We start from the raw sequence: 57,671 nt of genomic DNA, 5'->3' as shown, positions 1-57,671 counted from the left end.
AAGGGTTCTGTACTGATCAACCTGTCTGGTCGTGGAGATAAAGATATCGACTTTGTGGTTGAGCAGTATGGCGCTCAATATGGAATAGAATCACTTGTTTAATCTATCCCCAAGTAACCTAGATAAATCTCTCCTCATCTCTGAGGAGAGATTTTCGTCCGGTAAGCTCAGTTGTTACTGCGCCTCTAACGCATCATATACGTGCTGATATTTGAATTGGTAACCCAGTTTCGTGAGTTTTTCTGAAGATATCCGCTTGTCGCTAACATCCATTATTTCTGGTAATTCAGAAGATAGCCCTGCAAGCTCTGCAGCTCTCGTATAGAAATCTGCTTTAGAAACGGTTTCTGGTGTTGTTGCATTGACTGTTTCGTTTTCGATGGCTTCAACTGCAAACACAGTGGCAGCTATAGCATCATCCAGATGAAGCATATTAGCCGGAGCAGAGCGGCTTATTGCCTTTAATTTGGAAATAAAACGAGCTGGGTTTCGATTTGGACCGAATAGCCCAGACAACCTGACAATCGCAAAAGAAAGCCCTGAATCAATAACACTTTGTTCTGCCTGGAGCATTAATCTGGCTTTGTCAGAAAACTGAGGGTCTTTCTTTGCATTTATAAAGTTTGATAGTTCCTCTGTCATTACACCTTTACCGGAAGGGTAAACGGTTGTGGAGCTAATCATGACGATTTTTTTTACGCTTGCCGCAAGTGATGCTTTGACAAGCCTTTGCCACCATTGCGCATACTCCGCTCCATTTCCTTTGCGAAAGCCTGGAGGAAAGGATCAATCACTGTGTGGATATTATGTTTGGTCAAATGAGCAGTCAGATTGTTTTCAGCGTCGGTATCTGAAAGGTTGGCAACAAAACCAGAAAGGCCTTCTATAGAATTAAGGCCTTCCTGAGTTCGTCTGGTTACAACACAACTGTGATTTTTAGCGTTCAGTGCTCTTGCCAGTGGTTCGCCAAGCCAACCAGCGCCAATAACGGCAATTTTGGTCATATTGAATTATTTTAAGCGGATAGGACGCGTAGTATCTTATCAGCGTGCTCAGCTACCTCTATACCTTCGTCGGTAAGATAGCCACCATCGGGTAGGGTACACAGCCCTTTATCGTACAGACGTTTAACAGCAGCCTGCATATCTTCTGAAGCGTCTTGATGCACCTTAATTCCTGTAGCAGCGCTACTGATGTCGAACTGAAGCAGTAGGTTAAGCTCTGCGATTGATTCTGAAGTATATTTCATAGGTTTACCTCTGTATTTCCATACCCTCACCATAGAGCGACGATTCTATAAGAACAAGCGTTAGAGCCAAGAAGTGTTACATCGACTCAATTTGGTGATTTTTCAGTCATATACTGAGTATATAACCTCACAATGTTTCACATTGAATAAGAATTCATTTTTCACACAAAATTTGCTTGAAAAATGCTTATGAGGGTAGATTATGCGCGCACCTTAATATGTTGAAACTGTGAACTGGGACGCAATTATGAATCATTTTGACTCTCTTCTTCCTCCTCAAATGGCAGAGCGTGCCGCTGAAGTTGGTGTTGGTAAAGCAACCAAAGATCCAATGAAGTCTTTTCTGCTGGCTATTACAGCGGGGATTCATATCGGTATTGCCTTTGTTTTTTATACTACTGTAACCACAGGTAGTGAGGATTTGCCATGGGGACTGATCAGACTTGTCGGTGGTCTGGGGTTCAGCCTTGGTCTCATTCTGGTCATTATTACCGGGGGAGAGCTGTTTACAAGCTCAGTGTTGACACTTGTCGCCCATGCAAGCAAGAAAATTACCTCAAAAAATCTGGTAGTAAACTGGATGATCGTTTATCTGGGTAACCTGATTGGAGCGTTAACGCTTGTTGGGATTATGCTGGTTGCTAAGCAATATATGTTTGATCATGGTGAAGTTGGCATAAACACCATGAAGATTGCGCAGCATAAGTTGCACCATGGTTTTTTTCAGGCTGTCGCGCTTGGCATTATGTGTAATGTTCTGGTTTGTATCGGTGTATGGATGACATTCAGTGGTAGAAGCCTGAATGATAAAATCATGGTTATGATTTTGCCGGTGGCTATGTTTGTGTCTGCTGGTTTTGAGCACTGTATTGCAAACATGTTTCAGGTTCCGATGGCTATTGGTATCAAGACTTTCGCATCACCAGAGTTCTGGCAAATGACTGGCGCAAACCCTCTGGACTTTGCTGACTTAACCTTGAGCAACTTCGTATTAAATAACCTGATTCCGGTGACGATAGGCAACATTATCGGGGGAGGCATTTTTGTCGGTATGGGTTACTGGCTAATCTATCTGCGAGATTAATCTCAGAAAATTATTGTTTATCCACAATATCTGTGGATAAACAGTGAGAGCCCTTTATTGCTCGGCGACTCGAAAGATTCAAGCTATTTTTCCAAAAATTTGGCTAGAATTCTTCCTTCCTTTGTTATCGCTCTTTTTAGTGACAGTTGAAGCGATAATGTTAAGGAAATACTCATCATCACGAAGATTGCTATCAGAATGATGATTTGGTATTTGATAGCGAGCATAGGGCTTGCCCCCTTAAGGATCTGACCTGTCATCATTCCAGGAAGTGTCACAATTCCGGTTGTTGCCATTGATGCTAATATCGGGGCTAATGCCTTTTGCATCGCCTCTCTCACAAAAGGTGCAGCTGCATAAGAAGGACTTGCACCTAACGATAACGCCGCTTCATATTCCCCTTTTCGTTGCTCGAATGCAGTAAACAAATTCTGAAGAGCGACAATATTACCGCTAAGGCTATTTCCAAGTAACATCCCGGATAGCGGGATTAAATACTGAGCGCTATAAACGGGCTCTGGCTTAATGATCACTGTGAATAACAGTATAAGTATTGGTAAAAGGCCAACCAATAGACCAACTGTCACGGGAGGAAGAATAAATTTACGTGGCAGCTTGGCTCTGCTCACGATCGCACTGGCGCCCACAATGGTCATTATCGATAGCCAGGCGATATTTAATAGCAAGCTGTTTTGTTGAAAAACAAACTCTAAATAGAGACCAACCAATACTAACTGTATCGCCATTCTTAACAGACTGATGGAAAATTCGCGCGTCAGATTTAACTGGTAGTACTTATTGATTCCATAGGGGATGAGAAGCGTCAGTGAGAACACGCCTAAGTTAAGCCATGAAATGTCCAATGCCGATTGCACGTTTTACTCTCCGCTAGAATTTTTGGTTTTATTTTATACCACAAGTTCAACGTTACATATATATAACAACCACAGGCTTAGCACTGTCCGTTTTTTAAGTTTTAGAGAAAATACTTCGTCTGAAATTTGTCTTTTTTTGCTCACGAAATGTATCTAATTTGTAATCATTGGTCTGCACATTTAACCGTGTGGCAACATTACAAAACATTAATAAAATGACACATTTTTTCATATGAATTCTTAATAAATCACATCTCCGTTTGATATCAAAAAACTCCCAAATAGTAGATATAGCAAGGCTTCTTTGCGTTGAACCCTACAAATAGTGTGGTCTACAATTTCCGTAGTTAATAAAAATATTGATTAGTAATAAGACCTATTTTGGGGTCGGACATTCACTACTTGAGTAAGTTTGTATGAAAAATGTTAATAGCGACGATGGAAGTATAGAGGTTACCCGCAGCCTGGAATGGAAATCTTTTCTGTTAATTACGGTTGTTCTATTTCCAGTGTTAAGTGTGGCACTTGTCGGTGGATATGGATTTCTTATTTGGATGATGCAGGTTCTGTTTATGGGACCTCCTGGCATTCACGGTTAATTGCTCCTTTTTAAATTCAGTTTAGAGATACCCGAATTATGAAATCCACAATTGTAAATATCTGGAAAACGATGAATCGCCCAGCCGCGCATATCAGTCTTGGTGTGCTGACGCTAGGGGGTTCCTGGCAGGCATTATTTTCTGGGGCGGTTTTAACACTGCTCTTGAAGCAACGAATACCGAAGAGTTCTGCATCAGCTGTCACGTAATGGAAGACAACGTATACAAAGAGCTGCAGGAAACGGTTCACTGGTCAAATGGATCTGGTGTTCGTGCGACCTGTCCTGACTGTCACGTACCACATAACTGGACAGACAAAATCGCGCGCAAAATGCAGGCATCAAAAGAAGTATTCGCTATGGTTTTCGGCAACTATGGCGAAGAGGGTGCATTTGAAGCTAAGCGTGGTGAGCTTGCTCAGCACGAGTGGGATCGTTTCTCTGCTAACGGCTCGTTAGAGTGTAAAAACTGTCACGATTACGATTCTATGGACTTCTCTAAGATGTCTGCCAATGCTCAAACTCAAATGAAACTGGCTGCTGAAAAAGATCAGAGCTGTGTGGATTGCCACAAAGGTATTGCTCACAAGCTTCCTGAAGGCTACAGCGGCGCGGGCAATATGATGGAAGAGCTGGCTGCACTGACTAAAGATACTGAATTTTCTGACGGTAAAACTGTGGTTTCGATTCGTCACCTGAAGTTGTTTGAAGACGCAGCAATGACAGTAGAAGCCGGTGAAGTAAAACCAGCATCTGAGATGAAGATTATCACAAGTGAAGGCGATGCTGTTCAGGTTGAAATTGACGGTTGGCGTAAAGCTCGCGGATTCGCCCGCGTAATCCAGGAAGATTTTGGCATGAACATCGGTGTTGCTGCACTGACTAAAAAGGCAGCTAAGAACAAGCAAATCATCAAGAAAGGCAAAAAGCAGGTTGATGAGCTGACTGGTCTACCATGGCAAAAAGTCACTGCAACACTTTGGATTAAAAAAGAAGGCTTGCTAAATGATGTGACTCCGATTTGGGAGAAATCTGAGCAGGCATATAAAAACAACTGTTCTACTTGTCATACAGAGCCTGAAGTCGCTCACTTTGACACCAACACATGGCCTGGCATGTTCGACGGAATGCTGGCATTTGTTAACTTCGATACTGATACAGAAGCGCTGGTATTGAAGTACCTACAGAAACACTCTTCAGATTTTGCTGAAAATAGCCATTAAGCTTAAAGGAGTATCACAATGACAATTACACGCAGACGCTTTTTAAAAGGCGCAGCCGCTACCAGTGCTGTATCTGTAATTGGTCCGAGTATGCTTATCTCTGCATCTGCTAAAGCCGCAGACGGTAAAGGTACCTGGAAAACATCTGGCTCTCACTGGGGCGCATTCCGCGCTCACGTGGTAGATGGAAAAGTAAACGAGATTAAACCACTTGAGTTGGATAAATACCCGACAGAAATGATCAATGGTATCAAGGGTATTCTATACAGCCCATCTCGTGTTCGTTACCCAATGGTTCGTCTGGACTGGAAGAAAAAGCACAAATACGCAGCAGACACGCGCGGTAACAACCGTTTTGTACGTGTAAGCTGGGACGAAGCTTTAGATCTTTTCTATCAGGAACTAGAGCGAGTTCAAAAAGAGTACGGTCCTTGGGCATTGCACGCAGGTCAGACTGGCTGGCGTCAAACTGGCCAGGTTCACTCTGCTGGTAACCACATGCAGCGCGCTGTTGCGATGCACGGTAACTTCATCAAGAAAGTGGGCGACTACTCTACAGGTGCTGGTCAGCACATTTTGCCTTACGTTCTGGGTTCAACAGAAGTATATGCTCAGGGTACCTCTTGGTCTGAGATCCTTGGTAACAGTAAGAACATCGTTCTTTGGGCAAACGACCCGGTTAAAAACCTTCAGGTTGGTTGGGCTACGGAAACTCACGAATCATACGAATACCTTGATCAGCTAAAAGAAAAAGTTGCTAAAGGTGAAATCAACGTAATTTCTGTTGACCCTGTTAAGAACAAGACTCAGCGCTTCCTGAACAACGATCACATGTACATCAACCCACAAACTGACGTGGCGATGATGCTTGCGGTTGCACACACGCTTTACACCGAAGAGCTATACGATTCAGATTTCGTAGACACATACTGTCTGGGCTTTGAAGAGTTCATCGCTTACGTTAACGGTGAAACCAAAGATAAAGTAGTGAAAACTCCAGAGTGGGCTGCGGAAATCTGTGGTATCAGCGCTGACAAGATCCGTGAATTTGCTCGTATGCTGGTTAACGGTCGTACTCAGCTTCTATTCGGCTGGTGTATCCAACGTCAGGAGCACGGTGAACAACCATACTGGATGGGTGCGGTACTTGCTGCAATGATTGGTCAGGTTGGTCTGCCAGGCGGTGGTGTTTCTTACGCTCACCACTACAGCTCTGTTGGTGTTCCTTCAACTGGTTTTGCTAGCCCGGGTTCATTCCCTCGTAACCCTGATCAGGGTACTAAGCCTAAGTGGGACAACAGCGACTTTAACGGTCACAGCAAGGTTATTCCGGTAGCGCGCTGGGTAGACTGTCTGCTAGAACCAGGCAAAGAGATCAACTACAACGGTAACAAGGTTAACCTACCTGGTTACAAGATGATGGTTATCTCTGGTTGTAACCCATGGCACCACCACCAGGATCGCAACAGAATGAAGACTGCATTTAAGAACCTTCAGACTGTTGTAACTATCGATTTCACATGGACTGCAAGCTGCCGCTTCTCAGACATCGTTCTTCCTGCATGTACTCAGTGGGAGCGTAACGATATCGACGGTTACGGTTCTTACTCGAAGCGCGGCATGATCGCGATGCACAAGCTGGTTGACCCACTATTTGAATCACGCAGTGACTTTGACATCATGACTGACCTGACTAAGCGCTTCGGTCGTGATAAAGAGTACCTCGTGGTATGGACGAGATGGGCTGGGTTAAGCACCTTTACGCAGAATGTGCGAAGAAGAATGCGGGCAAGTTTGACATGCCATCGTTTGACGAGTTCTGGGAACAAGGTTACTTCGATGCAGGTAAAGGCCAACCTTGGGTTCGCCACGCAGCATTCCGTGAAGATCCAGAAACTGATGCACTGGGTACGCCTTCAGGCTTCCTTGAAATCTCTAGCCGTAAGATTGGTAAGTACGGTTACGAGCACTGTCAGGAACACCCAATGTGGTTCGAAAAATCTGAGCGTTCACACGGCGGTCCGGGTTCTAAGAAACACCCATTCTGGATGCAGTCTTGCCACCCTGACAAGCGTCTGCACTCTCAGATGTGTGATTCGGAAGAGTTCCGTGCAACATACGCAGTACAAGGTCGTGAGCCTGTTTACATGAACCCTGCTGACGCGAAAGCGAAGGGCATTAAAGATGGCGACCTGGTTCGTGTATTCAATGACCGTGGTCAGCTACTGGCAGGTGCGGTTCTGGATGCAGGTTACGCGCCGGGTGTAATTCGTATCGAAGAAGGTGCATGGTACGGTCCTCTGAGCGAAAAAGAGGGCGCTATCGATACTTACGGCGATCCAAACACACTGACTCAGGACATCCCTGCATCTGAGCTTTCTCAGGCAACATCTGCAAACACATGTCTTGTAGATTTTGAGAAGTTCACTGGCGAAGTTCCACCAGTGACAGCATTTGGCGGTCCAATGATTGTTGAAGCGTAATAATCGTATTTAGCACAAAGGTTCAAGCCGGTCAGAAGTGACCGGCTTTTTTTGTGCTTTCTCACCTGAAGGTCATGACAAATCTGATTTTTCATGTAAAGTATTCAGCAATTGTGAGTATCCCCAAAAATAACACTTGAGATAGGAAGAAACATGATTCAAGTAGTCGGCCATAAAAACCCGGATAGCGATAGTATTTGTAGTGCACTAGTAGCAACTGAGCTGCTTAAAGCACGTGGTCTGGAAGCAAAAGCAGTTCGTCAGGGCGAGCTTAACCGCGAAACTCAGTACATTCTTGAGCAAGCTGGTGTTGAAGCACCAGAAATGTGCACAGGCGTTGCTGGAGAGAAAATCTGGCTGGTAGACTATTCAGACGTTGCTCAGGCACCGGATGATGTTAAAGAAGCGGAAATTCTGGGTATTGTTGACCACCACCGTCTTGGTGATGTGATGACTGTAAACCCGCTGGAAGCGTGGATCTGGCCTGTTGGCTGTACTTGTACTATTCTTTTCAATCTACTGAAGATGGAAGAAGTGGAAATTACTAAGCCACTTGCAACTCTTATGATGTCTGCAATTCTTTCTGACACGGTAGGTTTTGCTTCTCCAACTTGTACTCAGAAAGATAAAGACGCAGTAGAAGAGCTGGCTAAGTTTGCTGAAGTTGCCGATCTGGATGCGTTTATTAAGAACCTTCTGATTGCTAAGACTGATATCGAAGGTCTATCTGCTGCCGAGCTTGTAGAAAAAGATCTTAAAGCATACCCATTCAACGAGCGTAACGTTGTTGTTGGTCAGGTTGAGCTTGCGACACTGGAGCAGGTTGATGGCATGATTGATGCGCTTGAAGCGGATCTTCAGCGTCGTTGTGATGAAGAAGGTTTAGCATTTGCTGCAGTAATGCTTACTGATATCACTTCAGCAACAACTCGCCTTCTATACAAGGGTGAGTGGGCAGCGAAGCTGGTTAAGCATGAAAAAGATGGCATGCTAATGATGGAAAATACGCTAAGCCGTAAGAAGCAAGGTTGGCCTTGGCTTCAGGGCGAGTTGGCGTAATTCGCTTTCCATAATACGAATAGAAAGGCGAGGGTGTTTACCTTCGCCTTTTGTTTTTTGATAGTTTGTCGTACTAAATGAGTTATGGAATTCCTGCGTAAAAACGCCGCAAGTACATCCCTGTAGGCTCCGGTTTTTCGTCCATGAAAAACAGGTTTTACTCCGGAACACCACAACTCATTTTCAAGCTACCAGGGTAATATAAATTATTGGTTCCAGTTCATTTGTTGGCAAAGTGAATGCGATGGAACAAACATACAAGGGCATGGACGCCCTTGTTTAAGCGTACATGGAAGTCTTGAGCGGTTTGTGGAATCGGGTTTACTTTGCTTACTCCACTGCCAAAGTTGCGAATAAGATAATCAGAGGCTAGTAACATGGCTGATAAACTTCAACAATCCCGCATTGATGAAATCAATAAAATGGATCTGGAGCAACGCTTTAGATACTGCATTAAAGAGATAGTAGCAAATCGTGAAGTCTGGATTCTGAAGGACGAGCATGGCTGTGTAATGCTCAACACAGAAGACGACGATTGTGTGCCAGTCTGGCCCAACGAAGAGTTTGCCAAAGAGTGGGCAACAGGAGATTGGGAAGAGTGCGAACCGGAATCTATCTCTCTCAACAAATGGCACAGCCGCTGGACAGTTGGACTAGAAGACGATGAACTGTCAGTAGCCGTTTTCCCTAATGCAAACGAAGAAGGGGTGATTCTGTTCCCGGATGAGTTTGATTTTGAGCTAAAAAAAGCAAGCGAACAAAACACGCTAAGAAAAATAGAAAGCTGGCTCTCGCCAGCTTTGTTAACACTTCCTATGATTTGGCGCTGTGTGGAAATGACTTTCCACAAGACGTTGAGTGATATTGTGTTTCGGGCAGGTCAGAACCTGGTCAGTTTCACCGTACTCAACCACTTCTCCTTCATGCATCACCATTACCTTGTCCGTAATATGTTTGATAATGCCTAGATGCTGCGAAACATAAACAAAGGATACTCCCATCTCTTCCTGAAGCTCCAGAAATAGGTTAATAATCTGAGAGCGCATGGCCATATCCAGACCGTTGAGCGCTTCGTCCGCCACAATAATAGATGGTTGTAGCACCAGTGCTCTAGCAAGACAGACACGCTGTTTTTGTCCTGCTGCCAACATTTGCGGGTAGAAGTACGCGTGTTCCGGAAGTAAACCTACTCTGGTAAGCGTTTCTTTCACACGAGCCATTCTCGCTTCAGGAGGCATATTAGTATTTCGCTTAAGTGGCCCCTCCAGGATTCGACCAATCTGAATTCGTGGATTGAGCGAAGTGTTTGGATCGCGGAATATCATGCGGATGAGTTTACAACGGGTGGAATAATCTTTGTGCTCCAGCCTTTCACCATTCACTCGAATCTCACCACTGGTCGGTTCAACAACACCAGCCAACATTTTAGCGATGGTGGATTTACCGGAGCCGTTTTGTCCGATAAAACCGATAGTTTGTCCAGCTTCCAGTGAAAAGCTTACCGGTTTGACGGCTTCTTTAATTTCCTTTCTGAAAAAAGAACGGTTGATAAAAACCTTGGAGAGATCTTCAACTTCTAATAATGCACTCATTGATGCTTCTCCGTATTCAGAGGGAAATGACAAGCAAATTTATGTCCTTTGATCTTCTTACTATAAGGATATTCTACACATTGGCGTTGTGCATATGGGCAACGAGGCCCAAGTCGGCAGCCTATAGGCAAGTGCTGAAGAGGGGGTATGGAGCCGGGCAACGACTGCAACTTCTGTTTGTGAGGTATCCAGTCACCAAAGTCCGGCATCGCTTTTAGCAGTGCGATGGTGTAAGGATGTTTTGGTGAATTCAGGATTTGCTCCGTAGAGGCGGATTCAACCGATTGTCCACAATACATTACGGTAATACGTTTTGCCCACTGGGTAATGGTCGTTAAGTCGTGACCGATCAGAAGAATCGTGGTGTTGTTCACCTGATTCATCCTGCTCAACAACCTGAGTATCTGAGACTGGGTAATCGGATCCAGATCGTTAGTCGGTTCATCTGCGATAAGAATTTTTGGCTTGGCTGCAATCGCCATCGCAATCATCACCTTTTGACACTCACCATCAGTGAGTTCGTAAGGGTAGGATTTCATGATTCTTTTGTGGTCTTTGATACCGACTTTATGAAGCAGGGCAATGGCCTGTTTACGACGCCATTTTAAACGCTCCCACCAACGTCCTTCGAAAGACTTGGATGGGATGGATTCGGCAAGCTGGCTTCCTACGGCCTCGGATGGGTCAAGACAGGTTTGCGGCTCCTGAAAGATCATCGCAATATCTTTAGCGATCACTTGTCGGCGCTCTTTAGGGCTGAGCTGAAGAAGATCCACATCACCGAGACGCATTCGGTCTGCGGTTATACGCCAATTATCCTTACAGATACCAACAATGGCTTTAGCTACCAGGCTTTTTCCAGAGCCTGATTCACCTACTAAACCACGAATATCACCTTCCTGAATAGTCAGGCTCATTCGGTCTACCGCTTTTACCAGTCCGTGGGGAGTTTCTATCTCAATAGTCAGGTGACGGAAATCTAATAACGGCATATTCTACTCCCGCATTCAGGGCCTGGCGTACACCATCACCGACAAGGTTTACGGTGACAACAGTAAACATAATAACTAAACCAGGCAAGGTAACAGTCCACGGTGCCAGGTAAATTAATTCAACAGAATCCCCGAGTATGGCTCCCCACTCGGTGCTTGGTGCTTGTGCTCCAAGGCCGAGGAATCCAAGTGCTGTGATGTCCAAAATTGCAATAGTCAGTGCCATAGTCAGTTCCGCTGCGATAACAGGCAGAATATTTGGGAATATTGAGTTCCACAAAAGATAGAAGTTGTTAGCACCATCGAGTCTGGCTGCCATGATATAATCTTTATCTACTTCTGCATGAACGGCAGTGTAGAGTGTTCGGATAAACCTTGGTATTAACGCGAGGCAAATCGCGAGCAAAATATTGAACTCACCAAATCCAAGAAAGGCGACAAAGATAATTGCCAGAAGCAAGGACGGGATTGACATTACGGTATCAAAAAGGTGATTCAGAGTACTGGATAAAAGGCCTTTAGTCATTCCTGCCAAAATACCAATCGCGCACCCTGCCAGGGCTGCGACGAAAGTGATAATCACAGCGGCACCAAAGGTTAACCGGGAGCCCTCGATTATTCTGGATAGAATATCCCTGCCCAGATCATCGGTGCCAAGAAAGTATTCAACAGTACCCTCTGAATTCCAGGATGGCGGCACTAATAAGTTACCCGTTTGCAACTGGGGATCGTGCGGAGTTATCCAGGGGGATACCAATGTGACGAGAATGATTCCAAGCAAGCACCATAACCCGAACATCGCAAGGCTATTATTGCGATAACTACGCCAGAAGCGCTCGAACTGAGTAGGTACATGCTCTTCCTGATAAATACTATCTGTTAGCATACCACTCTTTCCTTACTAACGGGTTGGCCATTGTTCCGACAAGGTCAGACAGAATATTGGCAGTTAGAACAACAGATGCGACAACAATGACACCAGCCTGAATAGACGCATAATCCTGATTGGCGAGTGCATCTATCAACCAGCGACCAATACCGGGCCAGTTAAAAATCGATTCAGTAATGATGGCGAAGGTAAACATACTAGACAGCTGAACCCCAAATTTAGGGACGATAGGAGGAAGCGCGTTTCTTAGCACATGCTCCATGATGATTTCGTACTTAGACAGACCTTTGATTCTGGCAACACGAATATAGTTCGCTGCCATAACTTCAGTCACCGAGGCGCGCATTAAGCGAATAACCTGAGTTGTCGGCCCAAGTGCTAATACAAGGCAGGGAAGAATTAGGTGTTCTAGGACACTCTCCAGAGCTAGTGCTTTATGCGGCTTATTGGAAAGCATGGCATCAATAATGGCAAATCCGGTAACGTGGTCTATCTCATAGAGCAGGTTGTAGCGTCCTGATACCGGCAAGATCTCAAGATTCAATGAGAAAAACATTATCATTAGCAGCGCAACCCAAAATATAGGCGCAGAATAGCCAGACATTGAAACAAAAGAGATAATATTGTCGACCATTTTCCCCTGTCGCATACCCGCAAGGGTACCTAAAGGGATACCTATCAGAAGAGCAAAGGTAAAAGCAAAAAAGCAGAGCTCTAAAGTAGCAGGAAAGACAGCAACTAACTCTTCTATAATTGGCGTTCCATGTTTGGTCATTCCGAAGTTAAGCTGAACAATTTGCTCTACATACTGTGTCCAACCGTTAAAAAAGCTTATAGAGGCAAACGGAGAACTCGGGTCGAGGCGCAAAATACTAAAACCGACCATTGTAAGAATGATCAGAGTAATAACAAAAAGGTTCAGGCGTCGAATCGTATATCGGAACATTGTCGTTATTGCCTCTCTACCTTATAAAATGCCTGAGAACTGAATGGGCTAATGTCAAAGCCAGTCAGTGATTTATGATGAGCCTGAAACTGAACACCGTGTGCCAGAGGAATAACAGGCACAGCTTCAGTCATAATTGCCTGCGCTTCACGATAAAGGTTGAGTCTGTGTCGTGAATGATTAGTTTCTCTTGCCAGATCCAGAAGAAAGTCAAAATCAGGGTTGCACCACATTGAAACATTTAACCCTGCCCGTTCCGCATTACAAGAAAGCAACGGTCTGAGGAAATTGTCAGGATCGCCGGTACTTGCAATCCAACCTGTGAGTATCAGGTCAATATTAGTGATCTTTGTTAGTTCGGTTCTGTCGAAGCGGTCGCTTGTCAAAAGCTCCAGTTTTACTCCAATATCAGCGAAAGCGGCCTGGATCAACTCAGCGGTTTTTCGTGGACTAGGATTATAGGGTTGAGGCTCCAGTGGTACCCACATGGATAATTCTAAACCAGTTTGGTAACCCGCTTCATTTAACAACGCGAGCGCATAGTTGCGGTCATATCTGACACGAGTATCTTTTGTGTAAGCCCAGGAAGATGGCGGGAGCAGCGTATAAGCTTGTGACCCTGTACCGTAGTAAACAGAATCTAATATGTTTTTACGATTGATAGAAAGACTAAGTGCTTTTCGCACGCGAGCATCATTTAGAGCGGGGTGCTCAGTATTAATTGCCACAAACGCAACATTCATCGCTTCTTTTGCTTCAAGGACGAGATCATCATGGTCTCGTATGATTGGAATTTGACTAGAAAGAGGAGCGGTTAGAACATCGCACTCTTGTCTTAACAGCTTAGCTAGTGGGCCAGTTCCTCTTGCAGAAATATCAAACACAATCTGCTTCATTTTTGGTGTTCCACGCCAATGATTATCGTGGCGTTTTAGCCTTACTAAGTCTCCGACCTTATATTCAGAAAGATAAAATGGGCCTGTACCAACAGGTTCCACATCTATCTTACTTAATTGGTGCTGCTGTTCCAGTTGACGGGCATACTCCAAAGAATGAATAACAGCAAAGGATGTCGCAATGTTTGGCAAGAAAGTGTTGTCGGAACGATTGAGAGTAAACTTAACGGTGTGATCATCTAGTGCTGTCACTGATTTTATTAAATCAGCAAATCCGATACTGCTAAACCACGGGTAGCCAGTAGGACTAACATCATGAAAAACGTTAGCTTTATCGATGACTCGGCTAAAACTAAAGACGACATCATCTGCATTCATTGCACGGCTAGGGGTAAACCAATCTGTAGACTGGAATTGAACGCCATCTCTTAGCTTAAATGTAAACTCGGTCGCATCTTCGTTACTTTCCCAGCTTTCAGCAAGGTTTGCTTCTGGTTTGTGAGTCTTAGGATTGAGCCTTAATAATGAATCGAAAATTTGCTGGCTCAATACTTCGGATGTAATGCCGCTATCTACTAGCTGAGGATTGAACGACGTTGGTGCCGTTTGGCCACAAAAAACAAAGCCATCTTGACGGACTTCATCGTTGTCAAATTCTCTGTTGCACCCAACTAGGGCGCTGAAGCTACAGATATAGCAGATAACTTTAGCAATTGCTTTCATAGAAAGAGTTGTCTTGATTAGCTTTATCGCTTAAACGCGATATTTTTTTGATCCGCATAATTTACCATTTTTATCTTTATAGACCAAACATATATACTCAAGTCGTTGCAAGATGCATTTTCAGCGATAATTAGTAACCATGTATAATAATAGCTTGTCTTACTCGTTACTGTTTTCAGCCGATGGACCAACGAGGTTGTATTTTCTCAACATTCCCCTTAGCTGGTGGTAGCTTAATCCCAGTAACTCTGCGGCAACTTTTTGGTTGTGCTTTGCTTTTTCCAGTACGGCGTTAAGTAGCTCTATGTCTAGATTCTCTTGCCATTGTTTGTAATTGAGAGGGAAGTCAAATTCGTTGACTGATAACTCTGCTGAATCGTGCTCCAGAGTATTTTGGGTGTGAGCGTCTGTCGACGGTTGCCACTGAGACACAAAAGGATTTAAAACCAGTTCCTGGATTGGAAGCTCTGAGTTGCCATTCTGATAAACAGCTCTTTCAATCACATTTTTCAGCTCCCTGACGTTTCCGGGCCATTGATAGTCCATTAATTGAGAGTATGCATTGTCATTAAAACCTGTAAACAGAGGCAGTTTTAACTCGCGGCACATTTTTATGGCGTAATGTTCGGCAAGTAACGGTATATCTTCTTTGCGCGCCCTTAACGGTGGGATATGTATAACGTCAAAGGCTAACCTATCTAACAGATCCGGGCGAAACTTCTCTTGCGAAACTTGCTTTTGGATGTCTGCATTAGTTGCACATATTAGCCTTACATTAGACTGTAAAGTGCGGTTGCCACCGACGCGTTCATACTCACCATATTCAATGACTCTTAATAGCTTTTCCTGTACTGAAAGAGGCGCAGTAGCCAGCTCGTCGAGAAATAGTGTACCGTTCTCGGCTCTTTCGAATCGTCCCTGATGTTTACCCTTAGAGCCGGTAAAAGAGCCCGATTCATGGCCAAACAACTCAGAATCAATTAATCCTTCGCTCAATGCGGAGCAGTTCAGAGAGACAAGGGGCTGGTCCCAGCGTTTTGATAGGTAGTGAAGCCTTTGCGCGATAAGCTCTTTGCCCGTTCCTCGCTCCCCTAAAATCAAGACAGGTCTTTCAATAGGCGCGAGTTTAGATACCTTGTCCAAAACAGCTAAGAAAGGGGCTGATTCTCCAATTAACGGTTGTTCTTTCATGAGCGACCTTTGATGTGGTTAAATTTACCAACTGTTGGTTATATTTATCGTAGCATGTTTGGCTAAAAGTACACGGCTTTTGTAACTTCATGAAAAGTAAATAATTAAAAGTTGGCACATAACTTGGAATAAAGGTGTAGATGAAATGTAAAAGTCGCTCCATCAACCCGAGCGCTATGTATAAAGTTAAGTGATCAACTAAGGAGCCAAATTATGGGCATTTTCTCTCGTTTCGCTGACATCGTAAATTCAAATATTAGTGCGCTACTAGATAAGGCTGAAGATCCGGAAAAAATGATTCGTCTGATCCTTCAGGAGATGGAAGATACATTGGTTGAGGTTAGAACCAACTCAGCAAAGGCAATGGCGGATAAAAAAGAGCTGGCTCGCAGAGTTGATGCGATGGAAGTACAAATTCTTGAATGGCAGCAAAAAGCGACCTTAGCGTTAACTAAAGAGCGTGAAGACTTGGCTCGTGCTGCTTTGATTGAAAAACAAAAGCTTCAGGATATTGTAAAAGGTCTGCATACTGAGCAGACGCTGGTGGAAGAGACTATCGATAAACTGACCGGTGAAATTACTAAGTTAGAAGCTAAAATCAATGAAACCCGTGCCAAACAACAGGCGTTGGTGATCAGAAGAGAGGCGGCGGGTAGTCGCCGTGATGTGCAAAAAACACTTCATACAAGCAGAACGGACGAAGCAATGTCTAAGTTCGAACAGTATGAGAGACGAATCGATGAGTTAGAAGCAGAAGCAGACAGTTACGCTCTATCAGGCCAGGGTAAGTCACTTGACCAAGAATTTGCAGAATTGCAGGCTCAGGACGAAATTGAGCAGGAACTTGCGAAGCTTAAAGAACAGATGAACAAAGATAAATAATAGGAGTGAATTATGACAACAGCCCTTATTACGGGTCCATTGGTTGTATTTCTTATATTCGTGGCACCATTGTGGTTGTTTCTTCACTACCGAAGCAAGAGAACGTCAGCTAGCGGACTATCACAGGAAGATTATGAGAAGTTGGAAGCGCTAACCGTTAAAGCTGAATCTTTGCAAAAACGAGTGAACTCTCTGGAACGTATTTTGGATTCGGAGACGCCTAACTGGAGGCAACACTATGAATAACAGGCAGCTATATCGGGACCCGGTAAACGGCAAACTAATGGGTGTATGCGCTGGTATTGCTAATTATTTGGGAGCTGAAATCTGGCTTATTCGTATATTAGTTGTCTCGGCTGCGCTTCTTGGAGGTAGTTTTCTGGTGGTGTTGGCTTATGTTGCTTTTACGCTGATGCTAGAGAAGCAACCTTATGAATATCAAGAGACGGTGAAGTCACAAAGAGATCATAAGCTAAAAAGTAAGGCATGGCAGGCTGGACAACCAGCGTCTAAATTACTCGAGAATATCGAAACAGAGCTATCTCAGGTAGATAGTAAAGTCAGAAAGCTAGAAGCCTACGTTACATCTGATGCTTATAAGGTAAACCGAGAGTTTAGTAAGCTTTAACTGCTCGAGTAGATAAATAAAAGCTGGCAGCATATTACTGCCAGCTTTTTCTATTGGAGGCCAACGACCTTCCACTAGCCGCACGCCAGCAAAGGTAGGAAGCTAGCTGCATTAATTGCTTAAAGCCGCATTGTATCTTGCAAAACCTTGTTCCAAATCTGCAATCAGATCATCCACATTTTCTAGTCCGATATGTACTCGGATCAGCGTACCTGTAAAATTAGGGTTGGCTATTGTGCGCAGGCTGTTAAAAGAGCTGGGCTCGTTAGCCAGAATCAGGCTTTCAAAACCACCCCAGGAATAACCCATACTAAAGTGTTTCATACCATCAAGAAGCTCAGTTGTCGCTTTTGAGTCGCTGGTTTTCAATACAAATGAGAATAGGCCATTTCCACCCGTAAAGTCTCTTTTGTAGAACTCATGACCAGGGCATGTTTCTAGTGCGGGGTGCCTTACGTGATCCACTTCCGGTCTTTGCGCTAACCAGTTCGCTACTTTCAGGCTATTTTCTTCATGTTGGCGAAGTCTTACGTCCAACGTTCGGATTCCTCGTAGTCCAAGATAAGCGTCATCCGGAGAAACGCACTGGCCCATAAGGTAACTCTGTTCGCGTAACTGATCCCAATACCTTTCAAGCGTGACGGCGGTTCCAAGCATCACATCAGAATGTCCAACAATATACTTGGTGGCAGCCTGGATTGAGATATCAACGCCGTGCTCAAATGGGGAGAAATTCACACCTGCCGCCCAGGTGTTGTCTAGCATTACAACGATATCAGACTCGTGCGCAATCTTTGCCAGCGTGGGAACATCCTGAACTTCCATGGTGATAGAGCCGGGAGATTCTAGGAAAAGTACCGTGGTGTTTGGCTTGATCAGATCGCGAATCCCTTCACCAATAAGTGGATCGTAGTATGTGGTCTCGACACCCATCTTCTTTAGTATGACTTCACAGAAGTCTCTGGTTGGTTCGTAACAGGTATCCACCATCAGGATGTGATCTCCTGTTTTCACAAAGGACAGAATGGCGTTGGAAATAGCGGCAGTACCACACGGATAGAGTGCACAGCCAACACCGCCTTCAATTTCGTTCATTGCCTCTTGAAATGCGAAGTGGGTGTTTGTTCCTCTTCTACCATAGAATAGGGCTTTATTGGTTCTGTTTTTTGCAGCTTCGTTCTTTTCAGCAACGGTTTCAAATACAACTGTAGAAGCTCTTTGTACTGGTGGATTTACCACACCATTGGTCCATTTTTTATCCCGACCGGCGGTGACAAACTTGGTTTCTTTTTTATCGGTCATTTTTATCCCTGAATTACCGTTGAATATACCGAGATAAAAACACGAAGGGAGATGTTACGCAAGAGCGTAACGGCATTATATATAACGTGAATAAAGTATAAGGGAGTTATAGAAGAGGGCTAAATAGATAAAACGCTCTTTCAAAGAAGCGGTAATACATCTTTCTTCCGCTCCACTGTTCGCGAGTAATTTGAGTGGAGGAAGCAATATAATCCAACTGCAATTTATGTACGTTTTTAGTGAATTCCTGGCTATCGACGGCAAGTGTAAGCTCAAAGTTGAGCCATAAACTCCGCATATCCAGGTTTACTGTGCCAATCAGGCAGTACTTCTCATCCACTACAACGGATTTTGTATGGAGCAGGCCACCTTCAAACTCGAATATACGTATACCAGCTTCCAGCAACTCGTCGTAAAACGCTCGTGATGCCCACTGCACCATTAAAGAGTCATTTTTCTTTGGGATAATAATGTCTACCTGGACACCGCGTTGTGCGGTCATTTTAAGTTCTTCTAACAGTTCATCACTCGGAACAAAGTAAGGTGTAGTAATTTTTAGAGAGTGTGTAGCCTGGTTAATGGCCAATGTCAGAACCTGTTGAATAAGGTGTTCAGGCATTCCTGGGCCTGAAGGTACAACTTGAATAGGCAGTGGTGACTCAGCGGGCGCTATCATACATTCAGGCTGAGTGGGTAGGATTCGTTCTCCGGTCTCAACTTCCCAATCCCATGCGTGGATCGCGGAAAGGATATTAACGGTAGGGCCGCTGATTCGAATCATTACGTCTATCCATTGCCCAACACCCGCATCCTGTTTAAAAAACGAAGGGTCAACGAGGTTCATCGAACCTGTATAGGCTATCTCATCATCAATAACCACGATTTTTCTATGTTGTCGCAAGTCTAGTCTGCGTAGAAATACACGCCAGGGACTTACACCAAGAGCCTGCTTAACAACGACACCAGATGATTCGAACATCTCTACCCAGTGGCTTCTGAAGAAGCGGTGACTACCTGCAGAGTCAAGCAATAACTGTACTTTTACTCCGCGTTTTGCTGCTCTGACAAGGGCTGAACCAACAGCATCTGCCAGGCCACCTGTGTGCCAGATATAGAACACCATGCGTATGTGAGATTTTGCATTTTCAATATCATAGACCAGATCCCTCAGTATATGTTGAGGGGAATCTTTCAATGAGAGTTCGTTGCCACAGAGGGCAGGGATCCCCATTCGGTTAGTGCAAAGGTCATCGATTTTTTTATCTGAGGAGTCATTAGTTGAGGTAAATGAGCATTGCAATCCTTTAACCGGGAGAACCACTCATCGTAGGGGGCATACATGGTTTTGGCTCGCTCTGCTCTTTTTCGGCCAAGGTTCAGCTCACCAAAAAGGAAATAACAGATCACACCAAAGATAGGGATGATATAGATGATCATCAACCAGGCGAGTGAAACACTCACCGCTCTTCTTTTTAGTACTACACGAATTGTGACGCCCGCTACCAGCACCCAGTAGCCGATCAAACTGACGATTGTTAGTACTTGATAAAACTTTTCCATTATTCCCTGAATTCAAGGCCTTGCGATACTTTGATAATAATATGATTTGAGAAAATTGTCCGTTGTTATTTCTAGTCAATATCAAAAATATGGAATGAATAATCAGAAGTGTTTGGTGTCCATTATTGCGTTGGAGATGGTATTAAAATTCGGAATTGTTGAGTAAATAGTCAAAAGACGAATCTGTTTGTAAAGTCTACGTATGCAGTTCGAAAACGCTACATTGATCAAAAAAAAGAATTAAAGCAGGATAATACAAGATTTGGGGGGAATTTAGACTTTTGGGGCTTCCAATTTTACTGACAAACTGGTTTACTTGCCAGCTTTCGGATGTCACGCGTTTTTTAGCGACTGTAAGATATAATTTAAGTACTGTATAAAAAATCTTACACACACAATTTTTGACGTCCTTTGCATTAACACAACATTTTTCTGGAGAGGTCGTGGATACTAATACTACAACCACAAAAACCCGTGATACATGGGGCTCGAAACTAGGTTTCGTTTTAGCTGCTGCTGGTTCTGCGGTAGGTCTGGGCAATATATGGAAGTTTCCATACACAGCAGGTGAAGGCGGAGGCGGTGCTTTCGTATTAATTTACCTTCTGTTTGTTGTCTTTATTGGATTCAGTGTAATGCTGACAGAGTTTGCAATTGGTCGAAAAACAGGTCTTTCGGCAGTTGGCTCATTCAAATCAACCGATCGTCGCTGGTCGTTCGTTGGTGTGATGGGTGTACTGAGTGGCTTGCTGATCATGGGCTTCTACCCAGTTGTTGGTGGCTGGGCGCTGGCTTATGTTCAAAAAGTAGCAACAGGGTTGCTGAGTACCCCTGAAAGCATTGGTGATAGCTTTGGTGCTTTCATCTCTAATCCTATCCAGCCTCTGATCTGGATGGGTATCTATATGGTATTGAACATTCTGGTTGTTGCTAAAGGTATCTCTGGTGGTATAGAGAAGGCTGGTAAGATCCTGATGCCACTTCTTTTCGCTATCCTAATTACAGTTGCAATCAAAGGATTGACTCTACCTGGTGCGTCTGCAGGTTTGGAGTTCCTGTTTAAACCTGATTTTTCTAAGGTAGACAGTAGTGTTGTTCTTTCCGCTCTTGGTCAGGCATTCTTCTCACTAAGTCTTGGTATGGGCTGTATGATTACATACGGTAGTTACCTGAAGAAGAAAGAAAATCTGGTTCAGACAACCGCTATGGTTACTGCAATGGATACCGGCGTGGCAATTCTGGCTGGTGTTGCAATGTTCCCGGCAATGTTTGCATTTGGTATGGCGCCATCTGCTGGCCCTGGACTTGTGTTCGTTGTTGTTCCGCAACTGTTTGCGGAAATGGGCGGCATGATCGGTCTGCTGCTTGCACTACTGTTCTTTATCGGCTTAAGTGTTGCTGCGCTAACATCTTCGGTTTCCCTGTTAGAAGTTGTTGTGTCTTACCTAATTGATGAGAAAGGTATGAGACGACCAGCAGCGGTAATTCTGGCAAGTATTGTCATGGCTACTCTATGTATCTTCTCTTCACTTTCACTAGGTGGTGTTGGGCCAACGCTGTTTGATACTGGTGCATTTGATATCTTTGATCTGCTAACAGATAAAATCTTCCTGGCAGTTGGCGGTATGCTTATCTGTATTTTTGCGGGCTGGCGTCTGAATCGTGAAGACCTAAAGAAAGAACTTACCAATGATGGTGAAATATCTTTCCCACTATTTGGTCTATGGTACGGTCTTGTTAAATACGTGATTCCATTCGCGGTTGCTATTGTAGCGTTCTCAGGTATCAAAGCCGGGTTCGACAGTGGCAAAGGTGAAATTATGTTGATGGGTATCGCTATAATCGCCTTTGCTGGATTGCTATCGAAAAAACTATAGTTGATAGAGTAATTCTACTCACTCCAAGCGGGAGCCACACAGTTGGCTCCCGTTTTTATTTGTGTCTGTTTTTCCCTTGGCTATCCCAAACGTTCGTGTGACTAAATGGTCAGGTAATACCAGTAATTGCGAGACAGATATTAGTAATTCAAAAAACAGTCATCGAACGTTGTGCGACAATGGTTTTTTCTTTTCATGTGTACCATGCTTAAGAACGTAGTGTCACTTTGTATAACGAATGTATTAGTAAAGCAGAATCTATGCTCGAGCATATAGCCGTTGAAGTACTATGGTTATAATTAATTAGGGAAGGGAGAATAGCGATGAAACTGACTGTTAGACAGAAGCTAACATTTTCATTTGGCGCTATTATTGCGTTAATGATCATCACCGGAGTAGTGATTTGGAGTCAGCTGAATACAGCACATAAGATAGAAAATGAAGTACGAAATGACGATGTCCCGGGTGTAAAACTATATTTGATACTTATCGATGAGGCTGGGGATGTATACAAAAATACGCTTGAAGTCCTATCAGGAAAGCCAAACGCCTCTTCTGATTTTAGCGATAATAAAGCAGAATTTTTTGATGCCTTGAGCCAGCTTGAACCATTAGAAAGCACAAAAGAGACAGACAGGGCGAACATGAGGCTTATTCGCCAATATATGAATGATTTTGTGTCTGGTGTGGAATCGACCATTATTCCCGGTTTCAAAGGTATCGAAAACGTTGAGAACCAGAAAAAACTCTTTGCGTACCTTGATAAACTCATGACAGAAACCTTGGTTCCCCTAGAAGACCTATTAGACAAACTTTCGGCGGAAGAGAACTCTGACGCTACTATAGCGCTACAAACACTAGCGGACTCGTTTACTACAATGGAGCGGGTGATGATCGCTGTTACGGTGATCGCGACCTTAATTGCAGTCGTGATTGGTTACTTGTTGTCAAACTCAATTACAGGCCGTGTTGCTACTCTTAGAGATATGTTTGTGAAAATTTCTGAAGGGGATTTGACCTCTCAGGAACTAAAAGACAATAGCGGTGATGAACTCAGTGAGTTAGCGCAAGCGGTTAATCGTATGCAGCACTCCTTGAGAGATCTTATCGAATCTATTTCCCAGGTAGGTCAGGAAGTGAAACTGGTTTCTTCTGATCTATCAGAAGTAAGCAGCGAAGTCGTCGCTGGCGCTAATGAACAGGCAAATAAAGCTAACCTTATCGCTACTGCATCGGAAGAGCTGACACTGACGATTGCAGAGGTGGCACAACAGAGTAATTCTGCATCGGACATGTCGGTTGAATCCGGAGAAGCGGCGCAGAATGGTCAACATGTCATGAACGAGATGGTTTCCAGCATCGAACAGGTTTCCTCTCATATGCAGTCTATGTCTCAGCAAATGGGTGAGCTTGGTAAACATGGTGAAGAGATCGGCAGTGTTATCAAGGTAATCGAAGATATAGCTGAGCAAACAAACCTATTGGCATTGAATGCGGCAATTGAGGCTGCTCGTGCTGGTGAATATGGCCGTGGTTTTGCGGTGGTTGCGGATGAAGTAAGGGCGCTTGCTGAAAGAACCACTAATGCAACTAAGGAAGTGGCGGTTATCATTTCTGCTATTCAGACAGGTACCCACGAAGCGGTACAGGCGACCGATGAAAGTAGCCAGCTAGTCGCGCTTGGGGTATCCCATAGCGATAGTGCTAACGGAGCTCTAGAGCAAATCGTATCGAGTGCTAATCATGTTAAAGATATGATCCACACTATTGCTACTGCTACCGAAGAGCAAACCGCGGTGACAAAAGAAATTGCATCAGATATCACCGTGATTAACGATATATCCGATCAGTCTCTGCAATTAATCTCCCGAAGTTCTCAAAGTGTACAGTCTCTTGAACAGAAGGTGACAGAACTCGAGAGTTTATTAAGCCGCTTTAGAATAAGTTAACCTGTTATCTTCCAAAAGAACGTATATACTTGGCGCCTGAACAGGAGCCAAGTATGTTCGACATTATTTACTCACATCCCGATTTTATCATTATCAATAAGCACCCAAACATCAGTGTGCATAAGGATGATGGTGAAACCATGCTAATTGAAGAGGTTGCGAAGGCAACGAATGATGAAAAACTTTATCTGGTTCATCGATTGGATAAAATGACATCAGGGTTGCTAATACTCGCACGCTCTCATCAGGCAGCCAGTTCCCTTTCTCAACTTTTTGCAGAGCGCAAGATAGAAAAATTTTATCTGGCAATCGGAAGCAAAAAACCGAAAAAGAAACAGGGCTTGATTTCAGGAGATATGGAGAAATCCAGACGCTCTGCATGGAAACTGGCTAACACAAAAAACAACCCTGCTACCACTCAGTTTTTTTCTCAAGCTGGTTCACCAGGTGAACGCCTTTTCTTGTGTAAGCCACGAACTGGTAAAACACACCAGATTCGTGTCGCTTTGAAATCAATAGGCTCACCTATATGTGGTGATCCAATTTACAATCCATCGGATAAAGCTGATAGAGGTTATTTACACGCTTACGCGTTGAGGTTCTGTTACCTCGAAGAACCGTTTTCAATAGTCTGTAATCCGGCTGACTACTCTGTATTCGGTGAAAAGTGGTCCAATGAAAATGTAAAGTCCGCAATGTCGAACTGGCAAAGCCCGTGGACACTCGACTGGCCCTCTATCTAACAATAAATAACTGAACAACGAATATGATACATACCGAACTTCCCACCTTTTTTTCACATATTGAATCAGAGTTAAATTTGGTTCCGGATGAAGTCCGCCGGCTATTTCACGGCAGGGGACAACGATGGCAAGGGTTGGAACAACTAACTTGTGATTGGTTGCAGGGACAGTTAGTTGTAAGTCTTTTTAAAGAAGTTGACGATGCTTTTCTTTCAGCTTTGAAAGCCGGTCTTCTGGTGATGAGTGAAAGTGACGTTTGGAACAGCCGTAAAGGTCGGTCAATTTTACTACAGTACCGATATCAGAATGGTGCTCCGGCCGAGCTAATCTATGGTGAATTAGACAACATGCCAGTGGTTATTGAATCAGGGCTTAAGTATCAACTGGATTTGGGTAAGAACCAAAATTCGGGTCTTTTTCTGGATATGCGCTTTGGCAGGAACTGGGTTCAGCAAAACGCCTCTGGTAAAAAAGTACTTAATCTATTTGCCTATACCTGTGGTTTTTCTGTAGCCGCGATCGAAGGTGGGGCAGAGCAGGTTGTGAACGTCGATATGGCGCGATCGTCATTGAGCAAAGGGCGTGATAATCATCGTTTAAATCAACATGACCTCTCCAAAGTGAGTTTCCTCGGTCATGATATTTTTAAATCCTGGGGTAAGATCAAAAAGCCAGGGCCATACGACATTATCGTCATTGATCCACCGTCGTTTCAAAAAGGTAGCTTTGCACTAACCAAAGATTATAAGAAGATCTTAAGGCGATTGCCGGAGCTGCTATCTGAAAGCGGTTTGGTTCTGGCTTGCGTGAACTCTCCGTCCGTATCATCAACATTCCTGATAGAGTCGATGAAAGAGGAAGCTCCTGAGTTTACTTTTTCTCACCGCCTTGATAATCCGCCAGAGTTTGAGGATGTAGACAAAGAAGCCAGCTTAAAGGCTCTGGTCTTTAGTCGTTAGTAGTGAAAACCAATAAAAATAACTAAGAGAAAACAAAATAATGAACAATGTAGTCAACAGATTCTTAAAATACGTAACGTTTGATACCCAGTCTGATGCCGAAAACAGTGCATGCCCGAGCTCTCAGGGGCAGCTTGTTCTGGCTCAGGAGTTAGAAGCTGAAATGAAAGCACTGGGGTTGTCGGATGTGAATTTGGATCAGAATGGTTATCTCACAGCAAAACTACCGTCGAATATCAACGAGCAAGTTCCTGCAATTGGCTTTGTTGCCCATATGGACACTGCTCCAGATGAATCAGGAAAGAACGTAAAACCTCAATTGATTGAAAACTATCAAGGGCAAGATATCGCCCTTGGTACTAGTGGTGAGGTGCTTTCAACATCACAATATCCGGATATGAAAAAGCTTATCGGACACGATCTTATCACCACTGATGGAACAACATTGCTAGGTGCGGATAACAAAGCGGGTATAGCGGAAATCCTGACTGCTATTGAATATCTAATAGAAAATCCAGAAATTCCGCATGGTGATATCTGTATTGGCTTTACTCCAGATGAAGAGATTGGTCGTGGTGCCGACCTTTTTGATGTAGAGAAATTTGGTGCAGAGTGGGCTTACACCATCGATGGTGGGCCAGTAGGTGAGCTTGAGTATGAAAACTTTAATGCCAGTAGCGCAAAAGTAACCTGTCGAGGTGTTAGCGTTCATCCTGGTACAGCCAAGAATAAGCTAGTTAACTCGATGAACATCGCGGCTCAGTTTCAGCTATCTATGCCAGCGGAGGAAACTCCGGAGTGCACCGAAGGTTATGAAGGCTTTTATCATCTGACCTCAATCAAGTCAGGTATTGCGGCAACTGAGCTTCACTATATTATCCGTGATTTTGAGAGTGATGGATTAGCCAATCGTAAATCCTTTATGGAAAACAAAGTTGCTGAGTTAAACCATCAGCTCAAGAAAGGCAGTGTGGAGATTGAGATCAGCGATAGCTACTCAAATATGAAAGAGATGGTGACGCCACACCCACACATTATCGAACTGGCTAAGCAATCGATGCTTGATTGTGATGTTATTGCAGACATTAAACCGATTCGTGGCGGGACAGATGGTGCAAGGCTATCGTTTATGGGGCTGCCATGTCCGAACATTTTTACCGGCGGTTATAACTTCCATGGTATTCATGAGTTCATTACCGTTCAGGGAATGAACAAAGCCGTAGAGGTGATTGTAAAATTGGCTGAGAACACGGCAAATCAATTGCGTAAGTAATACAAGCTTCATTTACTCTATCTCTAAAGCAGAATGAGATCATTTCTGCTTTAGAGGTATCCTTTAAGCTTCTCTCAATAATTACCTATTCTGACACTTTAGCGCTTCGGAGCTCATAGTCCCGGATAGTGTGGAAACCTGCCCAAATACGATTTAGAGTCGTAATCCAGCACAGTGTGCCGAAGAAGTAAGCGATGTGACTAAAATACTCAGGAAATAGACAAAACAGAATAAAACACCCGATGGTTTCAGTGCCTTCGGTTAATCCACTCATATAGTAAAGAGATTTATTTTTGTAGACCGGGTTTTCGATCTGGCTTTTACCAGCCATTACGGCAAAAGCTAAAAAGCTGGAGCCGGTTCCTATAAAAGAAAATATAAGGAAAGCACCCGCAACGGCATTGCTTTCTGGGCTCGCCAGAACAAAACCGAATGGAACCAACGAGTAGAATAAGAAATCCAGACTGATATCCAAGAATCCACCGGAATCGGTTAAACCGTCGATCCTGGCTATTGCTCCATCCAAACCATCAAAAATACGATTGAGCAGAACAAACACAAGTGCGATGTCGTATTGTTCGAATGCAATAAGCGGGAAAGCGATACAACCAAGGAAAAAACCAAATAGCGTTACCTGGTTAGCGCTGACGCCAGTTTTGTGAAGGCCATGAGCGATAACGGTTAAAGGCTTACGAATTACTTTTATACTAAATCTGTCTAACATGGTTATGCTCTTTACTTCCAGGGCCAGGTCAGGGTACAGCTATCTTTAGGGGCGTCTTCAATATCGTGGGTTACCATCAGGGTTGGGATATTGGCTGTTTTTAGTTGTTCGAATACCCATTGACGAAAGTTTTGCCGTAGTTCTTTATCCAGTTTGCTGAAAGGTTCATCCAATAACGCGACTTCTGGTTTTGCCATTAACATTCTCAATAAACTGATACGAGCCCTTTGACCTCCGGATATCTGGTCTGGGAAAGAGTTTGCGATATGCATTAGGTCCACTTTACCCAGTGACTGCAGTGATTGTTGCTTTCTATCTTCCGCTTTGACGGAGTCGGGGAGGGCAAACGCCAGATTTTCCCAGACTCTTAAATGAGGAAATAACAAGTCATCCTGAAACAGGATTCCTACTTTGCGTTTATATGCAGGTATGTCATTAATCCTTTTCTCTCCGAGCAGAATGTCGCCTGTATAACCGAACTCGTTGGAAAGATGCCCGGCAATCGCACTAAGTAGCGTCGATTTACCACACCCACTAGGGCCCATAAGAGTGACCACTTCACTATTATCTATCTGTAGAGATAAAGGTTCGAAAAGTGGCTCCCCACTAATTTTTGATATGGTGAGGTTGTTCAGAAACAGACTCATGACTAATGGTGATTCCTTTTGTTTTTATTCTTATGCTGTGTTGGCGGTTTATTAGCATTATTGCGGCGAACACAAAAAATGGTACCAGGGTTTGCCAGATAGCATAAATGGCGGTTATCCGACGGTCGTAACCACTGGCAAGAGCAACGGCTTCTGTTGTCAGTGTCGATATCCTGCCATTTCCTAGCATCAGGGTTGGCAAGTACTGAGCAAGGCTGACACTTGCACCTATTGCCCATGCAAACAATACAGCTGAATAGAGCTGAGGCAGCTTTACTTTGAACCAGGCCTGTCTCGGTGATTTACCAAGACTATTGGCGGTATAAATATAGGATTGATTGAAGCTTCGCCATGGCCCATCTAACGATAAATAAACGTATGGAAAAGCAAAAAACACGTGTGACCAGACTACCCAGATATAGTAGAACTCAGAGTTTAGGTACAACGTAGAAACCTGCATACCAAATAACAATGATAGCTGGGGTACCAGCATGGGGATGGCGATCACATACGTGGGTAATGCTCTTCTGTGCTCAATTCGATACTCCTGAGCGATGATCGCGAGTAACAACGCTATGGTTCCGGAAATCAGTGCCAGATTTAAGCTATCTGCGATAACGGGGGTAATATTTGGCCATTCAGTCATCCAAAATCTAAGTGTAGAGCTCGAAGGCATCAGGTCTGGAAAGCGCCATCTTTGAGCCACTGACCAGACGCTCATGACAAGGAAAGTCGCAATAAACAAAGTACCTAAAAGTGCGGCTGTTGACTTTCCGGGTAAAGCCGGAGCAAAGCGTCCACTAAACTGCCAGGTTCTGAAGTACTTTAATAGCAACCATTCCAGGCCGCGAATAATAAATATCAGCGCTGTACAAACCACGAACAGTATAAATGCACCGGCAGCCGCTCTTGGAACCAGAGATAGATCCGGTTCGTTAAACCACTGAAAAACCAGCACAGCAAATGTAGGTGGGTTTGTCGGGCCAATGATAAGACTTACATCAACAACTGAAGCACTGAACGCGATGATAGCTATTAGAGGAAAACGTATTTTTTCCAGCCATTGCGGCAATATACACTTCCACCAGAACGCTTTTGAATCATAGCCCATGCTATAAGCAACTTTGCGACTCTGTTCTACATTGAGCTGTTTTAAAATCGGAATGCTCATTAGAAGCAGAAATGGGATCTCTTTTAATGTGAGCGCAAGTATAAGCCCCAATCCGATAGGGTCACGTACCAGCCAGCTAAATATATCGTTAGATAGCACTGGTTCAAGAATTCGGGCGATCATGCCTGTCGGTGACAGCAGAAAAGCTAAACCTATTGTGAACGCTACATGTGGGATAGCCAGCATTGGTGATAGTGAGGCTTCTAGTCGTTTCCAGAATTTCTGTCCCCAGGTGCTGCTCAGGATGGAAAATGTTGCGATGACAGTCATCATCAAACTGATGAGAGAAGTGCTAAACGTCAGGCCAATTGACGTCCATACGCCACTCCAGCTCCAGGCCTGATTAAAACCATCAAGACTAAAACTGTGCATATTCAAAGGAGGAACATAGCTAAATGCCGATGCTATCACCCCGACAAGTCCTGGGACTGTCGGAATGATGCATATCATTACTAATATTACGTACAACAATCTCATCATATTAGTATATTCCTGTTACCCAGAGCGCCTTAGTTTCCGTATCGCTGAAGCCATGCTTTCTCAAGCGCGCCTTGCCAGCTTGGGTGAGGCTCTGCCTGAGATTTAAATAGTGTGGTGTTTTTCGCTGTCCCTTCAAGATATTGATTCGAAAGTACAGATGGATCACCCCATATATTCAGGTCTCCTTTGCGAGACTGTGCTTCAGGGCTAAGCAAAAAGTTGATGGCGACCATTGCGCCTTCTTTGGCTTTTGCATTCCATGGTATCGCTAAGAAATGAATATTGGATAGTGCACCAGCATCTAAAGCGTAGGCTTTTGTTGAAGGGGCTAACTTCCCGCTCGCATGAGCAGAGTATACTGAATTAGGGTTGAAGGTGATGGCCAGATCCAGCTGACGGTCATCGAGCAGCTGCATAGTTTCTGAGGAGCTGGCAGGAAATTGTTTACCTTCTCGCCATGCGTACTTATGAAACTCATCCAGATACTGCCAAAGTGGTTGAGTAATCAAATCAAAAGACGCATTATCCACTGGTTTCGCCAGGGAAGGGTCGTTGTTCGTCAGCTCAATAAGCAAAGCTTTAAGGAAACTGGTACCGTGGAACTGAGGTGGTTTTGGGTAGCTAAGTCTGTTAGGAAAAGCTTTTGCGTAACTTAGCATCTCCACAAAAGAGGCTGGTGGATTATTTAGCTGTTCTGAATCGTGAATAAAGACTAGCTGACCAACACCCCACGGCGCTTCTAAACCGTCTGTTGGCTCTGAAAAATCGTTATCTACAGGAAGTGACTTATCAACGAGCTCCCAATTAGGTAGCTTTTCAACGAACGGGCCGAGTAGTAGCTGGTTGGTTTTCATTGATTTGAAGTTTTCACCGTTGATCCAGACCATATCCACACTGCCATCACTGTCTTTACCAGCGGTTTTTTCTGCTAGCAATAATGTCGTTGTGTTAGCAATATCGGTTACTTTTACATGCTTAAAATTAACGCCATAACGGTTTTTTAGTTGCTTTCCTGTCCAGTTCAGATAAGCGTTTATCTCCTGACTGCCACCCCAGGCATGAAAATAAACGGTCTGATTCTTCGCCTTCTCTTCGATCTCTTTCCACTCTTGCGAGGCCGTTGAGCTATACCACGGTGCTAGTAATAGAAGAGATAGGATAAGTTTTTTCATGAGTGTCCTTACGATTTACTTATTTTTTATATGTATTTTGCCCCTCAATACGATCGTGAGAGGTAATGTAAGTATTATAGACCTGAGTTATAAGTAAATTATTTCACTAAAAAGTAAAATATAAAAAGTAAAAAGAGCACATTCCTGTGCTCTTTTTGAAGGCTGCGTTTAATTATTCGCAAGAAGCTTTTGATACGGGATGTTCTACCAGTGTTTGGCCCCGGGAGTTCTTAATGGTTATCTCATAAGAGATTCCTTGCTCCAGGTTGGTCTTGATTTCATTGTTAGAGCAATAGTATTGGGTGCTTTTTTCAATAAGTTCTGCGGTAATTGGCCATTAGCAGTATTAAAGATCATAAGGATATTGATCACTTTACCACTTGCTTTAGCCTGCATTACGGTTAGGGGACCGTGTTCAATAGGCAATCCTGCAGATAATATCTGAGCTCTGTGAGAGGCAATAGCTTCCAACTGTGCTTCTTTTTCACCAGAAGAAGAGCAAGCCAGAAGACTTGAACCGAGCATCAACAACACCATGCCCTTTATTATTCTTGCTGGCATCTTAAAACACTTTCTTAAATGGTTTAACGATAACCTTTTCATACACGCCAGCGGCGATGTAAGGGTCAGCATCAGCCCATGTTTTTGCTTCTTCCAGCGAGTTAAAGTCAGCAATAACAGTAGAGCCTGTGAATCCCGCTTCGCCTGGATTTTCTGAATCGATCGCTGGCATAGGACCAGCTGTTAGAAGGCGGCCTTCGTCCTGAAGCGCTTTCAGCCTCTCTAAATGCTTTTCGCGTACACCCATTCGTTTTTCCAGCGAGTTTTCAACATCCTGAGAAAAATTACGTACCACATAAGTTATTCCTTCCTTTATTTTTTCTGATTAATTGGGCGAGGCTGACCTTCTGCATCTATAGCAACATAGTTGAAAGTACCTTCACAAACTTTGTATCTGTCACCAACGCCTTTTTCATTAACTGGCTTAACCCATACTTCCAGTTCGATAGTCATCGATGTTCTGCCGATACGTGTGCATTCGCCATAGCAACATACAACATCACCCACGGATACAGGCTTTTTAAAAGTGATATCAGAGACTGAAACGGTAACGATCCGTCCACCAGATACCTCTTTTGCCAGAATTCCCCCTGCTAGGTCAAGCTGAGACATGATCCAACCACCGAAAATTTGACCTGCGGCATTGGTATCAGCTGGCATAGCCAAAGTACGTAAAATTTGTTGCCCTTTAGGGTTTATTGGTTTTACTGCTTCCATTGTCTTACAACTATAAATGATTAAATTGAGGTTTACTTTTCTGAGTCTTCTTTTGGCAGATGTTTATAGATATAAACACCAGTCATTAGCGTGAAGGCGAAAGTGGCGGCAAGAAGCCCAAATACCTTGAAGTTTACCCAAACCTCCAGAGGTAGATAAAAAGCGACATAAATATTGAGTAGTGCGCAGACAACAAAAAACAGTGTCCATGCCCAGTTAATTTTGCTCCAGGCATTATCTGGCAGAGTAATTTCTTTACCTAACATCCCTTTGATTACTGGCTTACCCATCAGTTGGCTAACAACAAGCGCGGTAGCAAACAGGCCATAAACGATGGTCACTTTCCACTTAATGAAGTCGTCGTCGTGGAAAAAAATGGTCATTCCCCCAAACACAGCCACCATGACAAAGGTGATAACCTGCATTTTTTCAACTTTCTTGTACAGAAAGTAGGTTAGTCCGATCTGGACGGCTGTAGCGACGATAAGTGCTCCGGTTGCGACATAAATGTCGTACATCTTAAATAGAGCAAAAAAGATAATCAGAGGAATAAAATCAATAAGTTGTTTCATGTTGATATGGTATCTGTTTTTTTAATTGTCGACAGTCTAACGAATTTACCGTTAATGCAAAACTGTAAAGATAGCTACGAACACAAAAATGGCCGCAAAATGCGGCCATATTGAGTATATTTTTACCTATTTTTGTGTCGCTGCTTTCATTGGGGCGACGAATTCAGCCAGTGCTGAAAGCATTGCTTCGGAGTCGTCTAGATTCGATTCGATAATCTTTACTACTGCAGAACCGGAAATGGCGCCCGCAGCTCCAGCTTCTATTGCTTCTTTTACCTGTTCAGGTTGAGAGATACCAAAACCTAATAGTGCTGGTGGCGCATCAAACTGATTTAGCCTTTCTAGTAAGCTCGTCACAGGCATATTGGCTTTAGTTTCTGCACCCGTTACCCCTGCACGTGAAAGCAGGTAAGTGTAGCCACCACCAAGATGAGCGACTTCTTTTAATGTTTCATCTGAGGCTGTCGGTGGTGCGATAAAGATAGCTTTAACACCATATTTATCCGCAGCGCGCTTAAACTCACCAGATTCGTTGGTCGGAACATCAGCAATTAGCACCGAGTCGATTCCAGCCTCTGCGCAGTTGTGGTAGAAATTATCTACGCCACGTGAATAGACCAGGTTTGCGTACATAAGTAGTCCGATAGGCAGCTCAGGATACTTTGTGCGAATCTTTGCGATTTGCTCAAAACAGATAGCCGGAGTGGTACCAGACTCCAGAGCACGGATGTTTGCCCCCTGAATTGTTGGGCCATCTGCCAGCGGATCGGAGAACGGAATACCTAGCTCCAGTGCATCGGCGCCGGATTCTACTAGTGTCTCCATAATGCGAAGCGACTGATCTGGGTTTGGATCACCAACGGTTACAAATGGTACGAATGCGCCTTGATTTTTTTCTGCCAGGCGCTGAAACAGAGATTGATAGCGATCCATTACAGCGCTCCTTTTTCATCAAGCAGTTTATGTACGGTGAAGATATCTTTGTCACCACGCCCCGAAAGGTTCACAACCAGAAGTTGTTCTTTCTCCGGGTTCTCTTTTGCCATTTTAACTGCATGAGCTAATGCGTGAGAGGATTCCAGTGCAGGGATAATACCTTCGTTTTTAGCCAGCATCTGGAAAGCTTCCAGTGCTTCGTCATCCGTTACTGAGTCATATTCTGCACGGCCAATTGCGTTTAGGTGTGCGTGCTGAGGACCAACGGATGGGAAGTCCAGACCTGCAGAAACAGAGTAAGACTCTTCAACCTGACCGTGTTCATCCTGCATAAGCGGTGCTTTCATGCCGAAGAAAATACCGGTTTTGCCGTGTTTCAATGGCGCGCCATGCTGGTCGGTATCGATACCTTTACCTGCTGGCTCCACACCGATCAGTTTTACGCTCTCTTCTTCAATAAAGTCAGCAAACATACCAATTGCGTTAGAACCGCCACCAACACAGGCGATAACCGCATCCGGCAGACGACCTTCTCGCGCCAGAATCTGGTGCTTGGTCTCTTCACCAATCATACGTTGGAATTCACGAACAATAGTCGGGAATGGGTGAGGGCCGGCCGCAGTACCAAGCAGGTAGTGTGCAGTTTCGTAAGAAGCAGACCAGTCACGAAGCGCTTCGTTACAAGCATCTTTCAGAGTAGAAGAACCTGAATGCACAGGGATAACCTCTGCGCCCATCAGTTTCATACGGAATACGTTAGGGCTTTGACGCTCAACGTCTTTAGCGCCCATGTATACGCGACACTTAAGGCCAAGCAGGGCACACGCAAGAGCTGTTGCAACGCCGTGCTGTCCTGCTCCAGTTTCGGCAATGATCTCTTCTTTGCCCATGCGTTTTGCTAACAGCGCCTGTCCCAACACCTGGTTGGTTTTGTGTGCGCCGCCGTGAAGCAGATCTTCACGCTTGAGGTAAAGTTTAGTCTGTGTGCCTTTAGTCAGGTTGCGGCACAGAGTCAGTGCGGTCGGACGACCGGCATACTCCTGAAGAAGAGACATAAACTCAGAGTGAAACTCAGGATCTTCCTGAGCTTTAATAAATTCTTGTTCTAACTGCTCAAGGGCAGGAACCAGTATCTGTGGTACAAACTGACCACCATATTCGCCAAAGTAGGCGTCTAACTTAGCCATAACTCTTCCTGATTAAAAATTTCTAATTTCTTTAAATGCTTTTTGAACTAACGTTGGGTCTTTTTTTCCCGGAGCGGATTCAACTCCTGAATTCAGGTCTAGACCCATGCAACCTAGTTCGGTTGCCTGCTGAATGTTGTCAGGGTTAAGCCCGCCAGCCAGCATGATTGATTTGGTTGTGTTGACCAGTGACCAGTCAAAGGTTTGGCCTGTGCCGCCGGATTGAGAGCCTACTTTGCTATCAAGCAGGTGTCGATTTACACTGTTTTCCAGTAATTCAGGCATTGAATCTGTCACGCCGTAAGCTTTCCAGATATCGCAGCTTTCAGGCAGTTTCGCCCGAATAGCATCAACATAACCCTGATTTTCGTTACCGTGTAACTGAATGGCAGATAAGCCAAGTTTGGTTGCTGCTTCCAGCACAGACTCTTCACTCTGGTTTTGAAACACGCCAACGTATTTTAATGGGGCACCGCTCATCACCAGTCTGGCACCTTCTAGGTCGACTTTTCGCTTAGATTTCTCTGCGAAGATTAATCCGCCATAGACAGCACCAGCTTTGTAAACCGTTGCTGCATCATCCGCATGAGTCAGGCCGCAAACTTTATTATCGCCAAGCAACACACTTCGAACCGCCAGTTCAAGGTTGTCTTCCGCCATTAACGAGCTGCCAATCAGAAAACCGTTGGCACACTTGGCCAGATCACGAACCTGTTGGTTGGTGTAAATACCTGACTCTGAGATAACCGTTGTACCTTCTGGAAGTTTAGGTGCTAACTCTCTTGTGCGGTTCAGGTCGATAGAGAGATCGCGCAGGTTACGGTTGTTGATACCAACCACTTTTGCCTTCAGCTTAATCGCTCTTTCCAGCTCTTCTTCATTACTCACCTCTGTCAGAATTCCAAGCCCTAACGAGTGAGCCGTATCTGCCAGTTCCTGATACTCAGCATCGTTTAGAACCGATAGCATCAGCAAAATAGCATCTGCATTGTAGTGACGAGCAAGGTAAACCTGATAGGTATCTACCATAAAGTCTTTACAAAGAATCGGCTGCTTAGCGATGCTTCTTACTGTTGGCAGGAACTCAAAACTGCCCTGAAAGTACTTTTCGTCTGTCAGTACTGAAATAGCACTTGCATGGTTGTTATATACCGAAGCAATGTACTCAAGATCGAAATCATCGCGAATCAGTCCTTTTGAAGGCGATGCTTTTTTACATTCAAGTATAAAAGCGGTTTTATCGCCGGACAGGGCGTCATAAAAGCTTCGGTCTGATGGCACTAACTGATCTTTGAAGGTATCCAGTGGTTGCTCTGCTTTACGCTCTTCAACCCAGATGCGCTTATCGGCAACGATCTTTGCAAGTACCTGAGCCATCTCTCTGTTTTCTGATGTGATATGTTCAGACATTAGAATTAGCCTCTGTCCGCAAGCTTTTGAACCAACTCGTAAGCCTTGCCCGAGTTAATCACCTCAATCGCTTTTTGTGTGTTCGCTTTCAGATCTTCATTGCCAAACAAACGAAGAAGTAGTGCCACGTTTACTGCAATGGCTGAAACCTGAGCCTCGGTACCTTTGCCAGTAAGAATATCGGTAATGATTGCCTTGTTCTCATCCGGGTTACCACCTTTGATAGCTTCCAGCGGATGCATGTTCACGCCAAAATCTTCTGGCGTCAGCGTATACTCTGTAATCTTGCCATCGATGATTTCAGCAACCTGAGTTTCACCATGAATTGCCACCTCATCCAGGCCACTACCGTGTACTACGGCAGCTCGCTTTAGACCCATTTTTGACATGGTTTCTGCGATCGGGCGAACCAATGAAGCATCATATACACCCATTAACTCAATATTTGGGCGGGCAGGGTTAATCAGTGGGCCTAGGATATTGAAAATAGTACGAGTCTTCATTCCCACTCGAACAGGCATCGCATGGCGAACACCCCAGTGATACTGTTGAGCAAACAGGAAGCCAACACCTAACTCGTCGACTGCGCTACGTGTTTCTGCTGGTGTCATTGAAAGATTGATACCAAAAGAGTCAAGCAAATCTGATGAGCCCGATTTGCTGGAAACACTCTTGTTACCGTGCTTAGCGACTTTTACACCGCATGCTGCTGCTACAAATGCTGCCGTGGTTGAGATATTGATGGTATTAGCTTCATCACCACCGGTACCAACAATATCGGCAAAGTCGTAATCTGGGCGAGGGAATGGATTAGCGTTTGCCAGCAGAGCGCTTGCGGCCCCAGCGATTTCGTCCGGTGTTTCGCCTTTGATTTTTAGTGCGGTTAATACTGCTGCCAGCATTGCCGGGTCCATTTCACCTTTGATTATCTTGTCAAAGATTCGCTGACTTTCATCTCTGGTTAAAGACTGTTGGTCATAAAGCTTGTTGACGATTTCTTGCATTTTGTTTGTTCCTTTTAACTTTTTGCGTCTTTAGCTCAGAGCCCACTCGATGCTATTTTCCAGCAGAGTGGCGCCATAAGTTGTCATAATTGATTCGGGATGGAATTGGTATCCAACCACCTTATCATGGTCATTAACCACTGACATTACCAGCCCTTTAACTTCGGCAGTAATCTGCAAACTTTCTGGCACTTCAGTAGCAACCAGAGAGTGATACCTTGCAATAGCCAGCGGAGAGGGCAGACCCTGATAAACAGTATGTTCCTGATGTTCCATCATGGAGACTTTTCCATGAATGATCTCTCCGGCACCGGCTACTGTACCACCGTATGCTTCTACAATTGCCTGATGCCCAAGGCAGATACCTATCATAGGAACTTTACCCTTAAGAAGCTGGATCAGTTTAGGCATACAGCCTGCTTCAGCTGGAGCTCCTGGACCAGGAGAAAGAACAACAACGGGTTTTTCCAGCTTATTAACCGCCTCAGCAATAACATCGGCAGAGATATGGTTTCGATAAATAGTGACTTCATGTCCGAGAGAGCGGAACTGGTCTACAAGGTTATAAGTAAATGAGTCAAAATTATCAACAAATACGATATCAGCCATCTCATTTACTCCTTGTGTGCTTTGATGATTGCAGAAATAACCGCTTGTGCTTTACCGCGGGTTTCGTCTGCTTCTGATTGTGGATCAGAGTCGTATACGACACCAGCACCAGCCTGAACCTGAGCAACGCCATCTTCGATATAAGCGGAACGGATAACAATACAGGTATCAAGATCGCCTTCACCAGTGTAATAACCTACCGCACCACCATAGCTGCCACGTCGTGCTTGCTCCACATCACGGATAAGTTGCATTGCACGGATCTTCGGAGCGCCTGTCAGCGTTCCCATATTCATACAAGCCTGATAGGCGTGAAGTGCATCTAAATCACCTCTAAGCTGACCAACGACGCGCGATACTAGGTGCATTACATGGCTATAACGGTCTACTTTAAGCAGATCGGCAATATGTCGGGTTCCTGCCTCAGAGATGCGAGCCACATCATTACGCGCCAGATCCACCAGCATCATATGCTCAGCGTTCTCTTTCATATCGCTACGCAGCTCAAGCTCCATGCGACCATCCAGATCAAGATTAATGCTGCCATCAGGATTTTTTCCTCGGCGACGAGTGCCAGCAATCGGGTAGATCTCGATTTGATTGGTCTCTTTTTCGTATTTCAGGGCACTTTCCGGAGAAGCGCCAAACAGCGTAAATAGCTCATCGTGCATATAGAACATGTAAGGGCTTGGGTTGCTCTGTTTTAACTCCTGATATGCAGAAAGCGGAGAAGGGCATGGCAGGGTAAAGCGGCGAGAAGGCACCACCTGGAAAATATCACCTTTAACCACGTACTCTTTTAAATCACGAACTACCTGGCAGAAATCTTCATCTGAGACACTTGGGACAGGCTCACAGTCGGCCAGTTTTACCGTTTCTTTCAGAGGTGCTGGTTGGTGACTTAACCTATCTATCTCAGCAAGGCGAGTATTCAGTGCCTCTTTGGTTTTGTCCGTTCCATCGAATACCGATGCCTGTACAGTGCAGCTTTGTGTCTGATGGTCGATGATCATCAGGGTTTCAGCCAGATAGAAAACGTAGTCCGGGCATTGATTGGTAGCAGTCGCGTCGCCTAACGGTTCGAAGTTTGCTACCAGGTCGTAGGCAAACAAGCCCCCTATAAACAGCGCAAACTTATCTTTATCTTCAATATCGAAGCTGTGCTGGATAAGGCGCAGAGCATCAAATGAAGAGGCTTCTCTTAGTCGGCTATCTTCATCTAGGTTGGTGTCTGGTTGTGTGAAGTGCAGAGTCAGTAGCTTTGTCTGATCACTAGAAGTGTTCACCTGCCCTGAAACGTGACTGGCGATTCGCGAAAGCGCGTTTTCACCGTTTTCAGTCAATGCCTCCAGTTCGACGTCATGTCCCCGGCATACGATTCGAATTGCTGCGTCAATAAGCAGCATGCTCTTTAAGTCTTCTTTAGAATCAATATCAGCAGATTCCAGAAGAAGGCTGTTGGTTTTGTTGGCACACAGCACCTGAAATAGGCGAGTTGGGTCTTGCGTGTAGGAGACGTCTTTACGAAGTACTTCCAACTGACCTGTTTGTTTGATTTCAATGGCCTTGTTCACTAGACCTCCTGTATCTCTTTATAATTTTGCTGCCTCAATAGTCGCACAATCTGACCCGGCACCCAATTAGGAATAATGTAAAATCGCTGCAATTTTAATCGTTTGATTCAATGTTTTTTTTATTGGTACAGCAACACGAAAAAGCCCGCTTAATTGCGGGCTTTGGCTAAATTCTATTTGAATTTCAGACGTCAACCCACCTCCGGACTCCACCAGATACGCCACCAACCCATCACTGTGTTCACAGAAGACACAGAATGAATGCGCTGAGAATGGTTCGTATTTTTGTGAAAGTCTTGTAACATGGTTCGTCAAATTCTTATTACTGAAACGAGTACTAGTTAACTAGTACAGAGCGATAAAGTCAAGCAATAAATGAAAATAGATTTACATAGTCATACCACAGCTTCCGATGGCCGGTTTACGCCGGAAGAATTAATCAATAGAGCCTGTGATTTTGATATCAAGGTGATGGCTATTACTGATCACGATACTGTTGATGGATTACCTGTCGCTCACCAATATATAAACGACAATCAGCTCGATATTAAACTGATTGATGGCATCGAGTTTTCAACGGTTTGGCAGAATAAAGACATCCATATAGTCGGTTTAAATATAGATACAACGGAACCAGCTTTACAGTCGCTTATCGAAGAACAGAAAAACAGGCGACATGTGCGCTCGCAAACCATCGCAGAACGTCTGGAGAAATCGACAAGAGAGGGAGTGTTCGACGAAGTAAAAGCATTGGCTGGAGATGCACCAGTGACACGTGCTCACTTTGCGGATTGGCTGATTGCAAATGGTTATGCTAAGAATAAACAGCAGGTGTTTAAAAAGTTTCTGACTAGAAACAACCCTGGGTACGTGCCACCTAACTGGTGCACAATTAAAGAAGCTGTGGATGCTATCCATGCAGCTGGAGGTGTTGCTGTGCTTGCCCATCCGGGAAGTTATCAGTTCACAGCTAAGTGGCTGAAGCGCTTATTAGCCGCGTTTGTGGAAGCTGGCGGTGATGCAATGGAGGTGGCTCAACCACAACAAGGTCAACAAGAAAGGCGCAATCTTGCCGATTATGCTATACAATACAAACTATTAGCGTCCCAAGGCTCAGATTTTCATTATCCCTCTCCCTGGATGGAGCTGGGAAGAAACCTTTGGTTACCTTCGGGCGTAGAGCCGGTATGGGAAAAGTGGGACTTACCCTCTGCTTTAAATACTCAAAACAATACCGGCGATGTTGATACTGAGGAGTCCCAATGAGCCAATTTTTTTACTTACACCCTGAGAACCCGCAAGCGCGGTTGATTAATCAGGCGGTGGCAATCATCAGAAACGGTGGTGTTGTTGTGTATCCAACCGATTCCGGTTATGCATTAGGATGTCAGCTGGAAAACAAGCAGGCCCTTGACCGTATTTGTCGTATTAGAAGGCTGGATGATAAGCATAACTTTACTTTGCTCTGTCGTGATCTTTCTGAGCTGTCACTCTATGCGAAGGTTGATAACGCAGCATTTCGCTTACTTAAAAACAATACTCCTGGCCCTTATACTTTTATCTTTAAAGGGACAAAGGAAGTGCCACGTCGCTTAATGAATGCCAAGAAAAAGACCATAGGTATTCGTGTTCCTGACAATAAAATCGCACTGGACTTGCTTGAAGCACTTGGTGAGCCTTTGATGTCTACGACACTGATTCTTCCGGGAAGTGATGTGGCTGAAGCTGATCCTGAAGATATCAGAGATAAACTAGAGCATGCTGTTGATCTGATAATGAATGGCGGATACCTGGGTGAGCAGCCTACAACGGTCATCGACTTTAGTGATGATGAACCAGTTGTCGCACGTTTAGGTGCCGGAGACCCTTCTCCATTTGAATGAGTTCTTAGCCGCCGTTTGAGGCGGCTTTTCTTTTTCAGCAACTTAACGTCTCCTGATCTACTTCTTACTCCTGCCTTTATAAATTCTTTTTTCTGTATTAATTTTGCAGCATGCCTGCCGATATACTATTAGTTTGATAACTATAAATAATTTAGCTCAACAATTATCGAATTTGCGTGTCATTTCAGCGTAAGCAAAGATAAAGGAAAAAAACATGAATTCATTAAGTTCTCTTTCTATAAAAAATCGAATAATGATCGCAATGCTTTTAGCGGTCCTGGTATCGTCGAGTATCATTACCTACGTTGGACAGCGTAACGCTAAAAGCCACTTATTGGATCGACTGGAACACAGTGAACTACCCAACCTGGTTCAGAGAGTTCGTAATTCAGTAAACAGTGAAATTCAGCAAATGAAGGTAGTCACTAGAGCATTGGCTGGAAACACTTTATTTCTTAACTGGCTTGAGAACGGAACTGATGCTAGTACAGAAAAATTAGTTGTTGACTATTTGGGCAAGATCGCCAGGGATAACGGCTTTAGTAATGCTTCTTTTGCGGATAAAGAGTCTCAGAAGTACTGGAATCAGGATGGCTTTTTGAGAGTGCTTACGCCAGACAGGGATGGCTGGTTCTTTAAGTTCAAATCTAGCGGTAATAGCGAATCGGCAAGCGTCTACCGAAGCACCACTTCTGACAAGGTGGATATATTCGTCAACTACCAACAGCTTAACGGGCGCGGGGTTTCTGGTGTATCTAAGTCTTTTAAAGAGATGGTGGATTACCTTAATAGTTTTCGCATCGAGCAAAGTGGTTTCGTATATTTAGTCGACGGGAAAGGTTTAGTTAAGGTTCATAAACAAGATAGCTTAAATGACTCTGGTACTCTTTCAGGTATCTATGCTGGAGTGGATACGAACCAGCTCATCTCTATAAAAGACTTTGCATTTGCGACTACTGATGAACTTGTGGTTGCAACCAGCTATATAGAAAGCCTGGGTTGGTACGTCGTCGCTGAGATACCAAAGCAGGAGCTGTATGCAGGTATTGAAGATGCTCAGGTTACTATGTTGATCATCTTTGCAGTCGTATCTGTTGCCTTCCTTGTTATTAGTTATTTCTTAGCTGACAACTTAACCAAACCGATTAAAAAAATGGCGATAACTTTTACCGAACTAGGTGAAGGAGAAGGTGACCTCACGAGCCGGGTCTCGGAGGAAGGAGCGGAAGAAATATCTTCACTGGCTAAGGGGTTTAACTCTTTTGTCTCGAATATTCAAACCGTGGTTATTGATGTTACCGATACATCCAAAGAAGTGCGAAATGCCTCAACAGATGTGTACAAAGACGCCGAGGCTTCAAAAGTCGCTTCAGATAAACAGCGTGATGAAGCGCATCAGGTTTCTGTTGCCATCAACGAGATGGGTAGCACGATTGCTGAAATCGCAAACAACGCGGGCGTAGCTGCTCAGACAACCAACGAGGCTTCAACCAAAGCGTTGGATGCACAGCATGTTGTGAATGATTCCACGGATACTATCAATAAAATGGCAGAAGAGATGGAGACTGTTTCAAGTAACATCGAAACTCTGGCAGAGAAAAGTGATGCTATAAGTGGCGTGTTGGATGTAATTCGGGGTATTTCGGAGCAAACTAACTTGCTTGCACTAAACGCCGCTATAGAAGCCGCTCGAGCGGGTGAGCAAGGTCGCGGATTTGCAGTAGTAGCCGATGAAGTAAGAAGCTTAGCTCAGAGAACCAGTGAATCGACAGACGAAATCCACGAAATGATTACCGAATTACAGGATGGTGCAAAAGTGGCTGTAGATTCAGTACACAAGAGCCGTGAACAGGCAGTTCTTGGTGTAGAAGCTGCACAGCGTACAAACAGTGCGCTAGAAGAAATCGTGGCAGATGTGCAACATATTTCCGACCTTAACACTCAGGTAGCAACTGCGACGGAAGAGCAGTCTGTAGTAATCAATGAAATCAACATCCACGTTGTCAATATCAGTGATAGTACAGAGCTAAGTGCAGAGGCTTGTGCCAGCATCGAATCTTCCAGTGATTCACTTAAATCATCAGCAGTACATCTTGATGGCTTAGTCTCTCGGTTTAAGGTGTGATTTTGGGATATTTTTCTATCTAACAACCTACAATTTAATGTATAATCGCCAGCCGCAAAATTTTGCGGCTATCTGCTTTTCCACGAAACTGACGTCTGAGAAGACGACATAATAGGTATATTAATGAGCGAAAAATTACAGAAAATATTAGCACGTGCAGGACATGGTTCACGTCGTGAACTTGAAGCGCCTGATCAAAGCGGGTCGTGAAGCGTTAATGGTCAGGTTGCCCGACTAGGCGAACGTCTGGAAGACGAAAATGCGATTGTGCGTATTGACGGACACAAGGTGTCTATCAAAGCGGATGACGAGGTTGTTTGTCGTGTTCTAGCGTATTACAAGCCAGAAGGTGAACTGTGTACTCGTCACGATCCTGAAGGTCGTCGTACTGTATTTGATCGCCTTCCTAAAATTCGTGGTTCGCGCTGGATTTCTGTTGGTCGTCTGGATGCGAACACATCTGGTTTGCTTCTGTTCACAACTGATGGTGAACTGGCAAACCGACTGATGCACCCAAGCCGTCAGGTAGAACGTGAGTACCTTGTGCGTGTATTTGGTGAAGTGGATGAGAAGAAGGTTCGCAACTTGGTTAAGGGTGTTGAGCTGGAAGATGGTATGGCTCGCTTTGAAGATGTGGTATACGCGGGTGGTGAAGGTATGAACCACACCTTCTACGTTGTAATCAACGAAGGTCGTAACCGTGAAGTTCGTCGTTTGTGGGAATCACAGGACACAACAGTTAGCCGCCTTAAACGTGTTCGTTATGGCGACATCTTCCTTGAGAAGACACTACCTCGTGGTGGTTGGATGGAGCTTGAGCTTAAAGAGGTTAACTACCTGCGCGAGCTTGTGGAACTGCCACCAGAAAGAACGACTATGATCGAGAAAGATAATACCTCTCGTAAACGTGAGCGTTCTCGTAGCCAGAAGATTCGCCGTGCGGTTAAGCGCCACGAAGAAAGAGTGAATGCGCCGAAAGGGCGTTCGAATTCTCGTCGCAATCGGAACAATAGTACGCGTCAAAAATAGGCGATCAACTCAGGTTACAGGTTACAGTGATATGCTCTGTAACCTGTAGGACGAAGTCCACCCGTCACCTTTAACCTTTTAGTCCCGTTTCCAGAACATATGACAGAACTTATGGTCTGGGTCACGGCTAACTAGCATTCTCGCGAATACTTCATCCAACTCGTCAGAATCCTCGTTCACAAGGCCGATTCGAACCTCTGCGTAGATCTCTTTATCTACCTCGAACCCTACTTCAGCTTGCCAGTCGTCTCCGGTTTCCACCAGTTCCGCTGCTCCACGATCTTCAAATTGTGCGGTGAAGATAATTACATCAGCCGGTTCCAGGTTATCCGGAGCCATTTCCAGAAAGATGTCGTAGGCAGTATCGATAACATCGTCGTAAGATATCAGTTCTTCATTTTCAGTCATATTGTTCTCAGTCATTGCGAAACCTTATTCAGCACGACCCATGTATTTAACTTCGGTAGTGTTGATTTTCACTTTCTCGCCAGTCGCTATGTACTCTGGAACCTGAACTGTCAGGCCAGTAGCAAAACGCGCAGGCTTAGTACGTGCTGATGCAGATGCGCCTTTGATTGAAGGGTCAGTCTCTTCGATAACCATTTCAACCGATGCTGGAAGTTCGATACCTGCAGGTTCGTCGTTTACCAGAACAACCTGAACACCCTGAGTGTCTTCATTGATAAACAGAAGTTCGTCTTTGATATCTTCTTCGTTGAAGTTGTACTGGCTGTAATCTTCACTGTCCATAAAGATGTATTCGTCGCCATCAATGTACGAGAAGGTTACATTGCGTTTAGTCATCTCAACTGTGTCCAGAAGCTCATCGCTCTTGAATGCTTCTTCTACTTTTGCACCAGTTGCCAAATCTTTAAAGCGGAACTTATAGATCTTCGCGCCGCCACGGCCACCAGGGGTGGTGATGTCGAAATCTTTAACCAACAGAATTTTACCGTTATGGCTTACTGCGAAGCCCTTTTTAATATCACTTGCCTTTGGCATTAGCTTTGTCCTTCAGACTTTCAAATAACTTGCCCATAAGATTGGGATAAAGTGACAGAATTACAACCTATAGATTGAATTCTCTATCAATGTAAATATCATACTCAAGAATAAAAGAAACACCCAAGGTTAAAATTTTTGAACGTCTCATCTTCACTTCCGATTATCGATGCAAATGAGCCATTTCAGGCTGCATATATTCCTGCTATCAAAGAGTTAATCCACGGCTTTAAAGGTGGAATGGGGAGTAATCTTCATAGTATATATCTGTTTGGAAGTGTTGCTCGCAAAAATGCGGTGAAGGGACGTTCAAACATGGATGTGGTCGTTTTGTCTCACGGTGAGCCAGATGCTAAGTTCAACACGCTGCTCAATACGGTGAAATGGCGCTTTAAACGAAACTATCCATTTATTTACGGCTTGTCGATACAGGTCGCCCCGGTGAAAGAGGTGTTAACCTTAGAGAGCATTTTTACCTGGGGCTTTATGCTTAAGCACTGCTGTGTTTGCATCTACGGGGACGATCTCTCTACCCGCTTTGGTGAGTTTGAGCCAAGCTGGGAGATCGCCAAATACTGGAACATGGATGTTGATGAGTGGTTAAGCATCTATCGAAAGAAGATTGTTCAGGCTCAGACACCTCAGGAGCAAAGCAGGGCGCAGGTTGCAATCGCGAAAAAGTTGCTAAGGGCGAGTTACTCGTTAATTATGCATAAAGATAAGCGATGGATTGAAGACCCTGTAGATTGCGGAAAACAGTTTCTTTTGTATCACCCGGATAAAGAAAAGGAAGTAGGGCGATTGGGAATACTACTTTCTGGAAGAGTGATTCCCAAGCGTTCGGTAATTGGCCTGCTTGATAGCTATGGTGACTGGGTAGTGAAAGCGTACAAGAAGACCGAATTTAAAATCGGCTAATGCGAATCAAGCTAAAACAGCCCAAGCTGGGGAGCATTCAGGCTTTCAAAGTCCAGCCCTATAAACGGCAAAATCGCATCGGCAACGGGTTTCAATTGTTTGTCGATATAGTGCTGATAGTCGATAGGGCTTTGTCTATACTCTGCAGGCTCCGGGCCATTTACCGTAATCATGTATTCAACTTTGCCGCGATTTTGATATTGAAGTGGTCTACCGAGCTTTTGATTGATTTCATCGGCGAGCCTTGCCGCACGAACTTGCGGTGGAATGTTTTTCTGATACTCGCTTAACTTTCTTCGAAGCCTTTTCTGGTAAATCAGCTTGTCGTCATGCTCACCATTAAGTGTGCTTTCCACATACGATCTTACGTAATCAACCGGGTCGGTTTCATGGAACACCATTTCATACAGGTTTTGCTGAAACTCTTGTGATAGGGGAGTCCAGTCGGTACGAGCGCTTTCCAGGCCTTTAAAAACGATTTTCTCTTTCTTACCTTCGCCAATTAGTCCCGCATAACGTTTTTTCGAACCCGTCTCCGATCCTCTAATTGTGGGCATAAGGAATTTTTTGTAATGGGTTTCGTATTCCAGTTCAAGAATAGATTCCAGGCCATATTCGGACATGAGGTGATTCTTCCACCATTCGTTGATGTAGTTAACCAGATCATGTCCTATTTTGTCCGCTTCTGATTGAGGCATCGCTTTGTTTAATGAAACAAATGTAGAGTCGGTATCACCATAGATAACCTGATAACCTTTTTCTTCGATAAGGGTTTTCGTTTGTTTCATGATCTCGTGTCCGCGCATGGTGATGGACGAGGCCAGGCGATGGTCGAAGAAACGACAACCGGATGAACCTAACACACCATAAAACGAGTTCATTATGATTTTTATCGCCTGTGAAAACGCCTTTTCGTTGTTCTTCTTAGCAATATCACGGGCAGACCATAAGTCTGCAATCATTTTGGGAAGAAAATGCTTCTCCCGGTGGAATTGAGCGCCTCTGAAGCCCTTAACGGATTGAACCTGGTTTGGTCCGGCTTCAATTTGCAGTCCTTCGATAAGCCCCATAGGATCGATCAAGAAGGAGCGGATAATAGATGGGTACAGGCTTTTGAAATCCAATACCAAAACAGAGTCATACAGGCCAGGAATGGAGTCCATCACGTAGCCACCAGGGCTGGCTAACCAGTTTTCTGGCTCCAGGTTTGGAGCGATGTAGCCAGCGCGATGCAATTGCGGCAGATAAAGGTTAGTAAAGGCAGCAACAGACCCGCCAAGGCGATCAAGCTCAACGCCGGTTAACTTGCTGCGTTCAATAGCAAATTCAATCAGGTGTGTTTTTTCGAAAATCTTATTTACCAGAACACAATCCTGCAGGTTGTATTTCGCAAGAGAAGGCTTATCTTCTTTGTACATCCGATTTATTTCGTCCATTCGGTCATGGACGTTATGAATATCTTTACCTTCACCCAGCAATTCCTGAGAAACGGACTCTAGTGACCAGGAACGAAAGTTATAGGTAGCCGTTTTTAATGTATCGATACCGTCCAGCACGACACGTCCAGGAATCGATATAAATCCTTGCTGAGATTGATTGGATTGTCGGAAATATGCGTTTTGATTTCCGCGACCAATATTGAGCTTTAATTTGTGCCATTCAGAACGCTTCCAGAGTAGACGAAAGTCAAAGTCGATGACATTCCAGCCAAGTATCAGGTCGGGATCGTAAGTTTTAAACCAATCAATAAGAGCTTCCAAAAGGGCCTTTTCTGATGCGACCCACTGAACATTGGTGTCTGATGGCTCCGGTTCCCCAATCATGATGACTCTGCTATCGAGCGAACTCGCAAGGCCAACAGAATATAGAATTCCCTTTTCGGAGCATTCTAAATCGAGTGACACATAACTTAGGGTGGGGTGGTAGTCACCTTTGCGGCATTTAACATTGTTGTATTTTGTGTAAGAGGCGTGCAGTTGAGCGTTACCTGCAAACTCAACGCTGCCATAAACAAACCTTTCCATGAGATATCGGTCAACAAGGCGAATATCAGACTCAAAGCAGCTGATATCATGTTGTTTGAGAAGCCCGACAAATGTGTTCATTTGCACGATACTGTGGCTGTAACATGCAGCGACAGGCTGTTGTCTAAAGGTTTTTAATGGTAGTGGAGAAATATCTACGTTTACAGAGTTTGACTGGATAACCTCCTGTATCAAAACGAGATCTTCTTGACGTACAAATATGACGGACTTTTCTGACGGTATAAGCAGTTGAGTTGGGCCTTTTGGGGTACTCAACCACAGCTCTAACTGACTACCCGTTGACGTATCTCTTGCTTGCCTTGTTAATAGGAAACCTTTACCTTGATTCAACGCTTTACTCTGTTTTCCATCGGACCTACCTAATATTTTGATCCAGACGGGAGATATTGACAATTAAAATTGGTAAATCCGTAGATGAACGGTTAGTGTATGGCGTTCCTTAAGAATAAGTAATTATAGTGAAAATGTAAGCTGGTTGTTCTTGAATGATAGTTTTTATACTGTAATGATAAATATATGATATATCAGCTATCTATCTGAACAATATTAGGACTTTTGCTTAAGTTTGAGTGTTTGAGCATATTGTTCTACAGTTTTTTATAGAAAAATGGGTTAGTATTGGAATGTTGTGTTTGCCCGAAACCGGGTGGAACAGGACCAATGTTAGTTGTGTGGAGATACAAGTTTGATTAATGTTTTCCTTGTAGATGATCACGAGCTGGTTCGCACAGGGATACGACGTATTATTGAAGACGTCCGTGGAATGAACGTAGCAGGGGAAGCTGACAGCGGTGAAGAAGCTATAAAATGGTGTCGCAATAACCATGTCGATGTCATTCTTATGGATATGAACATGCCAGGTATTGGCGGTTTAGAAGCAACCAAGAAAATTTTACGGTTTAATCCAGATGTAAAAATTATTGTGTTGACTATCCATACAGAGAACCCGTTTCCTACTAAGGTGATGCAAGCGGGGGCATCCGGGTACCTGACAAAAGGAGCGGGGCCGGATGAAATGGTTAATGCTATTCGGGTTGTAAATAGTGGACAGCGTTATATCTCGCCAGAGATAGCGCAACAGATGGCGTTGAGCCAATTCTCATCTTCATCTGAAAACCCGTTTAAGGATCTGTCTGAACGTGAACTTCAGATCATGTTAATGATTACTAAAGGTCAGCGCGTTACTGATATTTCCGAACAATTGAACTTAAGTCCGAAAACGGTAAACAGCTACCGTTACAGATTGTTCAGTAAACTTGATATCAATGGTGATGTTGAGTTAACCCACCTGGCGATCCGCCATGGGATGATTGATACAGAGTCACTGTAAACTGTGCCAACTGCTTTCGATTCATCTGCCTTCTTAAAGACGGTTACTAATCAGCCCGGCGTGTACAGAATGTATAACGCCGAAGCTGATATTATTTATGTCGGTAAAGCAAAAGACCTTAAGAAAAGGTTATCCAGCTATTTTCGAAAAAACGTCGATAGTGAGAAAACCAGAGCTCTGGTTTCTCATATCAATAAAATCGATGTTACTGTCACTCATACCGAAACTGAAGCGCTGATCCTTGAACACAATTATATAAAGCAATATCTGCCGAAATATAATGTACTGCTTCGGGATGATAAATCTTACCCCTACATTTTTGTTAGTGGGCACCGCCACCCAAGGCTCTCTATGCACCGAGGGGCAAAAAAGCGTAAGGGTGAATACTTTGGTCCCTATCCTGACTCGGGGGCAGTCCGGGAAACCTTACATTTAATCCAGAAAATCTTTCCGGTACGTCAGTGTGAAGATACGGTTTACAGTAATCGCACGCGTCCCTGTTTGATGTATCAGATTGGACGCTGCGCTGCACCATGTGTCTCCTCGGTGATTAGTGATGAAGAATATAAAGAGCTGGTTGATTTGGTACGGCTGTTTTTGCAAGGTAAAGACAGTCAGGTAGTGAGCCAGCTTGTAGAACGTATGGAAACGGCAAGTCGTGAACTGCGCTTTGAAGATGCGGCAAAGTTCAGAGATCAGATTCAGGCAATCCGTCGTGTTCAGGAGCAGCAGTTTGTGTCTGAAGACAGTATGGATGATATGGATGTGTTGGGTTTTTCGCAGGAAAATGGCATCGCCTGTATCCATATCCTGATGATTCGCCATGGCAAAATACTCGGTAGCCGAAGCCATTTCCCTAAAATCCCGAATAATACCGAGCAGCAAGAGGTCTTCTATAGCTTCCTAAGCCAATATTATCTGGGGCACAACGAAGCCAGGACAATTCCTAGCAGATTAATTCTAAACGGCGGGCTTTTTGAAGATACAGCTCCTCTCCAGGAGGCTCTGACGCAACTGGCTGGTAGGAAAGTTCAATTTCATACCAACCCTGTGGGCTCTCGTGGCCGGTATCTTAAACTGGCAAATACCAATGCCTTAACCGCGATAACCACCAAAATTAATCACAAGATGACGATAAACCAGCGATTCAATGCACTGCAGGAAGAGCTGGGTATGGAATCGATCCGGCGCATGGAGTGTTTTGATATCAGTCATACTATGGGTGAAAATACCATTGCCTCTTGTGTGGTGTTTAATCAGGAAGGACCTGTTAAGCAAGAGTACCGCCGCTATAACATTACCGGTATTACCGGGGGTGATGATTATGCTGCTATGGGGCAGGTATTGGAACGTCGTTACAGCAAGCAGCTTGATGTAGATAAAATTCCTGACATTATCTTTATCGATGGTGGTAAGGGACAACTAAACCGGGCTTACGAAATTATCTCTCAGCACTGGGACGATTGGCCTAAGCGTCCTCGGCTTATCGGTATTGCCAAAGGTGTCACCCGAAAGCCGGGATTGGAAACCTTGATAACAACAGATGGAGAGGAGTTCAACCTTCCAAGTGATGCGCCTGCATTGCACCTCATTCAACATATCCGCGATGAAAGCCACGATCACGCTATTGCTGGTCACCGAGCCAAAAGAGGAAAGGCGAGACGCACTAGTCCGCTGGAAGGCATTGAGGGTATCGGTCCTAAGCGTAGGCAAGCCCTTCTGAAGTATATGGGTGGGCTACAGGAGCTAAAGCGAGCGAGTGTCGAAGATATAAGCAAAATACCAGGAATTAGCGTTTCACTGGCAGAAAAGATACATCAGGCATTGAAACAATAGTGAAATTGGCGCACCATTGAACTGCACTGAAAATAACGAAGCCCCGAGCTATAAATATGCGTTTTACCATACCAAATATTCTAACTCTTCTGAGACTTATACTGATTCCTGTCTTCGTGGTGACTTTTTATTTACCATATAGCTGGGCTCCTTTTGCTTCTGCTCTAGTCTTTTTTATTGCAGGCGTGACCGATTACTTTGATGGCATGTTAGCCAGAAAACTTGGCCAGACCTCTCGCTTTGGAGCGTTCCTGGACCCGGTTGCAGACAAAGTCATGGTGGCGACAGCTTTGATTCTGATCACCGAGCATTACGCCTCTATCTGGATTACTATTCCTGCTCTGACCATGATCGCTCGTGAAATCATCATATCTGCATTGCGTGAGTGGATGGCTGAGATTGGCAAACGCTCCAGTGTTGCCGTTTCATGGATAGGCAAGGTGAAAACAATGTCGCAGATGTTTGCACTTCTGGTGCTGATCTGGCGTTACGACGATTGGATGATCTGGGTTGGTTACGCTGCCCTATATATTGCTACCTTCCTGACATACTGGTCTATGTTCCAGTACCTGGCTGCAGCCAAGGATGATCTTCTTGATGATGAACACCAATAATTGAATTATCCTAAGTGATTAAACGAAAGCGGGCAAAATGTCCGCTTTTTTGTTTTTTGCAGATAGCCCGCAAGGGAGAGAGAAATCGTTCATTGAAGTTAACTTGTGATTTTATGTACTTAAATCGCTAGAAAATTGAACAAATTCATCGCTTTTGAGTGATTAGTAGTCAAACGATACAAAAAACGAAAAATTGTGTTGACTCATTCCGGTGAATCCGTAAAATGCCTTCCCGTACTCAAGAGGAACACAGTTCTTCAGGAAGTATGAAGGCGCGTTGGCAGAGTGGCTATGCAGCGGATTGCAAATCCGTGGACCTCGGTTCGACTCCGGGACGCGCCTCCATTTGCGACACTAGCTCAGTTGGTAGAGCGCAACCTTGCCAAGGTTGAGGTCACGAGTTCGAACCTCGTGTGTCGCTCCAGATTCAAAAAGACCCTAGCAGAAATGCTGGGGTCTTTTGCTTTGTGGGTAATTAATGTTGGCACTAAAAAAAGCGAGCTGTTTGGCTCGCTTCTGAAATAGTTTACTAGCGCGTCGCTTATTCAGTAACAGTACTAACTAAGCTATTGTCACTTCCATGTTCATTCGCAACATAAGCGTCTGCGGCATGATCATTCTCCCAGGTTTCACCGTCGATAAGATAGCGGAACTGGAAGCTGCCTTCTTTTGGAAGTCTTGTTTTAAAAGAGAAAGCTTTGTTCTTTTTGTTTAGCTTCATTGGCTGTGCGTTCCACTCATTGAAATCGCCAGCGATAGCTACACTGCTTTCGTCTCCTTGAGGCCATTCAAAAGTAACTTCTACTTCATCTTTGGTTTTGAAAAAGCGCTTTTTAATCATTTTGTATCCCTAGTTATACCAAACCTAACGGGTAATTTGTAATCGATTTCGTGACGCTGTTCAAGTATTTTTCGGTACGATGGCCTAAAAAAATGGTGAATGTTCTGCGTCAAACGAAAAACCCGAGTTATAAACCACAAAAATAACATATTGAATTAACAAATTATTTGTCAACTTTGCATAAATATTTTCAGCAAGTTCTTCCCGGGAAGTCAGATATATAGGCTATGATTAAATTTAGTAGTCAATGATATAAGCGAGAGAAGTAAAGTTGAGTTCAGTTCGCACAAAAGCAGCTTTGTTCAGTAGTAAAAGATACAACGCTCAGGCAGAAGAGGTTGCCAGAAAAATCACATCTAAGACTAACGAAAGATTTGCGACCTGGTTAGTGAGTATGAAGTATCTGGTTGATCAGGATGATGTCGATAGTGTTCTGAGTCTGCAAGGCAAGTATTGTGATTCTGTGATTTTTGAAGAGCATGAAAGAGTAACCGAAAATCAAAGGATTTTGCTGCAATGCGAGAAACAGCGGGTGATGGAACGTCAAGCTCAGGTGGAAGAGAGACAGCAGGTGCTTGATAAAGTAGTCACACGCGTAGCCATTACTACAGAAAAAATGCTTGTAGACAGATTATCCGACATGGAGGTTCCTAAGCTTCTATGGGGATTTCCTGATTTTGGTCATTTTGCTTCTTTCGCTTACTCTGCATCGTTAAATTTTTCAAAGTTAGGCAGCTTAACAACATTAAGTCATTCTTTGAGGGGAGCGGTTCTTGAGCTTGTTGGTACCGCGAAATTCTGTGAAGCACTAGGGAAGTCGCCAAAGTACACTAATGACCCGAAAGTCGCGATAGGAATGATTGGAATAGATAACTGTCGTAAGTTGTTTCCTGTATTAATGGCCAGGCCGTTACTCAGGTGGGCGGATAATAATACTAAGCTGATTGCCCCCAAACTTTGGCAGCATATGGTGGTGACGGCGAATGTCACTCGAATGCGGTTGCATGCAGCTGGTTACAAGGAGCCTGATGAAGGAATATTTCTTGGTGTGATAAGAAGCATTGCGATATTTTCAGTGGTCAATTACTTCAACCAGATCTTCGAAGATTCTCTGGTTGAAGTGATGCAAAACTATCGAGAGAAAGAAGAGATGGATGAGTACTTTGCCTGCTCCGAAGTGAAACCAACGATGTCTGTTTTACCCCGTGCGATATACAAACTCGAAAAAAAACTCACCAGAAATATTGTTGAGCATATAGAGTGGGATCAGCGGGTAGCCCATTTGAGGATGGCATTAATGGAGGACTTAGACGATGTTCCAATCCTTGAGCGCAGCGTCCATGCTGTTGCCCTTGGTCAGGCAAGGGCATACTCCATCTACGATCTGATGCAAAGAAGTAATGCGTTTGTTGAAAAGCATAAACCTTTCTGGTTCGCGAATGTGCAGTTAGACGGGGTCGCTTTAAAAGAAATAGAGAAGAGTAATCCGGGGCGCCTTACATTATCGATATAACGATAGGAATAAGTTGTTATTTTTTAAGTGCTAAATTTGATAAATCGTCAATCGTGGCTACTCTTTTTTAGTAGACAACGGCATTTAGAGGAATACGGTGCGTAAGCTGATAACACTTTTTTTAATCTTCCCAAGTTTTTTCTTTTCTTGTGTAGCTTATGCAAATAGCCAAATGGATTTCTCTGCAAAAAGAGTTCTCCTACTCATCTCTTATCACCCTACATTTCCAACATCGTCCAAAGTGATGGATGGTTTACTTGCTGAGTTTGGTGATAACCCGCCTGAGATTGAAGTCGAGTTCATGGATTCAAAACGGTTACACGATGAAACCAGTCGCCAGCTTTTTCAAGCTAATATCTCGTATAAATTGCTCAACCGTGAACCATATGATGTCGTGATCACAGCGGATGATAATGCGCTGCACTTTATGTTGGATAATGGCGAAACGCTGCTTCCGGATACCCCATTTGTTTTCCTTGGTTTAAACAACATTAAGCTCGCTCGTTTAATGGGGAGTAATACGTTAGCAACGGGGGTTGTTGAAGCTGTATCTATAAGAGAAACGATCGAACTCGCCCTTCAAATAAAGCAGGATATACGTTCGATTTATATTGTCTCGGATGGTACATCGTCAGGCCGATCCGATCTGGAGTCCACTCTAAAACTCAAAGAACAGTTTCCCGGAGTACCCTTCAAAGTAATTAACCTTGCCGACATAAGTTGGCCGGATTTTATTACAGCGATAAAGGGAGTACCTAAAGAGAGCGCTATTATACTGCTGTCTGCCTATCGTGATAAATACAGTGAGAGTTATTCCTTTGAGAGCTCACTTGAAATCATCGTGAATAACAGCCTTGCTCCGATTTTCCACCCTTTTGAACATGGCATGGGAGATGGCGTACTCGGCGGTGTAGTTATCAGTCATAGAGAGCAGGCGAAGCAAGCAGCAATAAAAGCAAAGCAACTTTTCTCGGGGGTAAAGGCCATCGATATTCCCATTTTGGATAAGAGCCCCAACGTGGTTGTAGCCGATAAACGTGTTCTCGATAGGTTTGGTATTGAGGTTTCTCAACTGCCTGAAGGGGCAGAGATCCGATACAGTAAAGAAACAATGTTTCAGAAGTATTGGAAAGAGCTTCTAGGTATCATAGTTATCATGTCTCTGATGATGTTGATTATTATCATTCTGGTTCACCAAAACCGCGCGAAAGCGCGTTTTGCAAAAACACTCTCTGCCAGTGAAAGTCGCTTGAGAAAAATTCTCGACAACATAGATGCTTTTGTATACATGAAAGATGCGAAAGGGCGCTATTTGTTTGCTAATAAGCTGATGTATTCATTGTTTCCTTCGTCAATCAATAGCATTACATCAAAATCGGACAAAGAGTTGTTTGATGAAGATGTATCAGAGCAGCGTGAGCGAACGGATAATGCGGTTATTGAAAGTCAGATACTGTACAAGGGTGAAGAGAACCTTTGGCTAGAGAACGGAAGGCAAATTTTACAGAGTACAAAAATTCCACTCGTAGATGACAAAGGTAACACGTACGCTTTATGTAGCGTCTCGGTCGATATTACTGAACAAAAAGAACACGAAAAGCAACTGAAGAAGATCGCACATTATGATCAGCTAACCGGACTACCAAACAGGGTTCTGTTTTCAGACCGTCTATCGCAGGCGATGAAACATGCAATTAGACAAAACAGCATAATCTCTGTGCTTTATATGGATCTGGATGGCTTTAAACAAATAAATGATACTTACGGCCATATTTTTGGAGATCGGTTGCTTAAAGTTGTGACTTCACGGCTTCAACAGGTGATTCGGGAGAATGATACTGCAGCCAGGCTTGGGGGAGATGAGTTCATCATTCTACTGATTAACTCAGGCAAACCTGAAGATGATCTAGAAATAACGCAGAGAATATTAAGTGTGATTTCTGAGCCCATGAGTGTAGATGGTGTGGTTGTGTCTGTATCGGGCAGCATTGGAATTACCCGCTTTCCTCAGGAAGATGAAATCGAAGCGGATCACCTACTTAGACAGGCAGACCAGGCGATGTATACCGCTAAGAACTCAGGGCGGAATCGGTACCATTTCTTTAATTCTGATCTCGAACAGGTGGTTCAAAAACAAGAACTGTTAATTAAAGAGGTCGGGAAGGCCATTGATAGAAATGAGTTCAGGTTGTTCTATCAACCCAAAGTCGATTTAGAAACAGGTCACGTTGTGGGCGTTGAAGCACTGATCCGTTGGGAGCATCCAGAGAAAGGGCTGTTGCCACCGGCCGCCTTTTTGCCCGATATAGAAAAACATAGCCTGATGATCGATATCGATGACTGGGTAATCGGTGAAGCTCTTCGACAGATAAAAAACTGGTTGCGTAGTGGGCTGAGTATTCCGGTAAGTATCAATATTAGCCATATCTATTTCAATCAGCAGAACCTAGCCCAGGTACTGAAGCAAGAGCTTGCTGAATATCCCGACGTCTCTCCATCGTTACTAGAGTTAGAGATCCTGGAAACTCAAGCTCTGGAGAATCTAGGTGCAGTCGCGACCGTTATCCTTGAATGTCAGGAGCTGGGAATTTCGTTTGCGTTGGATGACTTTGGCACTGGATTTTCATCTCTGACTTATCTGAAGCAACTACCTATCAACATGCTGAAAGTCGATCGTAGTTTTGTCATTGATATGCTTGAAGATGAGGAAGATCGTTCGATACTGGAAGGTATACTGGCGTTATCTCAGGCATTCAATATCAAACCCATTGCCGAAGGGTTAGAAACAGTAGAGCATG

General features: G+C 44.2%; 46 protein-coding genes, 2 tRNA genes, 8 pseudogenes and 1 other annotated feature (2 of these 57 running past the window's edge). Of the genes and pseudogenes, 27 read left to right on the top strand and 29 right to left on the bottom strand.

The window, feature by feature from the left end; all coding sequences use genetic code 11:
* Nucleotides 1–102, top strand: partial view of a tryptophan synthase subunit beta gene (trpB, locus tag P7F88_RS20760; protein ID WP_277827872.1) — the 3' end only. The gene continues 1,122 nt to the left of window position 1, outside the view; only the last 102 of its 1,224 coding nucleotides appear in the window; its start codon lies beyond the left edge, outside the window; the stop codon is at nucleotides 100–102.
* Nucleotides 103–174: 72 nt separating this feature from the next.
* On the opposite strand, the pseudogene P7F88_RS20755 reads toward trpB (P7F88_RS20760), so the two are convergent.
* Together P7F88_RS20755 and P7F88_RS20750 are read right to left on the bottom strand one after the other, a co-directional pair.
* Nucleotides 175–1,004, bottom strand: a pseudogene (locus P7F88_RS20755) (NAD-dependent epimerase/dehydratase family protein).
* Between the two features lie 11 nt (nucleotides 1,005–1,015).
* On the bottom strand, nucleotides 1,016–1,249 hold the full coding sequence (locus tag P7F88_RS20750) for a TIGR02647 family protein (RefSeq protein WP_277827870.1): 234 nt from the start codon (nucleotides 1,247–1,249) through the stop codon (nucleotides 1,016–1,018).
* A gap of 247 nt (nucleotides 1,250–1,496) precedes the next feature.
* Between P7F88_RS20750 and focA the strand changes: the two genes are divergently transcribed.
* Nucleotides 1,497–2,333 (top strand): formate transporter FocA, encoded by an 837-nt coding sequence (gene focA / locus P7F88_RS20745; RefSeq protein ID WP_277827868.1) that lies wholly within the window; start codon nucleotides 1,497–1,499, stop codon nucleotides 2,331–2,333.
* 83 nt (nucleotides 2,334–2,416) lie between these two features.
* Here the strand turns inward: focA and P7F88_RS20740 are convergent, their stop codons facing one another.
* On the bottom strand, nucleotides 2,417–3,208 hold the full coding sequence (locus P7F88_RS20740) for an ABC transporter permease (protein ID WP_277827866.1): 792 nt from the start codon (nucleotides 3,206–3,208) through the stop codon (nucleotides 2,417–2,419).
* Between the two features lie 416 nt (nucleotides 3,209–3,624).
* Between P7F88_RS20740 and torE the strand changes: the two genes are divergently transcribed.
* The 5 genes and pseudogenes from torE to P7F88_RS20715 all read left to right on the top strand — a co-directional run.
* Nucleotides 3,625–3,807, top strand: a complete 183-nt coding sequence (gene torE / locus P7F88_RS20735) for a trimethylamine N-oxide reductase system protein TorE (RefSeq protein WP_277827865.1) — start codon at nucleotides 3,625–3,627, stop codon at nucleotides 3,805–3,807.
* Nucleotides 3,808–3,845: 38 nt separating this feature from the next.
* A pseudogene (gene torC / locus P7F88_RS20730) lies at nucleotides 3,846–5,029 on the top strand (pentaheme c-type cytochrome TorC).
* 18 nt (nucleotides 5,030–5,047) lie between these two features.
* Nucleotides 5,048–7,512, top strand: a pseudogene (gene torA, locus P7F88_RS20725) (trimethylamine-N-oxide reductase TorA).
* Nucleotides 7,513–7,665: 153 nt separating this feature from the next.
* Complete coding sequence (locus P7F88_RS20720; RefSeq protein WP_277827863.1) at nucleotides 7,666–8,571, top strand: manganese-dependent inorganic pyrophosphatase; 906 nt, start codon at nucleotides 7,666–7,668, stop codon at nucleotides 8,569–8,571.
* A 377-nt stretch (nucleotides 8,572–8,948) separates the two neighbouring features.
* Nucleotides 8,949–9,320, top strand: a pseudogene (locus P7F88_RS20715) (DUF2750 domain-containing protein); the annotation flags it as partial.
* A gap of 54 nt (nucleotides 9,321–9,374) precedes the next feature.
* Here the strand turns inward: P7F88_RS20715 and P7F88_RS20710 are convergent.
* The 6 genes from P7F88_RS20710 to pspF form a co-directional block, all read right to left on the bottom strand.
* Complete coding sequence (locus P7F88_RS20710) at nucleotides 9,375–10,163, bottom strand: peptide ABC transporter ATP-binding protein (RefSeq protein WP_277827861.1); 789 nt, start codon at nucleotides 10,161–10,163, stop codon at nucleotides 9,375–9,377.
* Complete coding sequence (locus tag P7F88_RS20705; RefSeq protein ID WP_277827859.1) at nucleotides 10,160–11,155, bottom strand: peptide ABC transporter ATP-binding protein; 996 nt, start codon at nucleotides 11,153–11,155, stop codon at nucleotides 10,160–10,162. The genes P7F88_RS20710 and P7F88_RS20705 overlap by 4 nt, the downstream gene beginning before the upstream one ends.
* Complete coding sequence (locus tag P7F88_RS20700; protein WP_277827858.1) at nucleotides 11,121–12,041, bottom strand: ABC transporter permease subunit; 921 nt, start codon at nucleotides 12,039–12,041, stop codon at nucleotides 11,121–11,123. Before P7F88_RS20700 ends, P7F88_RS20705 begins: the two co-directional genes overlap by 35 nt.
* Nucleotides 12,028–12,990: an ABC transporter permease gene (locus tag P7F88_RS20695; RefSeq protein ID WP_277827857.1), complete on the bottom strand. Its 963-nt coding sequence runs from the start codon at nucleotides 12,988–12,990 to the stop codon at nucleotides 12,028–12,030. The genes P7F88_RS20700 and P7F88_RS20695 overlap by 14 nt, the downstream gene beginning before the upstream one ends.
* Before the next feature lie 5 nt (nucleotides 12,991–12,995).
* Complete coding sequence (locus P7F88_RS20690; protein WP_277827856.1) at nucleotides 12,996–14,609, bottom strand: ABC transporter substrate-binding protein; 1,614 nt, start codon at nucleotides 14,607–14,609, stop codon at nucleotides 12,996–12,998.
* 159 nt (nucleotides 14,610–14,768) lie between these two features.
* Nucleotides 14,769–15,800 carry a phage shock protein operon transcriptional activator gene (gene pspF / locus P7F88_RS20685; RefSeq protein WP_277827855.1) on the bottom strand — a complete coding sequence of 344 codons (1,032 nt, stop codon included), beginning with the start codon at nucleotides 15,798–15,800 and terminating at the stop codon, nucleotides 14,769–14,771.
* 213 nt (nucleotides 15,801–16,013) lie between these two features.
* Here pspF and pspA point away from each other — a divergent pair, with 213 nt between their 5' ends.
* Genes pspA through pspC form a run of 3 tightly spaced genes read left to right on the top strand, consistent with a single transcriptional unit; the run spans nucleotide 16,014 to nucleotide 17,310 of the window.
* Nucleotides 16,014–16,682, top strand: coding sequence for a phage shock protein PspA (gene pspA / locus P7F88_RS20680; RefSeq protein ID WP_277827854.1), 669 nt, complete (start codon nucleotides 16,014–16,016; stop codon nucleotides 16,680–16,682).
* A gap of 12 nt (nucleotides 16,683–16,694) precedes the next feature.
* Complete coding sequence (gene pspB / locus P7F88_RS20675) at nucleotides 16,695–16,928, top strand: envelope stress response membrane protein PspB (protein ID WP_277827853.1); 234 nt, start codon at nucleotides 16,695–16,697, stop codon at nucleotides 16,926–16,928.
* Nucleotides 16,921–17,310: an envelope stress response membrane protein PspC gene (gene pspC / locus P7F88_RS20670; RefSeq protein ID WP_277827852.1), complete on the top strand. Its 390-nt coding sequence runs from the start codon at nucleotides 16,921–16,923 to the stop codon at nucleotides 17,308–17,310. Before pspB ends, pspC begins: the two co-directional genes overlap by 8 nt.
* Nucleotides 17,311–17,421: 111 nt before the next feature.
* Here the strand turns inward: pspC and P7F88_RS20665 are convergent, their stop codons facing one another.
* Nucleotides 17,422–18,612 carry a cystathionine beta-lyase gene (locus P7F88_RS20665; RefSeq protein WP_277827851.1) on the bottom strand — a complete coding sequence of 397 codons (1,191 nt, stop codon included), beginning with the start codon at nucleotides 18,610–18,612 and terminating at the stop codon, nucleotides 17,422–17,424.
* Nucleotides 18,613–18,718: 106 nt separating this feature from the next.
* A pseudogene (cls, locus tag P7F88_RS20660) lies at nucleotides 18,719–20,172 on the bottom strand (cardiolipin synthase).
* Between the two features lie 443 nt (nucleotides 20,173–20,615).
* Here cls and P7F88_RS20655 point away from each other — a divergent pair.
* The 5 genes from P7F88_RS20655 (at nucleotide 20,616) to pepT (ending at nucleotide 26,973) form a co-directional block, all read left to right on the top strand.
* Nucleotides 20,616–22,049, top strand: a complete 1,434-nt coding sequence (locus P7F88_RS20655; RefSeq protein WP_277827850.1) for a sodium-dependent transporter — start codon at nucleotides 20,616–20,618, stop codon at nucleotides 22,047–22,049.
* 323 nt (nucleotides 22,050–22,372) lie between these two features.
* Entirely contained in the window at nucleotides 22,373–23,998 is a 1,626-nt protein-coding gene (locus tag P7F88_RS20650) for a methyl-accepting chemotaxis protein (protein ID WP_277827849.1), read from the top strand.
* A gap of 53 nt (nucleotides 23,999–24,051) precedes the next feature.
* A complete protein-coding gene (locus tag P7F88_RS20645; RefSeq protein ID WP_277827848.1) occupies nucleotides 24,052–24,741 on the top strand; it encodes a TIGR01621 family pseudouridine synthase in 690 nt (229 codons plus the stop codon).
* A gap of 23 nt (nucleotides 24,742–24,764) precedes the next feature.
* A complete protein-coding gene (locus P7F88_RS20640; protein ID WP_277827847.1) occupies nucleotides 24,765–25,700 on the top strand; it encodes a class I SAM-dependent methyltransferase in 936 nt (311 codons plus the stop codon).
* 40 nt (nucleotides 25,701–25,740) lie between these two features.
* A complete protein-coding gene (gene pepT, locus P7F88_RS20635; RefSeq protein WP_277827846.1) occupies nucleotides 25,741–26,973 on the top strand; it encodes a peptidase T in 1,233 nt (410 codons plus the stop codon).
* A gap of 85 nt (nucleotides 26,974–27,058) precedes the next feature.
* On the opposite strand, the gene P7F88_RS20630 is transcribed toward pepT, so the two are convergent.
* The 14 genes and pseudogenes from P7F88_RS20630 to P7F88_RS20565 form a co-directional block, all read right to left on the bottom strand.
* A complete protein-coding gene (locus tag P7F88_RS20630) occupies nucleotides 27,059–27,697 on the bottom strand; it encodes a CDP-alcohol phosphatidyltransferase family protein (protein ID WP_277827844.1) in 639 nt (212 codons plus the stop codon).
* An 11-nt stretch (nucleotides 27,698–27,708) separates the two neighbouring features.
* Nucleotides 27,709–28,344 carry an ATP-binding cassette domain-containing protein gene (locus P7F88_RS20625; protein ID WP_277827842.1) on the bottom strand — a complete coding sequence of 212 codons (636 nt, stop codon included), beginning with the start codon at nucleotides 28,342–28,344 and terminating at the stop codon, nucleotides 27,709–27,711.
* On the bottom strand, nucleotides 28,304–29,995 hold the full coding sequence (locus P7F88_RS20620; RefSeq protein ID WP_277827840.1) for an ABC transporter permease: 1,692 nt from the start codon (nucleotides 29,993–29,995) through the stop codon (nucleotides 28,304–28,306). The genes P7F88_RS20625 and P7F88_RS20620 overlap by 41 nt, the downstream gene beginning before the upstream one ends.
* A gap of 29 nt (nucleotides 29,996–30,024) precedes the next feature.
* Entirely contained in the window at nucleotides 30,025–31,167 is a 1,143-nt protein-coding gene (locus P7F88_RS20615) for an ABC transporter substrate-binding protein (protein WP_277827838.1), read from the bottom strand.
* Nucleotides 31,168–31,339: 172 nt separating this feature from the next.
* Nucleotides 31,340–31,692: pseudogene (gene gspS2, locus P7F88_RS20610) on the bottom strand (type II secretion system pilot lipoprotein GspS-beta).
* Nucleotides 31,693–31,729: 37 nt separating this feature from the next.
* Nucleotides 31,730–32,025: pseudogene (locus tag P7F88_RS20605) on the bottom strand (YciI family protein).
* 15 nt (nucleotides 32,026–32,040) lie between these two features.
* A complete protein-coding gene (gene yciA / locus P7F88_RS20600; RefSeq protein WP_277827836.1) occupies nucleotides 32,041–32,445 on the bottom strand; it encodes an acyl-CoA thioester hydrolase YciA in 405 nt (134 codons plus the stop codon).
* A 32-nt stretch (nucleotides 32,446–32,477) separates the two neighbouring features.
* The gene (locus P7F88_RS20595) at nucleotides 32,478–33,017 is read right to left on the bottom strand and encodes a septation protein A (RefSeq protein ID WP_277827834.1); all 540 of its coding nucleotides are present in this window, start codon (nucleotides 33,015–33,017) and stop codon (nucleotides 32,478–32,480) included.
* Nucleotides 33,018–33,143: 126 nt separating this feature from the next.
* Entirely contained in the window at nucleotides 33,144–33,950 is an 807-nt protein-coding gene (trpA, locus tag P7F88_RS20590; RefSeq protein ID WP_277827833.1) for a tryptophan synthase subunit alpha, read from the bottom strand.
* The gene (gene trpB / locus P7F88_RS20585) at nucleotides 33,950–35,140 is read right to left on the bottom strand and encodes a tryptophan synthase subunit beta (protein ID WP_277827831.1); all 1,191 of its coding nucleotides are present in this window, start codon (nucleotides 35,138–35,140) and stop codon (nucleotides 33,950–33,952) included. Before trpB (P7F88_RS20585) ends, trpA begins: the two co-directional genes overlap by 1 nt.
* Nucleotides 35,141–35,152: 12 nt before the next feature.
* Nucleotides 35,153–36,550 carry a bifunctional indole-3-glycerol-phosphate synthase TrpC/phosphoribosylanthranilate isomerase TrpF gene (trpCF, locus tag P7F88_RS20580; protein WP_277827829.1) on the bottom strand — a complete coding sequence of 466 codons (1,398 nt, stop codon included), beginning with the start codon at nucleotides 36,548–36,550 and terminating at the stop codon, nucleotides 35,153–35,155.
* Between the two features lie 5 nt (nucleotides 36,551–36,555).
* Entirely contained in the window at nucleotides 36,556–37,554 is a 999-nt protein-coding gene (gene trpD / locus P7F88_RS20575; protein WP_277827827.1) for an anthranilate phosphoribosyltransferase, read from the bottom strand.
* A 30-nt stretch (nucleotides 37,555–37,584) separates the two neighbouring features.
* Nucleotides 37,585–38,163: an aminodeoxychorismate/anthranilate synthase component II gene (locus P7F88_RS20570; protein ID WP_277827825.1), complete on the bottom strand. Its 579-nt coding sequence runs from the start codon at nucleotides 38,161–38,163 to the stop codon at nucleotides 37,585–37,587.
* 5 nt (nucleotides 38,164–38,168) lie between these two features.
* Entirely contained in the window at nucleotides 38,169–39,737 is a 1,569-nt protein-coding gene (locus P7F88_RS20565) for an anthranilate synthase component 1 (RefSeq protein ID WP_277827823.1), read from the bottom strand.
* Nucleotides 39,738–39,872: 135 nt separating this feature from the next.
* Nucleotides 39,873–39,970, bottom strand: a sequence feature (Trp leader region).
* A gap of 142 nt (nucleotides 39,971–40,112) precedes the next feature.
* Between P7F88_RS20565 and rnm the strand changes: the two genes are divergently transcribed.
* From rnm to rluB, 4 genes and pseudogenes are all read left to right on the top strand, one after another.
* The gene (rnm, locus tag P7F88_RS20560) at nucleotides 40,113–41,003 is read left to right on the top strand and encodes an RNase RNM (protein WP_277827821.1); all 891 of its coding nucleotides are present in this window, start codon (nucleotides 40,113–40,115) and stop codon (nucleotides 41,001–41,003) included.
* The gene (locus P7F88_RS20555; protein WP_277827819.1) at nucleotides 41,000–41,620 is read left to right on the top strand and encodes an L-threonylcarbamoyladenylate synthase; all 621 of its coding nucleotides are present in this window, start codon (nucleotides 41,000–41,002) and stop codon (nucleotides 41,618–41,620) included. The genes rnm and P7F88_RS20555 overlap by 4 nt, the downstream gene beginning before the upstream one ends.
* A 214-nt stretch (nucleotides 41,621–41,834) precedes the next feature.
* Nucleotides 41,835–43,745: a methyl-accepting chemotaxis protein gene (locus P7F88_RS20550; protein WP_277827818.1), complete on the top strand. Its 1,911-nt coding sequence runs from the start codon at nucleotides 41,835–41,837 to the stop codon at nucleotides 43,743–43,745.
* A gap of 123 nt (nucleotides 43,746–43,868) precedes the next feature.
* Nucleotides 43,869–44,774, top strand: a pseudogene (gene rluB / locus P7F88_RS20545) (23S rRNA pseudouridine(2605) synthase RluB).
* 78 nt (nucleotides 44,775–44,852) lie between these two features.
* Here the strand turns inward: rluB and P7F88_RS20540 are convergent.
* Both P7F88_RS20540 and efpL read right to left on the bottom strand, forming a co-directional pair.
* Nucleotides 44,853–45,182 carry an HI1450 family dsDNA-mimic protein gene (locus P7F88_RS20540; RefSeq protein WP_277829243.1) on the bottom strand — a complete coding sequence of 110 codons (330 nt, stop codon included), beginning with the start codon at nucleotides 45,180–45,182 and terminating at the stop codon, nucleotides 44,853–44,855.
* A 24-nt stretch (nucleotides 45,183–45,206) separates the two neighbouring features.
* Nucleotides 45,207–45,776 (bottom strand): elongation factor P-like protein EfpL, encoded by a 570-nt coding sequence (gene efpL / locus P7F88_RS20535; RefSeq protein ID WP_277827816.1) that lies wholly within the window; start codon nucleotides 45,774–45,776, stop codon nucleotides 45,207–45,209.
* Between the two features lie 138 nt (nucleotides 45,777–45,914).
* On the opposite strand from efpL, the gene P7F88_RS20530 reads away from it, so the two are divergent.
* The gene (locus tag P7F88_RS20530) at nucleotides 45,915–46,694 is read left to right on the top strand and encodes a nucleotidyltransferase domain-containing protein (RefSeq protein ID WP_277827815.1); all 780 of its coding nucleotides are present in this window, start codon (nucleotides 45,915–45,917) and stop codon (nucleotides 46,692–46,694) included.
* 11 nt (nucleotides 46,695–46,705) lie between these two features.
* On the opposite strand, the gene P7F88_RS20525 is transcribed toward P7F88_RS20530, so the two are convergent.
* Nucleotides 46,706–49,069: a DNA polymerase II gene (locus tag P7F88_RS20525; RefSeq protein ID WP_277827813.1), complete on the bottom strand. Its 2,364-nt coding sequence runs from the start codon at nucleotides 49,067–49,069 to the stop codon at nucleotides 46,706–46,708.
* Nucleotides 49,070–49,424: 355 nt separating this feature from the next.
* On the opposite strand from P7F88_RS20525, the gene uvrY reads away from it, so the two are divergent.
* From uvrY to P7F88_RS20500, 5 genes are all read left to right on the top strand, one after another.
* Nucleotides 49,425–50,069 carry a UvrY/SirA/GacA family response regulator transcription factor gene (uvrY, locus tag P7F88_RS20520; RefSeq protein WP_277827811.1) on the top strand — a complete coding sequence of 215 codons (645 nt, stop codon included), beginning with the start codon at nucleotides 49,425–49,427 and terminating at the stop codon, nucleotides 50,067–50,069.
* 3 nt (nucleotides 50,070–50,072) lie between these two features.
* Nucleotides 50,073–51,905: an excinuclease ABC subunit UvrC gene (uvrC, locus tag P7F88_RS20515; protein WP_277827809.1), complete on the top strand. Its 1,833-nt coding sequence runs from the start codon at nucleotides 50,073–50,075 to the stop codon at nucleotides 51,903–51,905.
* 56 nt (nucleotides 51,906–51,961) lie between these two features.
* Nucleotides 51,962–52,519, top strand: a complete 558-nt coding sequence (gene pgsA, locus P7F88_RS20510; protein ID WP_277827807.1) for a CDP-diacylglycerol--glycerol-3-phosphate 3-phosphatidyltransferase — start codon at nucleotides 51,962–51,964, stop codon at nucleotides 52,517–52,519.
* A 271-nt stretch (nucleotides 52,520–52,790) separates the two neighbouring features.
* Nucleotides 52,791–52,864, top strand: a tRNA-Cys gene (locus P7F88_RS20505).
* Between the two features lie 3 nt (nucleotides 52,865–52,867).
* Nucleotides 52,868–52,943, top strand: a tRNA-Gly gene (locus P7F88_RS20500).
* A 117-nt stretch (nucleotides 52,944–53,060) separates the two neighbouring features.
* Here P7F88_RS20500 and P7F88_RS20495 read toward each other — a convergent pair.
* Nucleotides 53,061–53,360, bottom strand: coding sequence for an isoamylase early set domain-containing protein (locus P7F88_RS20495; protein ID WP_277827805.1), 300 nt, complete (start codon nucleotides 53,358–53,360; stop codon nucleotides 53,061–53,063).
* A gap of 271 nt (nucleotides 53,361–53,631) precedes the next feature.
* Here P7F88_RS20495 and P7F88_RS20490 point away from each other — a divergent pair, with 271 nt between their 5' ends.
* Together P7F88_RS20490 and P7F88_RS20485 are read left to right on the top strand one after the other, a co-directional pair.
* Nucleotides 53,632–54,873 carry an HDOD domain-containing protein gene (locus P7F88_RS20490; protein ID WP_277827803.1) on the top strand — a complete coding sequence of 414 codons (1,242 nt, stop codon included), beginning with the start codon at nucleotides 53,632–53,634 and terminating at the stop codon, nucleotides 54,871–54,873.
* A gap of 172 nt (nucleotides 54,874–55,045) precedes the next feature.
* A protein-coding gene (locus tag P7F88_RS20485) for an EAL domain-containing protein (RefSeq protein WP_277827801.1) crosses the window boundary here: on the top strand, nucleotides 55,046–57,671 show its 5' portion. The gene runs 155 nt beyond the window's last position; 2,626 of the gene's 2,781 nt are visible here — the first part of the coding sequence; it begins with the start codon at nucleotides 55,046–55,048; its stop codon lies off the right edge, out of view.

Origin of the sequence: Vibrio hannami (assembly GCF_029589055.1) — a bacterium.
Classification (GTDB): Bacteria; Pseudomonadota; Gammaproteobacteria; order Enterobacterales; family Vibrionaceae; genus Vibrio; species Vibrio hannami.
Note: the sequence above shows the minus strand (reverse complement) of the source record. Positions and strands in the feature narration are given on the sequence as shown.

Coding starts and splice junctions, on each gene's coding strand:
- P7F88_RS20750 (WP_277827870.1), bottom strand. CDS start 1,249: ATGAAATATACTTCAGAATCAATCGCAGAGCTTAACCTACTGCTTCAG.
- focA (WP_277827868.1), top strand. CDS start 1,497: ATGAATCATTTTGACTCTCTTCTTCCTCCTCAAATGGCAGAGCGTGCC.
- torE (WP_277827865.1), top strand. CDS start 3,625: ATGAAAAATGTTAATAGCGACGATGGAAGTATAGAGGTTACCCGCAGC.
- P7F88_RS20720 (WP_277827863.1), top strand. CDS start 7,666: ATGATTCAAGTAGTCGGCCATAAAAACCCGGATAGCGATAGTATTTGT.
- P7F88_RS20710 (WP_277827861.1), bottom strand. CDS start 10,163: ATGAGTGCATTATTAGAAGTTGAAGATCTCTCCAAGGTTTTTATCAAC.
- P7F88_RS20705 (WP_277827859.1), bottom strand. CDS start 11,155: ATGCCGTTATTAGATTTCCGTCACCTGACTATTGAGATAGAAACTCCC.
- P7F88_RS20700 (WP_277827858.1), bottom strand. CDS start 12,041: ATGCTAACAGATAGTATTTATCAGGAAGAGCATGTACCTACTCAGTTC.
- P7F88_RS20695 (WP_277827857.1), bottom strand. CDS start 12,990: ATGTTCCGATATACGATTCGACGCCTGAACCTTTTTGTTATTACTCTG.
- P7F88_RS20690 (WP_277827856.1), bottom strand. CDS start 14,609: ATGAAAGCAATTGCTAAAGTTATCTGCTATATCTGTAGCTTCAGCGCC.
- pspF (WP_277827855.1), bottom strand. CDS start 15,800: ATGAAAGAACAACCGTTAATTGGAGAATCAGCCCCTTTCTTAGCTGTT.
- pspA (WP_277827854.1), top strand. CDS start 16,014: ATGGGCATTTTCTCTCGTTTCGCTGACATCGTAAATTCAAATATTAGT.
- pspB (WP_277827853.1), top strand. CDS start 16,695: ATGACAACAGCCCTTATTACGGGTCCATTGGTTGTATTTCTTATATTC.
- pspC (WP_277827852.1), top strand. CDS start 16,921: ATGAATAACAGGCAGCTATATCGGGACCCGGTAAACGGCAAACTAATG.
- P7F88_RS20665 (WP_277827851.1), bottom strand. CDS start 18,612: ATGACCGATAAAAAAGAAACCAAGTTTGTCACCGCCGGTCGGGATAAA.
- P7F88_RS20650 (WP_277827849.1), top strand. CDS start 22,373: ATGAAACTGACTGTTAGACAGAAGCTAACATTTTCATTTGGCGCTATT.
- P7F88_RS20645 (WP_277827848.1), top strand. CDS start 24,052: ATGTTCGACATTATTTACTCACATCCCGATTTTATCATTATCAATAAG.
- P7F88_RS20640 (WP_277827847.1), top strand. CDS start 24,765: ATGATACATACCGAACTTCCCACCTTTTTTTCACATATTGAATCAGAG.
- pepT (WP_277827846.1), top strand. CDS start 25,741: ATGAACAATGTAGTCAACAGATTCTTAAAATACGTAACGTTTGATACC.
- P7F88_RS20630 (WP_277827844.1), bottom strand. CDS start 27,697: ATGTTAGACAGATTTAGTATAAAAGTAATTCGTAAGCCTTTAACCGTT.
- P7F88_RS20625 (WP_277827842.1), bottom strand. CDS start 28,344: ATGAGTCTGTTTCTGAACAACCTCACCATATCAAAAATTAGTGGGGAG.
- P7F88_RS20620 (WP_277827840.1), bottom strand. CDS start 29,995: ATGATGAGATTGTTGTACGTAATATTAGTAATGATATGCATCATTCCG.
- P7F88_RS20615 (WP_277827838.1), bottom strand. CDS start 31,167: ATGAAAAAACTTATCCTATCTCTTCTATTACTAGCACCGTGGTATAGC.
- yciA (WP_277827836.1), bottom strand. CDS start 32,445: ATGGAAGCAGTAAAACCAATAAACCCTAAAGGGCAACAAATTTTACGT.
- P7F88_RS20595 (WP_277827834.1), bottom strand. CDS start 33,017: ATGAAACAACTTATTGATTTTATTCCTCTGATTATCTTTTTTGCTCTA.
- trpA (WP_277827833.1), bottom strand. CDS start 33,950: ATGGATCGCTATCAATCTCTGTTTCAGCGCCTGGCAGAAAAAAATCAA.
- trpB (WP_277827831.1), bottom strand. CDS start 35,140: ATGGCTAAGTTAGACGCCTACTTTGGCGAATATGGTGGTCAGTTTGTA.
- trpCF (WP_277827829.1), bottom strand. CDS start 36,550: ATGTCTGAACATATCACATCAGAAAACAGAGAGATGGCTCAGGTACTT.
- trpD (WP_277827827.1), bottom strand. CDS start 37,554: ATGCAAGAAATCGTCAACAAGCTTTATGACCAACAGTCTTTAACCAGA.
- P7F88_RS20570 (WP_277827825.1), bottom strand. CDS start 38,163: ATGGCTGATATCGTATTTGTTGATAATTTTGACTCATTTACTTATAAC.
- rnm (WP_277827821.1), top strand. CDS start 40,113: ATGAAAATAGATTTACATAGTCATACCACAGCTTCCGATGGCCGGTTT.
- P7F88_RS20555 (WP_277827819.1), top strand. CDS start 41,000: ATGAGCCAATTTTTTTACTTACACCCTGAGAACCCGCAAGCGCGGTTG.
- P7F88_RS20550 (WP_277827818.1), top strand. CDS start 41,835: ATGAATTCATTAAGTTCTCTTTCTATAAAAAATCGAATAATGATCGCA.
- P7F88_RS20540 (WP_277829243.1), bottom strand. CDS start 45,182: ATGACTGAAAATGAAGAACTGATATCTTACGACGATGTTATCGATACT.
- efpL (WP_277827816.1), bottom strand. CDS start 45,776: ATGCCAAAGGCAAGTGATATTAAAAAGGGCTTCGCAGTAAGCCATAAC.
- pgsA (WP_277827807.1), top strand. CDS start 51,962: ATGCGTTTTACCATACCAAATATTCTAACTCTTCTGAGACTTATACTG.
- P7F88_RS20495 (WP_277827805.1), bottom strand. CDS start 53,360: ATGATTAAAAAGCGCTTTTTCAAAACCAAAGATGAAGTAGAAGTTACT.